Source organism: Mesorhizobium sp. M2D.F.Ca.ET.226.01.1.1 (assembly GCF_004022705.2).
In the GTDB taxonomy this organism is placed as follows: domain Bacteria; phylum Pseudomonadota; class Alphaproteobacteria; order Rhizobiales; family Rhizobiaceae; genus Mesorhizobium.
Window position 1 is genome coordinate 1 of sequence record NZ_RZOY02000012.1, and the last position, 56,548, is coordinate 56,548.

At 56.1% G+C, this 56,548-nt stretch carries 57 protein-coding genes, 1 tRNA gene and 2 pseudogenes; 31 read left to right on the forward strand and 29 right to left on the reverse strand.

Translation table 11 applies throughout. The annotated features are described in order from the left end of the window. Positions 1–228 (reverse strand): 3-hydroxyacyl-CoA dehydrogenase NAD-binding domain-containing protein (locus EN869_RS25225; protein ID WP_245512391.1); only part of this gene is annotated, 228 nt, incomplete at its 3' end. Positions 229–1,244: 1,016 nt separating this feature from the next. Next, positions 1,245–1,832: a hypothetical protein gene (locus EN869_RS25235; RefSeq protein ID WP_348630872.1), complete on the reverse strand. Its 588-nt coding sequence runs from the start codon at positions 1,830–1,832 to the stop codon at positions 1,245–1,247. 881 nt (positions 1,833–2,713) lie between these two features. Between EN869_RS25235 and EN869_RS25240 the strand changes: the two are divergent. Further along, positions 2,714–3,676: pseudogene (locus EN869_RS25240) on the forward strand (integrase core domain-containing protein); the annotation flags it as partial. 240 nt (positions 3,677–3,916) lie between these two features. On the opposite strand, the gene EN869_RS25245 reads toward EN869_RS25240, so the two are convergent. From EN869_RS25245 to EN869_RS25255, 3 genes are all read right to left on the reverse strand, one after another. Continuing rightward, the gene (locus EN869_RS25245; protein ID WP_127229993.1) at positions 3,917–4,849 is read right to left on the reverse strand and encodes a hypothetical protein; all 933 of its coding nucleotides are present in this window, start codon (positions 4,847–4,849) and stop codon (positions 3,917–3,919) included. Between the two features lie 76 nt (positions 4,850–4,925). After that, positions 4,926–6,173: an MBL fold metallo-hydrolase gene (locus EN869_RS25250; protein WP_127229994.1), complete on the reverse strand. Its 1,248-nt coding sequence runs from the start codon at positions 6,171–6,173 to the stop codon at positions 4,926–4,928. After that, the gene (locus EN869_RS25255; protein WP_127229995.1) at positions 6,170–6,889 is read right to left on the reverse strand and encodes a hypothetical protein; all 720 of its coding nucleotides are present in this window, start codon (positions 6,887–6,889) and stop codon (positions 6,170–6,172) included. The genes EN869_RS25250 and EN869_RS25255 overlap by 4 nt, the downstream gene beginning before the upstream one ends. 406 nt (positions 6,890–7,295) lie before the next feature. Here EN869_RS25255 and EN869_RS25260 point away from each other — a divergent pair, with 406 nt between their 5' ends. Together EN869_RS25260 and EN869_RS25265 are read left to right on the forward strand one after the other, a co-directional pair. Next, the gene (locus EN869_RS25260; RefSeq protein WP_127229996.1) at positions 7,296–7,910 is read left to right on the forward strand and encodes a hypothetical protein; all 615 of its coding nucleotides are present in this window, start codon (positions 7,296–7,298) and stop codon (positions 7,908–7,910) included. A 68-nt stretch (positions 7,911–7,978) separates the two neighbouring features. Continuing rightward, complete coding sequence (locus EN869_RS25265) at positions 7,979–8,344, forward strand: DUF3768 domain-containing protein (RefSeq protein ID WP_127229997.1); 366 nt, start codon at positions 7,979–7,981, stop codon at positions 8,342–8,344. A 26-nt stretch (positions 8,345–8,370) separates the two neighbouring features. On the opposite strand, the gene EN869_RS25270 is transcribed toward EN869_RS25265, so the two are convergent. Then, a complete protein-coding gene (locus EN869_RS25270; protein WP_127229998.1) occupies positions 8,371–8,634 on the reverse strand; it encodes a helix-turn-helix transcriptional regulator in 264 nt (87 codons plus the stop codon). Positions 8,635–8,798: 164 nt separating this feature from the next. Between EN869_RS25270 and EN869_RS25275 the strand changes: the two genes are divergently transcribed. Both EN869_RS25275 and EN869_RS25280 read left to right on the forward strand, forming a co-directional pair. Next, positions 8,799–9,155, forward strand: a complete 357-nt coding sequence (locus EN869_RS25275; RefSeq protein ID WP_127229999.1) for a hypothetical protein — start codon at positions 8,799–8,801, stop codon at positions 9,153–9,155. Then, positions 9,152–10,123 carry a hypothetical protein gene (locus EN869_RS25280; RefSeq protein WP_127230000.1) on the forward strand — a complete coding sequence of 324 codons (972 nt, stop codon included), beginning with the start codon at positions 9,152–9,154 and terminating at the stop codon, positions 10,121–10,123. The genes EN869_RS25275 and EN869_RS25280 overlap by 4 nt, the downstream gene beginning before the upstream one ends. A gap of 111 nt (positions 10,124–10,234) precedes the next feature. Here EN869_RS25280 and EN869_RS25285 read toward each other — a convergent pair whose 3' ends face one another. Both EN869_RS25285 and EN869_RS25290 read right to left on the reverse strand, forming a co-directional pair. After that, positions 10,235–11,533, reverse strand: coding sequence for a patatin-like phospholipase family protein (locus EN869_RS25285; RefSeq protein ID WP_127230001.1), 1,299 nt, complete (start codon positions 11,531–11,533; stop codon positions 10,235–10,237). After that, positions 11,534–14,767: a hypothetical protein gene (locus tag EN869_RS25290; protein WP_127230002.1), complete on the reverse strand. Its 3,234-nt coding sequence runs from the start codon at positions 14,765–14,767 to the stop codon at positions 11,534–11,536. It lies immediately after the preceding gene. 232 nt (positions 14,768–14,999) lie between these two features. On the opposite strand from EN869_RS25290, the pseudogene EN869_RS25295 reads away from it, so the two are divergent. Beyond that, positions 15,000–15,122 (forward strand): annotated as a pseudogene (locus EN869_RS25295) (MucR family transcriptional regulator); the annotation flags it as partial. Positions 15,123–15,377: 255 nt separating this feature from the next. On the opposite strand, the gene EN869_RS25300 reads toward EN869_RS25295, so the two are convergent. From EN869_RS25300 to EN869_RS25315, 4 genes are all read right to left on the reverse strand, one after another. Then, on the reverse strand, positions 15,378–16,412 hold the full coding sequence (locus tag EN869_RS25300) for a hypothetical protein (RefSeq protein WP_127230003.1): 1,035 nt from the start codon (positions 16,410–16,412) through the stop codon (positions 15,378–15,380). Beyond that, positions 16,412–16,657 carry a hypothetical protein gene (locus tag EN869_RS25305; protein WP_127230004.1) on the reverse strand — a complete coding sequence of 82 codons (246 nt, stop codon included), beginning with the start codon at positions 16,655–16,657 and terminating at the stop codon, positions 16,412–16,414. The genes EN869_RS25300 and EN869_RS25305 overlap by 1 nt, the downstream gene beginning before the upstream one ends. A 543-nt stretch (positions 16,658–17,200) precedes the next feature. After that, positions 17,201–17,650 carry a MucR family transcriptional regulator gene (locus tag EN869_RS25310; protein ID WP_127230005.1) on the reverse strand — a complete coding sequence of 150 codons (450 nt, stop codon included), beginning with the start codon at positions 17,648–17,650 and terminating at the stop codon, positions 17,201–17,203. Positions 17,651–17,822: 172 nt separating this feature from the next. Next, complete coding sequence (locus EN869_RS25315) at positions 17,823–18,236, reverse strand: hypothetical protein (protein WP_127230006.1); 414 nt, start codon at positions 18,234–18,236, stop codon at positions 17,823–17,825. A 126-nt stretch (positions 18,237–18,362) separates the two neighbouring features. On the opposite strand from EN869_RS25315, the gene EN869_RS35195 reads away from it, so the two are divergent. Together EN869_RS35195 and EN869_RS25325 are read left to right on the forward strand one after the other, a co-directional pair. Next, positions 18,363–18,731 (forward strand): hypothetical protein, encoded by a 369-nt coding sequence (locus EN869_RS35195; RefSeq protein WP_127230007.1) that lies wholly within the window; start codon positions 18,363–18,365, stop codon positions 18,729–18,731. 124 nt (positions 18,732–18,855) lie between these two features. Next, the gene (locus EN869_RS25325) at positions 18,856–20,118 is read left to right on the forward strand and encodes a hypothetical protein (RefSeq protein WP_127230008.1); all 1,263 of its coding nucleotides are present in this window, start codon (positions 18,856–18,858) and stop codon (positions 20,116–20,118) included. A gap of 43 nt (positions 20,119–20,161) precedes the next feature. Here the strand turns inward: EN869_RS25325 and EN869_RS25330 are convergent, their stop codons facing one another. Further along, the gene (locus tag EN869_RS25330) at positions 20,162–21,007 is read right to left on the reverse strand and encodes a hypothetical protein (protein ID WP_127230009.1); all 846 of its coding nucleotides are present in this window, start codon (positions 21,005–21,007) and stop codon (positions 20,162–20,164) included. Next, complete coding sequence (locus EN869_RS25335; protein ID WP_127230010.1) at positions 21,008–21,532, reverse strand: hypothetical protein; 525 nt, start codon at positions 21,530–21,532, stop codon at positions 21,008–21,010. A 936-nt stretch (positions 21,533–22,468) separates the two neighbouring features. On the opposite strand from EN869_RS25335, the gene EN869_RS25340 reads away from it, so the two are divergent. From EN869_RS25340 to EN869_RS25355, 4 genes are read left to right on the forward strand one after another with little or no spacing between them, the layout of a single operon-like run. Beyond that, positions 22,469–23,047, forward strand: coding sequence for a hypothetical protein (locus EN869_RS25340; protein ID WP_127230011.1), 579 nt, complete (start codon positions 22,469–22,471; stop codon positions 23,045–23,047). Between the two features lie 11 nt (positions 23,048–23,058). Beyond that, positions 23,059–24,501 (forward strand): DUF2272 domain-containing protein, encoded by a 1,443-nt coding sequence (locus EN869_RS25345; RefSeq protein WP_127230012.1) that lies wholly within the window; start codon positions 23,059–23,061, stop codon positions 24,499–24,501. 22 nt (positions 24,502–24,523) lie between these two features. Continuing rightward, positions 24,524–25,066, forward strand: coding sequence for a hypothetical protein (locus tag EN869_RS25350; RefSeq protein ID WP_127230013.1), 543 nt, complete (start codon positions 24,524–24,526; stop codon positions 25,064–25,066). Between the two features lie 20 nt (positions 25,067–25,086). Continuing rightward, positions 25,087–26,754 carry a hypothetical protein gene (locus EN869_RS25355; RefSeq protein ID WP_127230014.1) on the forward strand — a complete coding sequence of 556 codons (1,668 nt, stop codon included), beginning with the start codon at positions 25,087–25,089 and terminating at the stop codon, positions 26,752–26,754. Between the two features lie 432 nt (positions 26,755–27,186). Here the strand turns inward: EN869_RS25355 and EN869_RS25360 are convergent, their stop codons facing one another. Then, a complete protein-coding gene (locus EN869_RS25360; protein ID WP_127230015.1) occupies positions 27,187–27,729 on the reverse strand; it encodes a recombinase family protein in 543 nt (180 codons plus the stop codon). A gap of 268 nt (positions 27,730–27,997) precedes the next feature. Here EN869_RS25360 and EN869_RS25365 point away from each other — a divergent pair, with 268 nt between their 5' ends. Continuing rightward, on the forward strand, positions 27,998–28,888 hold the full coding sequence (locus EN869_RS25365; RefSeq protein ID WP_127230016.1) for a CFI-box-CTERM domain-containing protein: 891 nt from the start codon (positions 27,998–28,000) through the stop codon (positions 28,886–28,888). Between the two features lie 112 nt (positions 28,889–29,000). After that, positions 29,001–29,777 carry a hypothetical protein gene (locus tag EN869_RS25370; RefSeq protein ID WP_127230017.1) on the forward strand — a complete coding sequence of 259 codons (777 nt, stop codon included), beginning with the start codon at positions 29,001–29,003 and terminating at the stop codon, positions 29,775–29,777. 11 nt (positions 29,778–29,788) lie between these two features. Here EN869_RS25370 and EN869_RS25375 read toward each other — a convergent pair whose 3' ends face one another. From EN869_RS25375 to EN869_RS25390, 4 genes are all read right to left on the reverse strand, one after another. Next, positions 29,789–30,004 (reverse strand): hypothetical protein, encoded by a 216-nt coding sequence (locus EN869_RS25375; protein WP_127230018.1) that lies wholly within the window; start codon positions 30,002–30,004, stop codon positions 29,789–29,791. Between the two features lie 37 nt (positions 30,005–30,041). Then, positions 30,042–31,202 carry a His-Xaa-Ser system radical SAM maturase HxsC gene (gene hxsC, locus EN869_RS25380; protein ID WP_127230019.1) on the reverse strand — a complete coding sequence of 387 codons (1,161 nt, stop codon included), beginning with the start codon at positions 31,200–31,202 and terminating at the stop codon, positions 30,042–30,044. A gap of 1 nt (position 31,203) precedes the next feature. Beyond that, positions 31,204–32,622: a His-Xaa-Ser system radical SAM maturase HxsB gene (hxsB, locus tag EN869_RS25385; RefSeq protein WP_210213858.1), complete on the reverse strand. Its 1,419-nt coding sequence runs from the start codon at positions 32,620–32,622 to the stop codon at positions 31,204–31,206. 750 nt (positions 32,623–33,372) lie between these two features. Beyond that, complete coding sequence (locus tag EN869_RS25390; RefSeq protein WP_245489616.1) at positions 33,373–35,280, reverse strand: RecQ family ATP-dependent DNA helicase; 1,908 nt, start codon at positions 35,278–35,280, stop codon at positions 33,373–33,375. On the opposite strand from EN869_RS25390, the gene EN869_RS25395 reads away from it, so the two are divergent. Continuing rightward, the gene (locus tag EN869_RS25395) at positions 35,246–35,731 is read left to right on the forward strand and encodes a hypothetical protein (RefSeq protein WP_127230022.1); all 486 of its coding nucleotides are present in this window, start codon (positions 35,246–35,248) and stop codon (positions 35,729–35,731) included. The genes EN869_RS25390 and EN869_RS25395 overlap by 35 nt on opposite strands. A gap of 83 nt (positions 35,732–35,814) precedes the next feature. Here EN869_RS25395 and EN869_RS25400 read toward each other — a convergent pair whose 3' ends face one another. Next, positions 35,815–36,852: an HNH endonuclease gene (locus tag EN869_RS25400; protein ID WP_210213859.1), complete on the reverse strand. Its 1,038-nt coding sequence runs from the start codon at positions 36,850–36,852 to the stop codon at positions 35,815–35,817. A 190-nt stretch (positions 36,853–37,042) separates the two neighbouring features. Between EN869_RS25400 and EN869_RS25405 the strand changes: the two genes are divergently transcribed. Next, positions 37,043–37,822, forward strand: a complete 780-nt coding sequence (locus tag EN869_RS25405; RefSeq protein WP_127230023.1) for a DUF1353 domain-containing protein — start codon at positions 37,043–37,045, stop codon at positions 37,820–37,822. A 347-nt stretch (positions 37,823–38,169) separates the two neighbouring features. On the opposite strand, the gene EN869_RS25415 is transcribed toward EN869_RS25405, so the two are convergent. The 6 genes from EN869_RS25415 to EN869_RS25435 all read right to left on the reverse strand — a co-directional run bounded on the left by EN869_RS25415 (position 38,170) and on the right by EN869_RS25435 (position 44,098). After that, positions 38,170–38,748: a hypothetical protein gene (locus tag EN869_RS25415; protein WP_127230025.1), complete on the reverse strand. Its 579-nt coding sequence runs from the start codon at positions 38,746–38,748 to the stop codon at positions 38,170–38,172. Positions 38,749–38,786: 38 nt separating this feature from the next. After that, complete coding sequence (locus EN869_RS25420; RefSeq protein WP_127230026.1) at positions 38,787–39,665, reverse strand: hypothetical protein; 879 nt, start codon at positions 39,663–39,665, stop codon at positions 38,787–38,789. Positions 39,666–39,757: 92 nt separating this feature from the next. Next, positions 39,758–40,561 (reverse strand): hypothetical protein, encoded by an 804-nt coding sequence (locus EN869_RS25425; RefSeq protein WP_127230027.1) that lies wholly within the window; start codon positions 40,559–40,561, stop codon positions 39,758–39,760. A gap of 407 nt (positions 40,562–40,968) precedes the next feature. Continuing rightward, a complete protein-coding gene (locus EN869_RS25430; protein ID WP_127230028.1) occupies positions 40,969–42,693 on the reverse strand; it encodes a DUF6538 domain-containing protein in 1,725 nt (574 codons plus the stop codon). 86 nt (positions 42,694–42,779) lie between these two features. Then, positions 42,780–42,888: transfer RNA gene (locus tag EN869_RS34225), tRNA-OTHER, on the reverse strand. A gap of 13 nt (positions 42,889–42,901) precedes the next feature. After that, positions 42,902–44,098 (reverse strand): site-specific integrase, encoded by a 1,197-nt coding sequence (locus EN869_RS25435; protein WP_128334412.1) that lies wholly within the window; start codon positions 44,096–44,098, stop codon positions 42,902–42,904. A 349-nt stretch (positions 44,099–44,447) separates the two neighbouring features. On the opposite strand from EN869_RS25435, the gene EN869_RS25440 reads away from it, so the two are divergent. From EN869_RS25440 to EN869_RS25510, 15 genes are all read left to right on the forward strand, one after another. Beyond that, positions 44,448–44,657, forward strand: a complete 210-nt coding sequence (locus tag EN869_RS25440; protein ID WP_245517767.1) for a DNA-binding protein — start codon at positions 44,448–44,450, stop codon at positions 44,655–44,657. Further along, a complete protein-coding gene (locus tag EN869_RS25445; RefSeq protein WP_128334411.1) occupies positions 44,658–44,867 on the forward strand; it encodes a hypothetical protein in 210 nt (69 codons plus the stop codon). Beyond that, positions 44,855–45,061: a hypothetical protein gene (locus EN869_RS25450; RefSeq protein ID WP_128334410.1), complete on the forward strand. Its 207-nt coding sequence runs from the start codon at positions 44,855–44,857 to the stop codon at positions 45,059–45,061. The genes EN869_RS25445 and EN869_RS25450 overlap by 13 nt, the downstream gene beginning before the upstream one ends. After that, on the forward strand, positions 45,058–45,543 hold the full coding sequence (locus EN869_RS25455) for a hypothetical protein (protein ID WP_128334409.1): 486 nt from the start codon (positions 45,058–45,060) through the stop codon (positions 45,541–45,543). The genes EN869_RS25450 and EN869_RS25455 overlap by 4 nt, the downstream gene beginning before the upstream one ends. After that, positions 45,540–45,815, forward strand: a complete 276-nt coding sequence (locus EN869_RS25460) for a hypothetical protein (protein ID WP_128334408.1) — start codon at positions 45,540–45,542, stop codon at positions 45,813–45,815. The genes EN869_RS25455 and EN869_RS25460 overlap by 4 nt, the downstream gene beginning before the upstream one ends. Further along, positions 45,815–46,945, forward strand: coding sequence for an AAA family ATPase (locus tag EN869_RS25465; RefSeq protein ID WP_128334407.1), 1,131 nt, complete (start codon positions 45,815–45,817; stop codon positions 46,943–46,945). Before EN869_RS25460 ends, EN869_RS25465 begins: the two co-directional genes overlap by 1 nt. A 182-nt stretch (positions 46,946–47,127) precedes the next feature. After that, positions 47,128–47,376 (forward strand): transcriptional coactivator p15/PC4 family protein, encoded by a 249-nt coding sequence (locus EN869_RS25470; RefSeq protein ID WP_128334406.1) that lies wholly within the window; start codon positions 47,128–47,130, stop codon positions 47,374–47,376. A gap of 293 nt (positions 47,377–47,669) precedes the next feature. Then, positions 47,670–48,299 (forward strand): hypothetical protein, encoded by a 630-nt coding sequence (locus EN869_RS25475; RefSeq protein ID WP_128334405.1) that lies wholly within the window; start codon positions 47,670–47,672, stop codon positions 48,297–48,299. Beyond that, complete coding sequence (locus EN869_RS25480) at positions 48,283–49,701, forward strand: terminase family protein (RefSeq protein ID WP_128334404.1); 1,419 nt, start codon at positions 48,283–48,285, stop codon at positions 49,699–49,701. The genes EN869_RS25475 and EN869_RS25480 overlap by 17 nt, the downstream gene beginning before the upstream one ends. After that, on the forward strand, positions 49,698–49,994 hold the full coding sequence (locus EN869_RS25485; RefSeq protein WP_128334403.1) for a hypothetical protein: 297 nt from the start codon (positions 49,698–49,700) through the stop codon (positions 49,992–49,994). The genes EN869_RS25480 and EN869_RS25485 overlap by 4 nt, the downstream gene beginning before the upstream one ends. A gap of 2 nt (positions 49,995–49,996) precedes the next feature. After that, positions 49,997–50,353: a hypothetical protein gene (locus tag EN869_RS25490; protein ID WP_128334402.1), complete on the forward strand. Its 357-nt coding sequence runs from the start codon at positions 49,997–49,999 to the stop codon at positions 50,351–50,353. An 11-nt stretch (positions 50,354–50,364) separates the two neighbouring features. Next, positions 50,365–51,165 carry a hypothetical protein gene (locus EN869_RS25495; protein WP_128334401.1) on the forward strand — a complete coding sequence of 267 codons (801 nt, stop codon included), beginning with the start codon at positions 50,365–50,367 and terminating at the stop codon, positions 51,163–51,165. A 14-nt stretch (positions 51,166–51,179) separates the two neighbouring features. After that, positions 51,180–51,479, forward strand: a complete 300-nt coding sequence (locus EN869_RS25500; protein WP_128334400.1) for a hypothetical protein — start codon at positions 51,180–51,182, stop codon at positions 51,477–51,479. 2 nt (positions 51,480–51,481) lie between these two features. After that, a complete protein-coding gene (locus EN869_RS25505) occupies positions 51,482–54,394 on the forward strand; it encodes a hypothetical protein (RefSeq protein WP_128334399.1) in 2,913 nt (970 codons plus the stop codon). Beyond that, on the forward strand, positions 54,391–54,927 hold the full coding sequence (locus tag EN869_RS25510; protein WP_189384644.1) for a DUF2513 domain-containing protein: 537 nt from the start codon (positions 54,391–54,393) through the stop codon (positions 54,925–54,927). Before EN869_RS25505 ends, EN869_RS25510 begins: the two co-directional genes overlap by 4 nt. A gap of 20 nt (positions 54,928–54,947) precedes the next feature. Here EN869_RS25510 and EN869_RS25515 read toward each other — a convergent pair whose 3' ends face one another. Genes EN869_RS25515 through EN869_RS25520 form a run of 3 tightly spaced genes read right to left on the reverse strand, consistent with a single transcriptional unit; the run spans position 54,948 to position 56,253 of the window. Beyond that, positions 54,948–55,775, reverse strand: a complete 828-nt coding sequence (locus EN869_RS25515) for a hypothetical protein (protein ID WP_128334397.1) — start codon at positions 55,773–55,775, stop codon at positions 54,948–54,950. 9 nt (positions 55,776–55,784) lie between these two features. Next, positions 55,785–55,955: a hypothetical protein gene (locus tag EN869_RS34575; protein WP_189384647.1), complete on the reverse strand. Its 171-nt coding sequence runs from the start codon at positions 55,953–55,955 to the stop codon at positions 55,785–55,787. A 16-nt stretch (positions 55,956–55,971) separates the two neighbouring features. After that, positions 55,972–56,253, reverse strand: a complete 282-nt coding sequence (locus EN869_RS25520) for a hypothetical protein (RefSeq protein WP_128334396.1) — start codon at positions 56,251–56,253, stop codon at positions 55,972–55,974. Positions 56,254–56,548: the final 295 nt, after the last annotated feature.

Sequence of the window (56,548 nt, forward strand, 5' to 3'; positions counted from 1 at the left end):
ATGCCTGACCGCCGCGGCCGCATCAGTGGTGAAGCGGATACGTCCGGCCGCGTGGTTTTCCTTGACGAGGCTTTCGAGGCCCGGTTCGAAAATCGGGATCAAACCCTGGTTGAGCCGCTCCACCTTCTTCTCGTCGATATCGACGCACACCACCTCGTGGCCAACCTCGGCAAGCACCGCCGCCTGGACGAGACCGACATAGCCAATCCCAAACACCGTCAAATTCATTCAGTTCTATTCCTGTCGATACACGTACAAGGAGCTGCCGACCAGAGCGGCCCGACAGTCCGCCGTTTTGGGGTGGATTGAAGTGAACCATCGGGCCTGACCGACTCGGGCAGAATCGGCTAACCTCGCAATATCAAGACTTGCTAATGTGATCGCCGTGCAAATGGACGATGGCTACGCCAAAGCGATCTCCAATCCGGCATCGATCCACTGCCCTCCAACGGCGGTACGAAGGGGAGCTTAGTGGTCGGCCGGCCGATCGATCAAATGCTTGTGGCTTTCAAAAATTCGCAGCTTCTCAGGGTATCCTAGACGCAATGCTGCATGGCACGCCGGGCATTCAAATATGGCGATGACCTTGAACCACGAGCCCTTCCGAACGATGGGGTGGTGGCACCTTGGGCATTCAAAGCTGAGATTATGGTCGTTAAGGTATTGAGGGATAGGCACTGCCCTGCCTCTCCGTTCTTGTTCGTCGTGGATGCGCATAGGCTGGCGATGAAGTGATCTGGCCAGCCGTCATTAACGAGGTGGCGAGCGAAATGTTTCACGCCATGGACCAATGCGCTTGGGAATGGGACCTCGGTCGGCAACATAAGTTAAAGTCGAGCCAGGGGCAGGTCAGCGATGCGCTCTGATCGTAAGCCATCGTCGCGGAACATTCTTCTCCGCACTCTTCGGGAGACGTTTCTCGGGATCGCGACACCGAGCTAGCCGGCGCGACCGACGAAATGAACCTCCGACGGATCGCCATCGCCTTGGCGGCGACCGAACCGCAGGGGCAGACCTAATGCCGTTCCTGTCACTTTCCGCCTCGCTGGCCGTCGTCGGCGCCTTGGTGCTGCATTAGATTCCGAGCGGTTCATCTCCCCTCCAGGTCGCTCGCCCTTTGTAATCCTCGATTTACGGCCCCATCGCTTTGGTCATTGGCGACGGGCTTCATGCCTTGCGCTTCGGCGCCACACACGGTGCAGTCTGGCGTGATGTTGGCTGATATCTTGACTGCCGGGGCTTACTTACGCTGCGGGTTTCTGCACTCGGTCGAAAGCTCGATTCAAGATTTCCGCTTCGATGCCATTCAACGTCGGATGAGAAAGCGGACGACTTGTGTCGACCTCTATGGGCGCTAGACCGCGCGCTTCTAGCAAGCCGCATACTTGATTAACGGTCTGCGCAGACCGAAGATTCATCTCTAGCCTGGCCGCGAATAAACGCTCGGCAAAGCTTTGACGCTGCTGTCGGTCCCTGAGGCGCTCTATGCGGAGTTCTTCGCTAGCGCTAATTCGAATTACGATGTCGGACTTGGGGATGATCTCTAACGCTCTGGACAGCGACGTTTCATTTGCAGCTCCATTGAAGAGGGCAAGTGTCGACACGATCTGAATGAACGCTTGGTCGAAAATTACAATTTCCTCGCGGCCGATCGACTGGTGCCAGGCCTGAGCGAGGCGGAGGACGTATTGAGTCAATCTAATTCGCCAGATCACATCCTTGGGAGGCAGTGTGCGCACCAAGCGGGCGCTAATTCTGAAGTCCACAGCATTTGCGATAGGCCGGCTCGCCATGCTGATCGGGCCTGCAATCGCACGGGCGACGCGGCTCATGGCGGGTATGATGCCGCCAGGATCCATCATCGATTGATAACTGCCCGGTCGGTAGCTGAGAACAACACTTGCAGGACAACCGTGGCCACGCAACCGGTCACAGAGTGCGTGTGCAATTGTCGTCTTCCCGGAGCCCGCCGGACCTACGAATTCTACAATCATGCAACAGCGACCTCTCGGATCCTGACTGCATCATGCCGAGATGGATGAGGTGCACTTTATCGGTTATCGCTGATGCAATCTCCGTGCGAACGGAGGACGCTATTCATTCTAATGGGTGAAGCACGCTTCCGGCTCCTTGGGCAATTCCGCGCGTCCCGGTTCGATGCAACCGGCTACGAGCTTGGGTCGCATAAATCCTGCTTCGCATGTGGCGGAAGCAAATCATGGCACTTTCGCGCGAACTTTTCGAAAATCCATTGTACAGGATGACGGTTGGCGGTTCAGAAAAGGATCTTTTGCAAAAAAGCGCCCAGGTCTTCATATGCGACGCCTGCAACGCTGAGACCCGGCTCAACTATGGCTGTAAGCTGTCCATTTTCGATGGGTACGGAGATTCTTCGGGACCCAGGCGCAACCGCGAGGCTTGCCGCCGTCAGGAAGTATTCGCGCTGCCGATAGGACCACACCGGTGCTGGCGGCCATGGCTAGGTCGTCTGCGGCGACGTAGAGCGCGACGCTCAATTCCACTCTGGCCGCTCGGCTAGCTTGGAAGGCTGTTGTTGGTTGACGGATGAACCGTGACTTAATGGTCGTATCCTGCCGACCAGCATGAGGACGACGCGAGCGGCAATCGCCCGTCCACGTACTCGGTGGCGGAAAGCACCTTGTAGTGTCCATAGGCGCTGACTAGCGGACCGACCAGGAGCATCAAGGCTGCGCTTGTGCGCCTGAAGCAGGACAAGCCGACTTGGGGTGCGCCGAAGATACGCGAGCGACTGGCCCGGCTCTACCCAGATGTGCACAGGCCTGCGATCAGCACTGTGCATGCGGTGCTCGACCGGCACGGCATGGTCGAGCACCGCAAGCGAAGGCGCAACAAGGCGACGGGGACACCACTTTCCAACAGCTGTCGACCCAATGATCTGTGGTGTGCCGACTATAAGGGCGAGTTCATGCTCACCGATCGGCGCTATTGCTATCCGCTGACGATCACTGACTTCGCCAGCCGCTATCTGATTGCCTGCGAGGCGCTGTCGACCACCAAGGAAGCCTATGCCTTCACCGTGTTCGAGAGCGTTTTCAAGGAGTTCGGCCTGCCCCGCGCCATCAGGACCGACAATGGCGTTCCCTTCGCCAGCCCCAACGCGCTCTTCAACCTCAGCAAGCTGTCGGTCTGGTGGCTGCGCCTGGGCATCGACATCGAGCGCATCAAGCCGGGCTGTCCGCAGCAGAACGGCCGTCACGAACGCATGCACCTCACTTTGAAGAAGGAAGCCACCAAACCGGCAGGCGCCAATTTCCTTCAGCAACAGGCTAGGTTCGATGACTTCATCGACGAGTTCAACTCAGAGCGCCCGCACCAGGCGCTCGGCATGGACTGCCCAGCCGAGCGTTATAATCCCTCACCGCGCCCCTATACCGGTCTGCCCGATCTCGACTATCCGTTTCACGATAAGGCCGTCACCGTCACCACCTGCGGCCGCATCTGCTACAATCGCAAGAAGATCAACCTCAGCCTCGTCTTCGCCGGTCAGACCGTCGGCATCAAACAGGTCGAAGACAATATCTGGCTGGCCAGCTTCAGGGACTATGATCTGGGCTATTTTGATGACGAGACATGCAGGCTCGGACCACTCCACAACCCCTTCGGGCCAAAAGTGCTACCCATGTCTCCGGTATAAACCGTAACCTATGTGTCCAGAATGAACCCAAGAGGGGATGGTGCCCAGAGGCGGAAAAGGCAGAGCGCCGGAAAAACCGAGCAGAATCAATGGCAGGCCAACCCATTTTGGCTGGCCTGTGTAACACCAATGTGGCGCAAAGTCGAATCGATGTCGGGTCGCTCTCAGGTCGCGGAGAGGCGTAAGGTAGTTGTACAAACTGAAGCGAACAGACTTAAGGGGGGCCTGATCTCTCCACCGTTAGGAAAACCGCGTTTGGCGCTTGGCCCGTCCGACAGCCTGGACTCGACTAGGTCCTAGTCCGTCCGCCGACGTTAGTTTAGCCAGATGGGCCTGCCAACCTCTATCGTCGCGCTGAGCCTTGTCAAATCCGAGGATTAGAAGCCGTGGCTTGCAGTCGATTATTGGGTGCGACGACCCCTCCGCAATGCTCGCAACCAATGGATCGATCTGTCTGGTGGGAGCATCACTGCTCACGCGCTGCCGCATGGCGGACAGCCTTACCAATGTCCTTGCAACGTTGACATATCCGGCGGCCAGCGACGCGGAATAGGTAGCTAATGCCTTTTCGTAAGCCGCTATTTGAGAGAGCACAGCAGGCGGAGCGTCGCCTAGCGCCCGCAAGTCTCCATTCGAGAAATCCTTCGCTTCATAAAATGTTACAACTGGACCGTCCGCCGAATTACGGACTACTGCGGCATCCAGCCTATCTTGTCGCCGCTCGGGCGGCGGGGCGAGGATCTTTTCATCATCCTCTTCGTCTGTCTCGACTTCGGCCGGGCGCACAAGCGCAATTTCGGCATCGATCACCTTGGGATCGTTAACCAGCAAGGGATGCAAGCCAGCCTTCTCTGACACTGATAGCTTTTTCGCAGCTGCAATCATCGAGTCGAGCGTTCTGGGGCCTTCGTACGTTCGCCAGAAAAGCTTGTCAGTAGTAAGCTCGAAGCCCGAGTCAGTGAGCGGGATATAGTTTTGCTCTCGCCTAACTAGGTACTTTGCATGTGTGGATAATGATATTGATCTTCTACTCCAATCGACTTTGAAGATCGAAGCGCCGTGATTATAGACATTAATTGAATTGCGTCGTATCGCTATCACAACATCTGGTCGTAGCAATACGTCACGCCACCAATTCCCCGACGATGAACTCGCCAGCTCGTCAAGCGCCATCAGAAATTCTGGGTCGAGGTATCGAAAGGCTGGTGGAGTATCAGACATCTTTCACCTGTTGTGGGGACGTAATGTTTCAGATTTCAACCCAATTCCCGTCTGGCGAGAGCTCGACATTGGCGAACAGCTCGGAGAACTGGCTCGGGAAGAATGTATGAATCGGGACTAGCCTAACTGGATTCACAGCAGCCGCGTACTGTTGCAAGGCGTGAATATCAGCGTGACCAGAAGTGTGAATCGTCTCCAGTGGAATATCGAGGGCCTTGCATTTCTCGGTGAAGGCTACCCCCGGTTCCGAGGTTAGGTAGCCCTCCCACTGAGACCACACAGCTCGAGCTCCTTCGAGGGCTCCGACCTCTTGCAAATCAGTCAGCATCCAAGGACGGACGATCATTACTGACTTGCTGGCTTGACCGGATAATTTCTCAGGGAAGATTCGCCTCCCCTTATAGCTGTCCACCAAGTGCGCGATGCCGTTCCTCACCAGCAGGCGACGCTGAAATTGTGGAATGTAAACTTTCACGTCATCCCAATCGCCTGACGGCTTTGGTATCGAGGCTGTGTCGGTCGCCTTCAGGATTTCAGCTCCGTAGGCGTCAACAAGCAATTGGCGGCCGGAGCGTTTGGCAGCTCGATAGACGCTAACAACCCGATCAATGTTTTGAACTGAGCAGGCTACAACGAGCATCCCCTCGGTGGCCGACAGCACCTCGACTAGACGCTGCTCGATATCGGTCTCAGTCTCAAAGCGCCGTTCTCGTGGCAATCGGCCCAGACTCGACCCCTCCATCAACAGCACGTCCACGGGGGCAGGCGCGTCCGCTAAGAACTTCTGAAACAGAGCTGCCTTTCTGCCATGCGAACGGATATCGCCAGAATAAAGGATGGTCTTGCCGCCAGCGCGGATGAGGAGGCTGTACGCGTCGAATCCTGAGTGGTCCGCCAGATAAGGCGTCACTTCGAATGGCCCTACGTTAAAGGGCACCCGGTCCTGATATGTGACGGCGCGTTCCGGTACATATCCACCGGGAACGAAGGGCCGTGCCGCTGTCATCATCGAAAGAGCCTTACGGCCGAGATATACGTCGATTGGCAAAGGCAGCTTGGGTAGCAATCCCCAATGATCGCGGTGACTATGGCTTAGCAGCACAGCGAGAATTTTCGAATTGGACCTCTCCGACCCTTCGATGGGTGGTAGATCAGCCGTATCGAATTCTTGATCAAGCGGTAGCCCAAGATCTACCAGGATGCGTTCACCGCCGTGTTCAAGCTCGACGCAGCTTCCACCAATCTGATCGCTACCACGATGTATGCAGAACTTCATGCGTCGTAGCCCGGAATGCCGGTCAACAGCGTGAATTTACCCCATCTGAATGCAGGTTTCGCGTCGGAGCTGGAGAAGCTCAACGCTAAGCTATAGAGCGGGTTGTCTGGGACGGTGAATGAGAACACAGCGCGCTCAGATCTCAGTGAAAAATATTCAGAATATTTCGTGTTGCCCTTGGTTCCCTTCAGTATCTTCATTTCAGACAGGCGGACAGTCGTATTGAGAGCAACTGACATGCACAGTTCCGCAACATAGTGTCCCGCTCGTTCGAACTCGAACTTCAGAACCGATCCATTGTATGTGGGGTTCGCGAAAAGAAGTTGGCCAGAATCGATGCCCCCAAACATTCCCGGCGACAACGAAAAATCGTCGGGATCGTAAATGGACAGTCTCGCATTTCCACTGTCAGGTTTGTTGGCGGAAGCTATAGATGTCCGGCCTCCGTCAAGCGGGAATCGGGAGTCAACGAGCTCTCGTAGTTTGTCCAACTCTGAAAAAAGGGATGCCGACAGTGAAGGTAACTCTGACCTGTCGGGCTCTAGAGCGAGCAAGCGCGTCTTCAGCGGATGAATGTTCGTCCGCAAAGTCGCTAAGTAGGAATCGATCTCGCCTGCTGGATCTGAATACATCGGGTTCGCCGGGTCTTGGTGTCGGTGACCGAACCTAAACGGCTTTGTGGATCGCGCAAGACCGCTGCAACTGGATGCTGCCATTTACGGATTCCGATGGCGATGATGAAGGTGATCTCTAATACATCTTCGGAGGCATGGGCGCGCCTGTGTATATGATGATGGCATTCGGCTCACCAGCCGTGGGGGCGCGCACGACCGGGGCGGTAGTTGATAGCTCAACCGGCATTGTTCCCTTAAAGCCAGACGCTCTCAACGGCGCATACAACTCAGCCACTCTACCCGGCTAGCAACAACCTCCGGTTGACTTAGGTATATATTCCTGCTACAATGGTTGTGGCGAGCCGCGTCGGCTGACGCGGTTAGGCCAGCACTTAACAGGAGCTAAAACCATGCCTTTGACAGACCGACCCGACACCTTGTGTGGGCAGCCAGCACAGCACATCGAAGGGGGCCGCAAGGCCCCTTCTTCATTTATGGAGGCAGGCCGATGAATGTCGCCTCCGAAACCACCCCGTCATTGATCGTCTTTGGAAGGGACGAGACCAGCAAGGCCCACGCGTCGGTCTTCCTACTGCCCGACGTCGAGGCGGCTGAAGGTGCAGCGAAGCTGATGGGGATGCATTCGCATCGCCTTGAGCCCGGCGAGGCCACGGATATTGCCATGCGCCTTCCACGCGGCAAGCTCTTCGACAGCGGCAAGGCTTTCGTGCCCTTTTGCAAGGGCGATCTGTACACCCGCATAGCGGCCCTAGGAGGCGTCGCTGACGAGCCGCGCCGGGCTTCGACCGGCACCGATGACCCCGAAACCGCCGAAAACGCTTCAGCGGGCTCGCCTGAGGCCGGAAAAGGCAATTCCGACGACGGGCAAGGGGCAGGGTCGGGCGACGGCGGCTCACCCGATCCGTGGGCCAAGCTAACGGTCGGCGATTTGGTGCTCGCGTCGGAAGGTCCCGACGAAGGCTACTTCGAGGCCCGCATCACAAAGACCAAGGCCAAAGGGATATTTACCTTGAAGTTCAGGGATTACCCAGATGCCCCTTCCATCGATCGCAGCTACTACCAGCTTGGCCTGATCCACCCCCGGCAGCTCGCCAAAAGATAGGCCTGCCCGAGCGGGCCGGGTTCGTCCTGGCCCGCCACCCCTCAGCCATTCCACCAAGGAACCAAATCATGACCTGCTCAACAGAGCGCGTCGAACAGGCCGGTGCGGCCGATCGGAAGACGCGCATTCGAACCCTCAACGACCAGCTGCGACAGACCGGCGTCGGCGGCCGCATGGTTATGACCGCCGGTGTTGCCGCCCTGCCTGCACACGACATCGCCGCCATTCTCCTTGCCATCGCCAACTTCGACGCCTTTGACCAGGACAACGACCCGTGGGGCGAGCACGACTGTGCCCTTCTTCACGTTGGCGAGCGGCAGCTGTTCTTCAAAATAGACTGCTACGACAAATCACTTCGCTGCTTATCGCCGGACCCAGCCGACCCCGCCGTCACGATCCGCGTCATGACCGTCATGCTGCCGGAGGAATATTGATGCCGGGAAGCGCGCCTTTGCCGACATCATTTGCCTGCCTTCCGACCAGCTCTGAGAGATTTTGGACTCTCACTGCCGTCAGGCGGGACGAGCAAAAGCTCGGCCACGTCAACCGACAACGCGGAAGCCAAGCGATCAAGCAGATCGATGGTTGGATTGAATTTGTGGGTCTCTATTTCGCTAATCGTTCCCCGATCAATTCCGGCGTCGAGAGCGAGGGTCTCCTGACTGACCCGCTTCGCGGTTCGAATGCGTCGAAGGTTCCATGCGATGCGGCTGCGTCCATCCATGCGGAAGACGCGACCAACTTGCAGGCAACTAATCTATCGGATATAGCCGACATATTCGGCAATTCAACTGTTCGTCGCGAGAGCGCGTCAAAAGAAATGTCAGGGGAAGCGGTGCCTCTGCTGGAGGTGACTGTTGGGGCGAATATCGGATCTGGGGGTGTGAAATGAAAATCGCAGTTGGAATAATCGGGATTCTGCTTGGCTTGGTCTCGATGCTGCAATCCTGTGCTGTCGCCACAGGTGGGAGCCTCGCATCAAACCATGACCTCGCTGGCGCTGGCTCGGTTGGCGTTTTGGTCGGGTTGCTGTTTTTCGTTGGCGGTGCCTTTGCGTTCGGATTGCCGCTGGTCTCCGCCATCATTTTCGTGGTCGGCAGCCTGTTCGCCTTCATCGCGGCGAGTGCCTTTATCGACATGAAGATTTGGGCCTTCGCTGACCTCATTTTGGCCGCCATGGCTTACTTCGCATGGCGAAGCGCGCGGGCAGGCAAGGTCAAGACCTCTGGTGAGGCTCCGAAATGACAAAGGTGCTTCGGGTTGCCGTCACCTATATCGGGATTGCTCTAATCTCAACCTCGCCTACTTTTGCCGACGTATGCCAGGATATGATCGATGCAAATCGCACCGACGTGTATCGGCAAACGCCCATTTCCAAGCTGGATCCGAATGGGTTCCAGGTTCTAATCTCACAGGCGGATATGTGTGCCCAATCGGCTGACAAAGCCGATCAGGGAGAAGACGTTCGAGCCCTCACAGGGTTCGAGCAAAAGCTGCGGGACATACTAGAGGCCACGGACTACAGGCCGGAACTGCTCGAGTTGATTAAGCGCACTCGAGCTCTGCCAAACGATCCTTCATCGAGCGCGGCCCTGCAACGGATAAAAGTGCGGCTCATCGAAATCCGCAACAACTCGAGCAAGGCCTTCAACTCGAACGAATGGGCAGAATTGGACACGGCCATCGACGATAAGGCTGACGATATCCAATCGGCACAGGCGCAACCGGCAAACCCATCGCCAAATCCACCGGCGCTCCAGAATTTCGCTAACCAAAGTTCCTCTGACCCTCGGATATCAGAGATGACTTGTTCGGTGAGGGGCACCGCCGTTCTTGGTGTGCCGAACATGGGGTCAGAGGACCCCGAGAACGAGGTGGAAGTTGGGCTTACCTCCGCCGGTGACTTCATTGTCGAAGGGAAACAGATTGCTGCGGTCGATGTCGTTCGGAATGGCGGGGCAATCACCTTATCGATGATCTCGGTGGAAGACTATCTGCTCGCCGGTTCCAAGGATGCGACCGGTGCCTCAATGGGCTTGAGCGACGACGAGAACATGCAATTCCAGGCGATGCAAAAGATGTTCTTAGGGGGAGCGCTGCACGGTCGGAAAAGGTTCGCGATCTATGACGTCGCCAACAGCCGACTGGCCTTCGCAGACGCTGACGGGCAGCGATTCAAGAACATAGCCGAAGCGCGCTGTATGGCTAACTGAACTACAGCTGCTCGGAATACTAGCCTGTCGTTGGGCTGCACAAGCCACGGCGGATCGCAAGGATGACCGTCGCCATTGACAAACGATGGCGTCCATTGGATCAGACTGCCCTCATCGGAAATACTCAATAACAGTGCGCCGAGCCACATCCACAGGACTATTCGATTTATATTGCGATGGAGAGAACTCGAATAACGATAAATCGAATGTGAAAAGATCAATACTTTGCTCACGTTCATCTGCACTTAAGAATTGTCCGTCTCTCCCGGGCTCCATCAAAGTCGAAAAGAGGTCGCGAAACAATCCAACCAACGGCAACGTATCACGAGCTGGGTCATCGTAGGCTTCAAAAGACCTAGGTGCTCCTTCAACCAACCGAAGGGCTAACATACCAGGGTTCAACGCTGAGCCTGTCCTCTTCGCCAACGAATGCACTTCATTGTCGAACGCATGCACTGGTATATTATTCAACAATCCTCCATCGAGCCAAAGGCCGCGTAGGGAGCCGAGGATAGGGTCGCTCCATGGAGCATCGACGTATATGGGCTTGAAGACAACGGGAAAACAGGCAGACATTCCAACTGCCTCCACGACTGGAAAGTGGGGTGTCTGGGATGCCGAAAAGATAACACTCTTCTGCTGCGAAATATTGGTCGCGCATACCGCCAGGTCGGTTCCTGTGACCTCTTTTAACATCGCAAAAGTCATCGTAGCAGCGTCCTTAAGTCTCGGATTGCGCTGCCATACCGGCAGCCGCGCCACAAATTGCCTGAATTGCCGTTGCAAATAGGATCTTACTCCCAGGCCAGCGAAGATTCCCCTATCATAAAGAAGGGAATACATATACTCGGGGAAACGGCTCGCAAATTTTCGCAATGGAGGAACGTCAGAAAGCTCTTTCGCTATATCTAGTTGCCCAATTGTGTTGGCGGCAAGGGCGAGTGTGACGCCAGACACTCTGACATCAAGGGACCGAAGCCACGAATAACTGAGCATTTTATTGAATTCGTCCTCATTCCGACGCTTGCTCTGCTGCATCGAGAGAATCAGCTGCGCGACGTCGCGCAATGTGCCCTTAGTACCGGGCGTATCCACTACAGCCGAAAAATTGCGCGGCTGAAGGCCGCGGCCCTTTCCCGGAACTGGCGGGTCGTAGAATGCATCAAAGTCGCTGTTCTTATCGAAGATAGCTTTCAAGTCTTTAGACGAACAGCCGAGCGCTAGGAACATAGCCGTAATTGCACCAGCAGAGGTTCCACTAACTCCCTTAAGCTGACTATTGGGACGTCCAAAAGGCAATACGGCGAGATCCTCCAGTGCTTGAATGGCCCCAAGATACGTGAACCCAAGGCCTCCGCCGCCCTGGAAGCTCAGGAATTTCACATCTGTGGGTTTCTTCAGCTTGGACACCTAAACGGGACCCGGCCATTGCTTAAGGCGTCGCCACTCAGCAGCTAATGTGAAAGCTCGGCGAGTACATGGCCCGGCAACGCCATCAATCTTGAGCGGAGCGCCGAGAGCGTCGGCGACGCCAAGCTGGTTCATCCGCCGCTGGAACGCCTTTACAACCCGCATGCCTTCGGCGCTATGAAGGTAGGTTTTCGGATCTGCCTTTGCAGGAATTCCATATCCCAGCGCAGTCATTTCCGCCATCAATGACGCATCGTCCGGCCACTGGGCGAAATTGTAGGGGACGCCGTTACAAACTTCTGCCGACGGAATATATGGAGTAGTTGCAGGGATAGTTATTTCCCAACTGGGAAGTTGAACGCTTGGGTCGTCAAGGCAAACCAACGGTGTAGGAAGTGAAAGTTGCCACGGGTCACCATCCGGAATGCCATCTTGCAGGTCTGGGCTGCCCGCAGCTTCAATATCTTTTATCTCGTCCACGATGGCAATGTAATCGGGATCTCCTGGAACGGGACAATCCTCACCTTCCCAAATTTCCCCATGTTCTAAGTAGTATTTAATATTATTCTCGAAATATCTCCGCACTGGAATAACCACCCGCGCGTAGCCAGCAGAAAGAAAACGGGAAAAGACAGGATCGGCATCAGCCACCGACAGCCGATCTTCCCAAGTGTCGTGCCTTCCCCAGAAATATGGGTAGAACGTGTAAACCATATTCTGCCACTCGAACGCTTGTTCGAAGAACTTGACAGTTGGGCCCTCCGCGATAGCTTTCGCCGCGTCCAACGTCGGCTCCCCACTGCCGCTCAAGCTTATCGCGCCCATAGAGCCAAAATGCTGATTAGTCAGCAACTCTAAGGCACCTCTTTTGAGTTCATGCTGCTCCGTGTTGCGGTACTCGACGTCCGAACGCATTACTACCTCGCGAGACTTAGACCGTGCCGCAGCGATCTTTTTGTCATAGTCGTCTTTGGCCAGGTTGTATGCATCGATAATCGCATGGTAGGTGGCGAGCTGCCACTTTCCGTAAGCTTCGGACGTTCTATGCAGTACAAGCGTCAATCCGACGGTCCAATCGTTTGTCAAAAATGGATGAACATGAAAGCCAACGGTGCCACGAAGCGCGTTAACTAAATATGGAGATCCGTGGATGTAGTCGTTTTTTGCCGTTCCGAGGTACCAGTAGTTCCCGCCCAATATCACAGACAATTTAGCTCTAGCATCTGACCAAATAAATGACATAGCTGGCCATATATAGATCGCTTCGTAATCCGTGTCTAAAGCGACTGATGGATCTTGCTTCCCTTCCTTTGCTGAACTATCGATCATAGCAGAACCAATCGCCATCGCCGGGGGAGGAGCAGCTACCTGCGCATTGTATCGAGCCGCAATCGTTTGATATGTATACTCCGTGATCTGCGCGGCCGTAAAATTCGGCTGTTCTGGCGCAATGAGATGCGAGTCATCACTTCTTGGGCTCTTGCTTTGGTAGTAGAGATAACCAACAGCAGGTTCCGGTATAAGAAACTCGATCATAAGCCTGGCACCATAGTTGAAAACCTGGTTCCAGTATCGCTTCTCCACATATCTATAAACGCCCACTGTTGATTGGGTGGTTGCGATAAATTTATGTACGTTGTCCTCAGTAACTTCAGTTGTGACGGTTATAGTCTGCTGCCGTCTAGTGCTTCTCTGTACCTTCTCGACTGCCCTAGATATATTCTCTTTCACGGAAGATCGCGCAACCTTCTCCGCGTTTTCAGCCGAGCTATTACTTGTGGCGTTAGCATGCGCGGCGACGGTTATAGCCCCATAGGAAGCGGTAACGTTGACGCCCATGTCAGAGGTGCGGTTTTCCTTTTGAACGTTATCCAGCTCCTGATTCAGCTCGAACCGGTCTGTCGTTTGGAGATCGCGCTCTGTTGACGAGGATTCGTCGACCTCTATCAAAAGTTGTTGTTCTGTTCTGTCGAGGGTATGATGGGTGCGCGACCGCTCTTCACCCTTTAAAACGTTCTCAATATATGCGACTTCACCCAAAACATATTTCTGAAGTTGCTGTCGAACGACCTTCAGGTCGCAGAGGCCTGCCACGCTAACTTGGTTGGGGTTCTTGAAGTCTGGTAGCGTATAGGTTTTATTTATGCCGATAGTAGCAATTATCTTCTCTATGACGCTAATAATATCGGCCAAACTAAAGGCCAAATCGACGGCAGCGGCGCTAATAATCTCCGAAGTGCGCCACACGATGGAGGGGCTCAGGCCGTGAAGGAGATCAGCTTCCAATCTAGATCGGTGTGAGGTCAACAAATTCAACAAATAGATTGGGTCGACATCAGCGATATTTGCGAGGCCGAGTTCAGCGTTGGCAAAATCAGTCAACGCTGGTGGGATGCGCTTTAGTCTGTCGGCGGATAGCTTCAGGACTTGGCGATTGGTGGTGCCAGCGAGCTCTTCGTCGCCAGCAGCCATGACCTCCATTTCACTCTGCTGCACTGAGAGCGGAGTATATTCAAAATCAAAAGAATCGAATGCGTCCCTGATATAGGCACCAAGAGCCGCCGTGTTAAGTACCTTGGCGGTTTTTGACCTAGCGGCCGACGCTGCTAAATCTGCTTCCTTCTTGGCATCCGCCTTTTGCTTTTGCCGGAGATCATTTCTTGCGGCTCGTATGAATTCCGTGAGTTCCCGCGGCATGACAACCTCGGGCCTAATAGCGAGTGACGAAGCTGCGTCGTCTTTGGTTACTGAGGCGGCGTACGTCTTGGCGTGAAGATAGGCGATCGCGCGGACGATCTCCGGTGCCAATTCATCTCCAGAGTTCGATAGAATAATCCTTGCGGAGAGCTGGTCCCAAAGCCAAAGAATAAACTCCTTTGATTTGGCTTCATCATCAAATGGGTTGGGGTCAGCCTGAAGTCTCGAGATGCAATTTGACACGTTGTCGGACGCGGGCAACCCGATGGAGGCCGAGCGGACGTTGCTGAACGCGCTCGGAAATTCGCCTTCCGCCGAAACAATAGGGTTCGCCTTAAGGTAGTTCGTACATTCGGCCTCGAAACTGCTCGAAGGTGCGTTCTTTGACGCCAACGAAGAGAGTTCGGACCAAAGAGCCGTCGCTTCGTTCGGCCTAGTCACCAAGTTCCATTGCCTGGCTTGTGGAGACATCGTCTTTGGCGCGCGAACGACGGCATATTTTGTAAGGATATTTTGCGGAACGGTGGTGGTCGCCATGTCTATCCCCGCGTAGTAAATTAGCGACAAGGTGTATTGTAGCGCAAGTCGGCGAGCGGACGGAAGATAGCTTCCGCTAGCTTGGGAAAGTGCTACTGGCAAACGCTGGTGAAATGTGGATTGGAAATAGTGTATCAGGGTCAGCTAACATTCGCAAGTAGCCGTCGTTGAAATGTGAATTGAGAGACGGATGGGGCAGTTACCTCATATAGGTCGTCTTCACAGCGAGCGGAATGAATACCGTCTCGCGCGGGATTACCCGATGGTGGCTGCGAACTATGCGGCTCAAAGGTCTGCTCTCGCCAAATCGAGTGGGCTGAGCCGGAAAACCGCTGCCAGGGGAACCAGAAAGTGACTCGCAAGCAAGATACCACTCGGCGAAAGGAGGTCTAATCCTGCGCTCCGGATTCGAAAGCTGGAGGACCAGACAAGTATGTGCCTTCTGCCGCTTGTTCCGCATTTGAGACGCACGACGGGTGATGGATCATGTGCACCCATCGATCGCTGACGCCCCCCAAGCTTCAGGCGGCTTGCTGAACGGCAGGCCTCTCGCTCAAGCAAAGCGCTTCCGTTCCACGCGGACAGCGACTAAAAAAGCGCTGTTGGGATCCTACTGGTCCGGGGTCTGCCTAAGGTAGATAAAGTCCTTGCTGCTCAACGACCAATCCGGCACCGACGAGCTAGCAGATGCGGCGGAAGCCAATAGTCTCAGCATATCATCAATAGCGCCTACTACTGGGAACAATACGTTATTTGTGTCCATTGTCAGCTCAACGATATCTCTCTCCATCTCCGCGATCTGAAGCTTTCTAGCGTATCCTTGAAATATTTGATACCTCGGATTTGACCGAGATTTTCTCCCAGATTTCGCCGTAGACGACAATGCCTTTATATCAAAAAAAACAATTATAAGACATAGCAGTATGACGGTCGGACGTATTTTTCGTCCTAGACACTTTTGCGCGATGATAGAGTGAAATATACCTACCGCGTCACAGAACAATTCGGGATCGTCCTCTGTCTCGCAGCCGGACATCGCCATAATGTCTTGCTCTATCCTCTCTTTTATCTTCGGATAGCTTCTCCTAACGTAATGACCGACTTCATGCCCCAATAAAAATCGGGTAACAGCCTCCTTGGCAAATTGATGCACATGAAGCACATCATGATCGCTAAACACGTTGTAGAACTTGCGCCGAATTGACGTGGCGGATTCCGCGAAGCTTCCGAAGACGTGCGACAAGTCCACTATTCTGTTAAAGCTGTCCGGACTCTCCCGCTGAAGGACATTGAACATATCAATAAACCTAACGCCGCGCCTAGGTGAGATGCTAAAATATGTCGTGCTAAAAGCGCTGTCCGCGTAAATTTCCGGGTTTCGATGATCGCCGAGCAATACTGAGGCCAAATTAGCAATTAGTAGGATCCCCGGGACGTTTAGGTGTATCTCATACCTTGTGGTTTCTTGGTCGGTGGCCTTGACTGGATGTTTTACGATCAAGCTTGAAAAGCAATCCGGCGAGATGACAATTCGCACAAATAATTCATCAACCACCGGGTTGATGAAGTCACTAACGCTCATCTCTTGCATCAATGGCGCAAGTTGGTGAATAGTCAGGCCATCACTTACGAGACCAGCGCCCATCAGCGCTTTTTGTTCTTAAACGTTATATTGTAGGCGCTCCGAGCCTTGATACATTCTTCGACGAGAACCACTAGCGATGTCAGAACCTTAAGGATATCAGGTCCATACTGCAGAGTAATCCGGATTATCTCCGCACCGTCAACGCCATCCTTTTCAATAATCTCTTCAGCCAGCCCGGACTCTTGTGCAATTGTACGCACCCGCGCCCGCTGTTCCTCGCTTCCTTCAAAAACAATCTCAATCATGCTTTGCCTCCCTGCCGCGACGAACTATCGATAAAATGGAGTCTATCTAGGGGTAAGTTATCGACTACAGCACCGGAACTTCGATTTGCGGCATCGGGCAAACCGAATGTCGAACATCAGGGCAGCCATCGTGCTTCGCCGCTGACGAGGTGGTTATGAACGACCGCGTCCGACCTCGACACTTATCATAATGAGACGGCCGGTCCAATCACGAAGCGGAGTTGCCATCGACTACAGGTGCCAAAGGTAGCCTCAGGGACTAACCATTGAGGATGCAGCACATGGGTCGAATAGGCGGAGCTTTGCAAAAGGTTCTTAGCTCATGCATGGCCTCCCACGGTTCAGAGAACCCCTCCGGACAACCGTCACTATCGGCCCCTCGAACGCCATGGTGCATGTACGACTGCCCGCGCGGCGGCGACAACGTCGGCTTTAGCTTTCATTGCGTCCTTCGATGCCTTGTTTGCGGTGGGTAGTAGGGATTGAAGGAAGGCAACGACTATGAAAGCGCCGCCGACCACCTGAAGCGCCGCAAGGTATCCTTCATTTCCCGCCGCGCTTGGCCGGAGCTTTTCTCGTCAGCCTCGATCCCTTTCGGCCGAGCCCGCTCGACTTTGCGAGAGCGGATCGCTGTGCCGCATAATTCGGCGCTACCATAGGATAGTCCGATTTCAATCCCCACTTGGCCCGGTACTCGTCAGGCGTCAGGCCGTAGTGCACATCAAGATGGCGCTTCAGAGATTTGAACTTCTTCCCATCCTCAAGGCAGATGATGTAGTCGGGGAACACTGACCTCCTCGGATTGACCGCAGGCGTAAGGATTGGGCTCGCTTGTTCAGTCGGACTGCCGATCTTCGACAGCGACGCATTCACACTGTGAATCAACTCGGGCAGTGACGCGACGGGCACAGCATTCTTGCTGACATAGGCAGAAACAATGTCTGCCGTCAGCTCGATCAAGTGGGTTTGTGCATTCAAAACGGCGTCTGTCACAGATGACTCCTAAAGTGCGTGCTATCGAAGATCCTTTACCCGCTTTGCCAAGAATTACCACCCCGGCAGTAGCCTCGCGTCGGGGCTGCGCGGACCCCTCGTTTCGTCCTATTCTCAATAGGCTGGTTTCACCCAGAGCCAGACTAGTTGGCCAGATCTCTGCAGCAGCCGCCTATTCGGTTCGGGGACGGTTCTCGGTAAATGTCACCGTTCCCTCGTCCCTTACCTGAAATACTGAAATGCCGAGGTATTCCAGCGCTGGCGACATCCGGCGAAGGTGTATGTCGAACCATCGAGAAGACGGGATACCAATGGCAAACCGCTCACCCGGAATATCGTTCTGAAACCGCCAGCCTGCCGTCATCAAGAAGGCCGCACCCGTTCTCGACCAAGCATCGTTTGAGGTGTCGGCTCCCGAGTACGCGCCGCCCTTTGCCTCGATCAACCAACGTTCGCCCGTGTCGCCCCGGGTAGCGGCGATATCATAACCCCGAGCTCCGGCCTTGATGGCTTTCACCGCCGAGAATCCGTTTGCTTGCAACCATGCCTCAATCGCGTCAACGACGCCCTGTTCCCTAAGCGGCATGTTCCCCGTTCCTCTCCGAGTAAGCGGAAATTACTAGAGCGGCGGCGCACGTTCGTCTAGCTCACCGTCAAGCTGCCGATTCTAGACTTTTCGCTCAACTCGACGCATTCTTCTCCTCGGGAGAAGATGGGGATGGGGAAGCCTATTCAGCTATGGGCTCACCGGCGGCGAAGGTCATGGTGGCGTCCGCTTCTTCGCGCTCGCCTTCCAATCTCGATCGCGTTGCTTGGCTTAGCCTCCGTCGGTTACGTCGCGACAGACACCCAGCATCCGCTCCCAACAGTTCATTATTCCGGTACGGCATCGTCCCCCAGCGCGGTGCGCAAGATCGGCTGTGACATCAAGGGAAACATCAATGATCGCGGCGAGCGCATCTATCATGTGCCCGGTCAAGAATATTACTCGGCGACACGCATCAACCCGGCCCGGGGCGAGAGATGGTTCTGCTCCGAATGGGAAGCGTGGTGGGCTGGATGGCGAAAGGCCAAGGTGTGAAGACAATGGGTATGCTGCGGCGCACTGAAATGGGGACGATCACCCCTACGGGCATTACGCCTAACCTTTGGTTCTATCTTTTCGATCATCGGGGGCGGTGTCGTCCTGCAGCTAGGCAAATCTAATGTCCCGGTACTTCGCGAACGAGGCCGATTTCCACCAGCGGCTTATCAATAATCCGGATGCTTTCCCTGCTCTGTTTCGGGGCGCACCGGCGGCTCACACATTGTTTTGGGCCCATGAGCTTACACTGCATGATGCTGGTCGCGGCGGGGGAAACGGAAGCGCAGACTTGTTGACCGTCGATGAGACCGGGATGGTCTGGCTTATCGAGGTAAAGTTCAATTTCTCGCTCGAATCTGGAACGCAAGTTTGGCACAGCCAGCTCGCGCGGTATCGCAAAGCGTTGATGACAATGGGCTGGCAGGAGATCGTGCGCTATACGCATCGGTTCCTTACAGGCTTCGAACAAACCAAACCTCAGATCTCGCTTCGCACGGATGCAGGCAGTCTTGACGAATGTATCGCCGAGTGGCTGGTCGCGGTTCAAGCTGACGCGGTCGCGGGGGGCACGATTGTGTCGCACATGGCAGAGAGACTGCGTTCCGGGAAATTTGGAATTATGCTGGTATCGGATTACTTCAACGCGTCCGACCTTGCTGAGGCCCAATCCTTTGCAGACAAGGTGCATAGTGGGCCAGTGGCCTATGCAGTCGTCGATCCGGATCCGACCGGTTTCAATTGGCGCGTAAAATACTTCCGGCCGGACCTCGATCAGAGTTTGGTAAAGGGTGCATTTGTCACGAGCGATTTCCTGCCGGAGAAAATGCCGCTAGTTACACCAACGCGGCTTCGCTCGCTTGTATCTCCGGCCTGTCGCAATCTGCTCGACACCCTCGTTTATCCTCGGCTTCACGAGCTTGGCTGGAACGAGCGGCACGTCGCCAAGCGTAGCGCTTTCGACGCTATCATTCCGGTTTGTGGAAGTTCGCTTCCTCTCTTAGTTGTGGGCACATCTGAACTGGATGCCAAGGCTCTGGAACGTCACGCTAAGATAGACGGTGGTCAGACGCTCAAGATTAATCCGCGTTTCAAGGCGGTTTTGAATCATACCGGCAATCTGGCGTTCGTAAACGCATACATGAAGCGCTTCTACGAACTGGGATGGCGCGGCCGTAGGCGAGAGAACAAGCATTTGCGCTGGGGCGTGACTGATATCTCCGCTGCCGAGATCAGAGCATCAGAAGCTGCGATGATCTATTATCCTTTTGAGAGTCAACGGGACCATAGCGGCAGGGAAGGCGACGCCGAAAACCTGTCAAATTTCTTCGCTGTTTTCGAGGAAATGATTTCGCTCATGCCGGGAGCCACAGGGGATGGCTGTTAGCCGGAGCCCGGCGCTACCGCCCACGGCCACAAAGCGAGGCAGTTTAACGAAGATAAGCTGCGTACGGTCCGGCCAACCGGCCTATCGCCACGACGCGACGATATCGGGATTTCATTCCCGCAACCGTGCCCGTTGCAGGGATCACGCAGGCCGTCGAAGCACCCTGCATGAACCTTAGTGGATCGTTGCGAGGATGCTCGACAAATTGCCATAGGTCGATAATGGTCCCGTCGCATGGTGCAAGCCGGTCGAGCACAAGGGCCGTCGCTCCGGCGAGCTTACCCGTCACCTTTCCGATACCCTTCGGCAGCGGTCCCCAAATCTGCCTGTCTTCAGACATTTGCACCGCGACCTGAGAAAACCCAGCCGGGATCGCGCCGCCTTCGATGAAATAGACTAAGGCTCCAGGATATGCTCTGCCAAATGCCTGCACTGCGTCAGTCTTCGCCTTCCACGACTGGATAACCCAAAGTGTCCGCCCGGTTTTGGCAATGTCCCCAGCCTTCCGCGCGACGATATCCTCCGGCGATTCCTTGCCGTGCCATCTGATAACACTCAGGATGGCGGGGACAGCTGCAACCGGCGCGCCTTCGACCCTCAGCCTTTTCTGGTTTACAACGGGCCGTGGGCTGGTGGCCTGCTTCTTCAGCGGGAGGGCAGCGCCGATCTTGCCGGAGCCTTTTGCGGCTACATTATCCTCGACCGCGACAAGCCAATATCGATCGCCCTTGACGAGAACCCGATGCCCGCGCCGCTCGGCATCTTTCAGCATGTTGTATTGCGTCGTTCCAGTCGCTGCGACTAAGTCGGCCTGTGTTGCACCGCGCTCGTACAGACTTGCCGCCATCGAGCGTTTGGAGCCGATTCGGAAGCCAAACTTGTCGTACATTCACGTCGAGCCTAGGGCGTGTCGCAGGTTTCCCAATTCCGAAACGAGCCGTCGCCCAGTGGTTTGGTGCGACTTGACTATTTCTTCAGCCTCGCTCTGTTCAATGACAAGGACTGAGCGTTGCGGCTGCTTTGATCGGAAAGCAAGCGTCCGCAGCACTACCAACCAGTTCCCTTGTTGGTCGAGCACAACTTTACCGACGCCGTGGGCCAGCGAAGCGCGCAAGCTCTCATGCGGACGGAAGGCCAACAGTGCTGCTGCGGATGCCTTACCTTCCGAAGCAAAAGCCCCAGTCGGCCCAATCAAAGTCGCCAATTCCTCGAAACGATGTCCGACTAGATGAGGTAGCTTCGCTACAGCGCCCCCCCTCGACGTGTTCGCCATCACGAGAAGTGTCTCGCTCACGGCCGCCTCGCTGCGCGCAAATAAATCGAGGCAACGTCCACGCCATGCGTTTACAGCGGTCACGGCATGAAGCCACTGATCGTTGCTGAAAGCAGAAATGGCGGCCGTTTCGGTATCCATTCGGAAACACTATTATTAGAGGTCTCGTACCAATACGTTGGCCGCTAAGCGCCAGCAAGAGCTTGGCCGCCTCTGAGAATCCGAGAAATTTGCATCTTGAGCAACCTAGGCCCTCGCGACTTCCGCAGGTTCCTTTCCGTCTGCGTTCAACTGAAGAATCTGGTCCCGATTAAGCCGCTGCTTACCAACTTTGTCGACGCCATCACGACGGCCTGCTCCCGCTTCCGTTCCTTGACGCACCGGCGCTCCATTTTTTGCGCGCATTCCCCGCACGGTCGGCACGATTTGATCCATCTCGCGAACGGGGTGGAAACGCCAGGATCACAGGGTTACGCGGGACAAGCATCAATTTTGCTGCACCCGCGAGGGGCAATACGAGCCCTGTCAAGCAGAGGTCGGAGAGGCAACTACGGCTCCGAGTCTGTAACGTATTTGTGAAGTGAACGAGCAAAAGGCGAAAAAATACAGCAATAATTTATACTTCCAGCGGCTTTCTCGTCGACATTGGCAACGACCCTTCGCAATTTCCATTATTCCTGGCACGGGCGCCGAGGAGCAACGGAAGTTACGGCTATTGACAAAACGCAATTTGTGGATCGAATCAGATGGTCGAGGGGTCGATCAAGCATGTTGGTGTCGTGGCGTCTACTTTGGCGAGCCTGCATACGCACTCTGTGGCTAGCACCTCTTGTGTACAGCCAATCGTCCTGCACGCCGTCACTTCAGCAAGGCCCGGATAGGCTCTTCACCTCAGCGGAAGAGGACGCCAATCTAAGACATCAAGTAGGACTCCCCGATTTCAATAGGTATTACAGGCTAGCTCCCGAGGAAAGAATATCATATCGTAACAACTATATCACTGCTAGGAAGTATGCCATCGACATAGCATATTCTAATTACGAAGCCTCTCTTACTAGAGAGCAGCAATCCGTCGGAGTGTTATCTGCAGATGCAAATATTGCCCTGAACTCGGCCGCGTCGCTAGTAGCGCCAGTTGGTACAAAGAACATCTTGTCCGCTGCGGCGGCCGGTCTCACGGGCGCGAAGTCCGCATACAGTGATGAAGTTCTTCAGAAGAGTACGATACAGCTCCTTCAAACCCAAATGAGGGCGAATCGCGCAATCGCTTGGTCAAACATCATTCGTCGCTTAGGCGACAGTGACGCCTCATATCCGATGGCCTTGGCGCTTTCAGATCTAGAGGAATATTACAGGGCGGGAACTATTCCCGGTGCATTGCTGAAGGCTCAGGCGACGATCAGTGCAGCGGAGCAGAGTGCGCAGGATGATAAGCAAGAAGCCATTGTCTATCAGATCTCGAAAGCGCCAGCGCAGGTACTGCTTCGAAACGCATTGGCGCCGGGAGGAAAATACAACACGGAATTAGAGAAAAAGCTGCTAATCGCTCTGAAGTCGCACCCGGATGTCAAGGTAAAACTGGCAGTGATCGTCAGCGATCCGCGGTATAGCGAGTTAGCTGCCGAACTTGCCCGTGACATAGGCTTGATTCCTTGAGGAGTTTCGACATGGCGCCCCCAGTAGTTGTAACAAACTTGAGTGATGCCGACGCTCAGCAGATGAAAATCATTTTCGAGGGCGGGGGCGCTAGTGTCTCGATTATTCCCGGCGCGTCCGGAAAATTCACGCTCGTTGCGACTTACCCGGAACAACAGGCCTCAGCGGCCACCAATTCGCAACCAGCGGCCGACACCGCACCTGCTCAACCTTCTGCATCTGGGCCACCGCCTGCGGCCACCGCTGATTTCGCTAGCGGAGTAGTGCAAGTTTGCACCGGAGAATGGGAATTTTTTGGTCGCCAGGAATATGATTTGGCGGGAAACGCCGTCGTTGTAGGGCACAAGGAGCTGGAGCCCGGCTTTGCCGAACGGATCGGGAAGTATTTTCTCGAAGGGACCGGCACGACTGGTGTCGATGGAACAAACACCGATATGGCTTGGTCCGCAGCTTTCATCTCTTGGGTGATGAGGAAGTCCGGAGCGGCGAGCCGGTTCAGGTACTCCACCCTACACTCAGTTTATATCTATCAGGCTATACGGGACAGGTTGAGCGGCTCCGACGCTGGGTTTTGGGCGTATAGGCTGAATGAATACAAGCCAGTAGTAGGAGATCTTATTTGCTGGGCACGTCAATCGGATATCGATTATGACAGCCAAGCATCGGGGAACTATCGCGGTCATTGCGACATCGTGGTGGCGGTTGAAGCTGACAAGGTTTGGGTGATCGGCGGAAACGTTGGCAACTCGGTAACGAAGAGGCCGGTGGCACGTGCAGCAAGCGGCTTCATGCCTCCGACCTCTTTTAGCGGTGAAACTCTCTTCGCCATTATGCAATGCAGGATTGGATTGTCAGTGTCCAAGCCAGCGTCCGATGGATCCGGAGTAGCAAGCAATCAAATGCCTTCCGTTGGCCCCTCCGGGACTATAAATGGCTCGCCAACCTTGCTTGATCAGATCGCTTGGGGCCGTGTCGTGACTCCCGAGTTCAAGCAGGCAGTGATTGCTCTGTCAAAGCGCGTCTTGTGCGATCCCAGCCATCTGATGGCTGCGATGGCCTTTGAAACGGGTGAAACTTTCGCGCCAGATAAGAGAAACCCGTCAAGCGGTGCTACAGGACTGATTCAGTTTATGAGGCTAACTGCGGAGGGATTGGGGACATCGTTGGAAGCTCTGGCACAGATGTCTCAGGTGCAACAACTGGGTTATGTCGAAAAATACCTTGCCCCTTACGCAGGGCGCTTCAACAGTCTGTCGGATATGTACATGTCTATTCTATATCCAGCCGCGATTGGAAAGCCGGAAGCCAATGTCCTGTTTTCCGCTGGCACGAAGGCTTATTCGCAGAACTCGGGACTAGATGTGAATAGCGATGGCGTTGTGACAAAGGGGGAGGCAGCATCGAAGGTCCAAGCCAAGCTCGACAAAGGTTTGACGGCCGGGCTCCTCGGCTAAATAGTGATAGGGAGATAGAGAGGTGCCAACGTTTGAGCCCGATAATAATGATCCGCCCGCGACCTCATCTCCGAAGATCTTAATACCAGACCAGTTACAACAGCAGATGGTATTATTGATCGTGCTACTTGCTTTTTACTGTTTTCCAATATTGTGGATAACTTTCAGGGGTGTAGCAGACATATATTGGTACAAAGCTGACGGAAAGCTGAGCTCAGATCTAGTAAAGATGATGCAAACAGTTGCGGCGGATCCAGCTCGCTACACTGGATCAATTAAGAACTTGATACTCCCAGTAGCAACTGCAATTACAGCTGTGAACTACCGTTCCCTGAATATCTCGCGGTGGGGAGCGGCCTTGTTCATAATACCGCTTGCAGGAGTGCTTGCTTGTGTGTCCAACGCTTTGATGTTCGATTTGAAGGTCGACCAAATCGGTTCTGCGGCCAATGCGACGGGAACCCCATCCATCTCAAGCTTTTTTGTGGAAACCGCGACAAGCCTCTCCTCTTATGTAATGATGCTAGTGGGGTTAAAGTCTGTCGCCAATGATAGCGGCCATTGATCCCTGCTAGAGAGAGCACAATGAAAAAGATCGCTGCCTACGCCGCTTTTTGTTTCCTACTCTGCAGCGACCCTTCGCGGGCTGCTGACACAGATGCCGGTGCACCAGACACACATATAATTGTGAATTTTTCGGCCTCTCCTGCATCGGATGCAACCGAAGTTGGAGTTTCCCGCGGCTTCACGAGCATTGTGCTTTCTAAGCAGGTTGCAGCTGACTTGAAGCCAGCGAGTGTCGAACCCGGCGAACTGAATGGTCAGCCCTATGCCGTCTACGTTCGCTGGAACGATAGCACTGAGAGTTCTTTCCCAATCTTTTTGATTTCAGCGTTTGCTAAGCAGGAAGTAGAAGTCGACTTCGTTCGCGCTCAGGTGACTAAAGACAGCGTATCAAGTGTAATCCAGGCGAATTGCAATGCGCTTAATCCCTCAACGCAGCAGCAAGCCTTCAAGACTATGGCGCTTTGTGGCGCTGCTTCGCGATGGCTTCGAGCAAACGGCGAGAGCTTATCGGATGCCGATCTGCAAGCGTTAAACAGCTGGTTTGTAGCCAATCGATGGCTCTATTATCGTAAGGATGGTGAAATCCAGCTCAGCCCGTATGGTCTCGAGCCAGACTTGGTTGCTGCGCTGGCTGACATACTGGATAGAGTTCAGAATGGTGCTCGACCGAACAGCTTCAAACCGCTGGATATTCGAACGGTTTCGCAGACCCTCACAGATCACGACGAAGAGCCAGTTAGAATGGCATCGTTCGTTCCGAAGCTGGTGAAAGAAAAGCGCTTCGAGGAAGCGCTCAGTATCAATCAGTATGCGCTAGATGCATATGACAACTTATCGGGAGGGGACGACACCAAAGTCATTGTCCATGTGACCAAAGCGGTGCTCAACAACAACGCCAAATACATAAACTCGCTCTTGCAGAGCACGGGAGTTTCCATAGACGAGGTCAATAAGCAGAGGCTTGTTCTGGACGCAAAGGCGGGTATCGAGCAAGAGAACCCCGATATCATTAGTAAAAGCGCGGAGACGTTGATCGCGAGCTACCCAGATGATTATACCGGCTACAGTTACATGGGCATCGCAAGTTTTTACCGCAATGACTTTCCCAGTGCCGTCTCGAATTTTAGGGAGGCGAGTAATCGCTTGCTTGTAGATGCGGAAAACTGTTCGCCCCCAAAAAGAGGGGTACTGGGTAACTTGGGGGCCGCGCTGGGCAGCACCAACGATTACAAAGGAGCTGTTGATACATTAAAAAATGTCGTAGACTGCGCTCCTCCTGACAAAATGGACTTATTTAACTTCGCCAAAAATGCGCTGGCGATGGGTGACTTCAAACTTGCCAAAGATCGTATTTTCGGGGATAGTGTTCTGTTGAAAGCAACTAGGCCCGATTTGCGCTCCCGAACGGCACTTATGCGCGGACTCTATTTCGTAGAAAGCAAAGAGGACGGCTGGATTGACCAAGCTGTCGACGAATTCAGATCGTCGATTTGCCTTGACCCACACTTGAGGCAAGTCATTCTCGGTGACGAAACGCTTGACGATCCGGGATCAAATAAGGTCGAAGAATATGGTTGGGAAAAGCACATCCTCAAACTGCCTGAAAATAAGGAGTTAAGCGATAGGCTACAAGAGAGTCTGTCTAAAGAATCAACTGGATGCAACAAGAAAGAGACGAAGTCATGAGATTGCTACGAATCATCCTGACTACCATCGGAATTCTAGGTACCATATCCTCCACAACGGTGAATGCGGAACCTGCCGATAATGTCTGCTGCCATATACCTAGTTGAAGGAACGATTTTTCGGCTTTTATCTCACTGACGAGCCCGATTCTACCGGCAGATACCATACAGGTCAGCGAGCTTGGAATTCGGAGGGGCGTCACCTTTGTTTATGAAAGACTGGGAGGTCTAACAGCCACCAGCGCAGTCTGCGAACACATTGCTTACTGGTCGAGCGACGAAGAATCCCCCGTTAGCCAAAAGGCGGTTGCGCTGACACTCGCGGCGAGCGCTTTCAGCGGCGGCGCCATGCTTGTCAGGACAGGTCGCGAGACGTACTAGCCAGACCTTTCAGTTTCGGCCGAGGCCGATCCTCCGAAGACTCATCGGCCGACTATTCATTTAGAATACGATAGACCTGCATTCTCGAGCAGCCGATCAGTTTTGCGATGCCAGCGGGGCCATGACCTTCACCCCACAAGGCCCTAATTCGGTTCCGATCAAACCGCTGTTTACCGCCCTTGTAGGCACCGTCGCGTTTGGCCCGCTGGATGCCCTCGCGCTGTCGCTCTTTGATGAACCGTCGCTCCATTTGAGCGACCATGCCGAGCACAGTCAACACGATGTGACTCATCTCGCCCCGCGTTGAAACGTGCGGGTCGAGCACTGTGACGAATGCGCCCTTCCGCTCGCATTCGTAGATCAGGTTGAGAACGTCACGCGTGTCGCGGCCGAGCCGGTCAAGGCGGGTTACCACTAGCTCGTCGCCCGAACGGAGGAAGTCCAATACGGTCGCCAGCTCGGCCCGGCCATTGCGGCTGCCGCCCGAGATCTTTTCTGAGCGAATAACCTCGCACCCCTCGGCTTTCAGCTTCGCCAGTTGTGTGTCTAGGTCTTGATCAATTGTGCTGACGCGAGCGTATCCGATGCGAGCCATAGCCTGTCACCTCAAGGTTTAGGCCTGACGCTACCCTGTCACAAATAGTCGATGTCAACCCAGATGTTACGCCCACTGGCTTCGACTGCGTTACGTCACGCCGGGGTATACCCTGAAGTGCTGTGAGGGACTTCGTAGCTGAGTTCGTTCTTGGGCGGAAATCGGTCTTCTATCGAACGCGACTGGCTTGTAGCAAGCGTTCTGTTTGTTCAATGTAGCGGCTAGCTTGGGCGGGCTGGTAGCGGCAAGCCAAATGGGGGGTGGCTCGATGAGTCATGAAGACAACGGTGTCGCCAACTTGCTAGGTATGGCGCGGACTGCCACTGCGGGTGGCAATCAGCAAGAAGCTCTCACATACTATAACAGGGTTTTAGAGATCGATCCCACGATATCCGAGGCGTGGCTCGGCAAGGGAAAGGCTGCCGGGTGGCAATCGTCGCTTGCAAATCTGCGCCTGCCCGAGGCGCTGATCGCCTTCAATCACGCGATAGCGACGGCCACTGAGGGCGCACGACCTTCGATCACAAATGAGGTCGTTGGAGAAGTCAACAGAATGGTGGTGGCTTTGTACCGCGTGGCCCGGGAACACATGATGGAATACGCTTCGTTGGACAATACGTGGGAGAGCTATCTCGTCCAAGTCTCGCAGATGATTGACGCCCTGGACAATGTAAGGGCATGGTCTCCTAGCGATCGGACCACGCTCGAAAACATCGTCCATCTCTGCAAAGATAATATCGAGGGCTACAGCTTTCGTAATAAATTCAACAACAATATGCCCATGGCACTAGGTATCTCGGAAACCTATGAGCGATTGCTAAGGGAAAGGATGAATCAGGCGGCGGCGGCGATCCGCTCCATGGATGGTTCATATTCACCCCCGTCGATAGAAAAAAAGCAGGCTGAAGCTTGCTTCGTGGTCACAGCCACCATGGGTGATCCCCAGCACCCACAGGTTCTGTTGCTTCGGCGATTTCGGGACGAATGGATACTAAAAAGGAGATGGGGAAAGGCCTTCGTCGATTTCTACTCCAAGGTCGGACCGCCGCTAGCTGCGGTCATAGAAGGAAGCAAGCTACTTCGGAGGCTCTCATTTATACTTATAGTAAAACCAGCGGCCCGGTTCGCGCATTCTCGACTGCGCCGACTTAAGCTGTGAACTCTATCCGAACCCTCGTCGATGCTGAGTGCGTGTGCTGGATTGAACTCGGCAGATGAGCGGAGAGCCTGTCGCTGCTTGAGGCCCTTGTTTGCAAGCATTTGGATATCGAATGGTCATTAACCTGCACGAGCGCCTTTCGGAATTCTCATATGGATATGGAGTCACGCGTGAGATTGAAGCGCTTCTTCAGTCGTTTGGTTGCGTCGCAACTCCTTTCCTTCCAAGTCTAATTCACGAAGAGGAACTCGGTTTTGATGTGGCGTTCGGCTCGCCCGGTGGAATCTTATTGGCGCAATTTAAACTTGGTCAGGAACTGAAGCGCTTCCGCCGCACCGCCAACGAGGCAACCGTTCCAAGCCTCGACCATCCATTCTGGCAGTTCCGCATTGATATCGGAGGACATCAATTCCAAAGACTGATCGAGTTTGAAAACAGTGGAGCGCAGGTCTTCTATTCGGCTCCGCGGTTTGCGACGTGGCAGGCCTATGAGGCCGCATTTCAATCTGGAAACGTCCTTGGTCGATCGCTGCTGGTGAAGCCCTCCGAGATACTCGTTGAGCTCGCCGGTGCCACCGGCTTACACCGGATCGCCTATGACATGACTCGGCGCTACGTATGCTCTGATCCACGCAATGTCCGAGAGTATGCCCCCGAGCAAATGGCGACGTCGGTTCGAGAGAACCTTCAAAAGGAAAATCGCACCATGGGAGAACAGATCGAAAGGCTTTACAGCCGGAAGAGACCAAGGCGCGGTCCCGGAGCTCTACAGGTTGGGCGGATAGAGTCTCTCATGGAGCGCGCGAGCAGCGAACTTGACGGGATGGCAGCGGTTGTCGCTCTCGAGGCATGGACCCAAGGAGCTCAGCTCATCTTTGTCAATGTGTGATGCTGTTTGTGTCAAAAAGGGTTTGTCCCAAGAGCTAGCTTGAGAATTATGTCATCTATGTCGCCACTGAGCTTTTCTGCTTCGCGAACCTGATCCTCAAACAATTTCTTGCTAGCTGGGTCGTCATCGTCTTGTACATAATGATCAAGGCTGCTTGCGAGCTGGGCTATAGACATACTCGCTGTTTTAAGAAGGTTCTTAACGTTTTCCATTTCTTTGCGGTTCATCTGAAATCCTATTATATTCTGGATGGTTTACCGGCGTCTATGAGAATGCGCGAATGTGATTGCTTCGCGCAAGATTGCTGGATGAGAAGAAGCCGCCGCATCCGTCGCGCTTCGCACACCCATTGCACTCATCTACGTATTCATTTTTCCAGTCGCTGATCGACCGTTTTGCGAACCGATGGATTGAATCATCGAGAAGACAAAGCTGGTGATTGTACACTGAAACGTTGATCCTAGCGGCAGCCAGATATTGCACAGCCGCCCGGAGTTCGTTCCTATAGTCATACGGGTCCATCCAGAGCTTATCCATATTTGCCCTTGTAAATCCGGTAATCTCAAGGCCCATAAACGTCACATGATCGACGAAGGTCAGGTTCCTGAAAATGAAATCAGATAGGTCGGCGAGACCGTCGTAGGTCTGCTTGTGGACGACGACTCGTATCTCGACCTCAGCCCCCACAGCCTTCAAGTTCATGATCCCGCGGATAGTCTCATCGAACGCGCCTTTGGATTGCACCACATAGTCGTGGACCTCGGGGTCCGCGGAATAGATCGGAATGCCCACCGATAGACGTCGATGGCCTATCGCTTGATATCTCTGCGCGAAGGCCCTGTCCTTGAATGTCCGGCCGTTTGAAAGAATGTGGATTGGCGTGGAAGGCAGATGGTCGCGAGCACAGGACAGAATCTCGAAGAAATCCTCGCCGACCAGCGTTGGCTCTCCGCCGGTGATTCCGAGAAACGGTGTCGTTGCAGGCAGCAACGGCAGTACCTCTAAGATTTCCTTTGCCAGCCAGCGATCGTCAATGTCCTTCGGGGGCTGGGAGCACATCAAACAAAGGTGGTTGCACCGCTCTGTCAGAAGGAAATAGTTGGCGTTTGCCTCTTTTCGGAACAGGACGCGCACTGCCTTTCGATCCGGGGCAAAGCGGACGACGTCCCCTTCGCCGAGGTAAGAAAAGTAGTCAGGCAGAACGACAAGCCGTCGGTCTGAAAACAGTTTCTCAGCCACGGCCTGATGCTCTTCAAACGTCACGACCCATCGGCAACCGGGGTCTGACGTGTTGCCCCGGAAGAGATAAGCGTCGTGGTCTGGATTGGGGGTTGGACAGGTTGGTGAAGTCATCAGACGAAGGGCCGATCGAGGGGCAGACTCTTCGATATTGGCTGACGCGGCGAACCCGCTCAAACGCAGCATCTTAGTTCGCCCAGCTCAAAAATAGTTCTCGCGTGGCAACATCGCTTTCCATGAGCGCGATCAGCCTCTTGAAGATCGACATGTTGCGATTGCAGAAGCCCGAACGAGTCTTGAGTCCAACGAAGTCGCCATGCGTTGCGGTGTGGAACACCGGATCGGAACCACAAAAGGGTTCATAGGCGCATTCCGAGCACATTGGGACTGAGCCTGCGAAGGATTGCTCAATCGGATCCAACAGAGCGTCGGCTCCAAAGATTTCCGCATAGGTGTTTTCATGGACATTTCCGAGCAGGAACGTCTTGTCGCCCATTTCGGCTAACATCCGCGCCTCGTCGGACGCGTACACGCTAGCGTCATAGTTATAAACAACGGCCGAGATGCCGATGCCCGCTGGGCTCATAAGATCGACGTATCCCGGCTCAAACGGCGTCAGCATCTTCGTGAGGATGGTAGCCGCGTAAAACTCTTTGAACGGAACGCCATTCCGATTCAGGTCAAGGATATAGTTGAGCCCTTCGAAATAGAAATCGAGCCAGCGGTCCACGTCATAGGCTGCATAAAACTTGGTCTTGACCGCAAAACCGTAGGGAGAAAGCGGTCGAAGGAATATCCCGGGGAAGTCCAAGCTGACGTATTCGTCGATTATCGTGCGGACTTGCGAGAGGCTGGCCTTGGTGGTGGTCATCAAGGCACTAACGCGCTCATGGCCAAGGGCATTTCTCGCCTTGTGAATGCCTGCGACAGCCAACTCATAACTGTTTTTCCCGGGGCGCGGTCGATTGGCGTTGTGAAGCGCAGCCGGGCCATCAAGCGATGTCGAAATCAGGATGCGATGCTGGCGGCAAAACTCTAGGATTTCATCCGTGACGACGGCGAGGTTTGTCGTGATGACGAACTGCAAGGATCGCCCGGCAACCTGATTTATCTGCTCAGCCCGGCGCACGACATGCTGGATCAGCGGAAAATTCAGCAGCGGTTCGCCGCCTTGGAATTCGATTTTGATCGCCGGGCTGGGGGATTGAAAAATCAGGGCCAACGCCTTCTCGGCAGTCTCCTCCGACATGTCGAAGGCCGAGCGATCTTCGCTTTGACGGGACACCTGACAGTACGGGCACGAGTGCTCGCACCGCAGCGATACGACCATAATGTGAAGCGAGGTAAAGTTCTCGAGCCTCTTGGCCTTGGTGCGAACCTTCAGCGACAGCAGGTCTCGCCCCAAATTTGATGAGGCATCGAACAGAAACTGTCGGCTGCGAAGACGAGAGTAAGCTGGGTGAGTGCTTGGGAGTTCGTGCTTGACAAAGGAAGCCAGCACCGCGCGCGGCAGTACCAGATATTCACCTGCTTGGTTCGTCAGGACATACCGCTCGTCGTCTAGTGGCGAAAAACGGAAGTAGGCCAGCTGGTATCTGTCATCCACTGGTCGGCGAAAGTCGCTCGCCGGAGCAAACCTAGTCATCCGACTGCAGGCCCGATCTGGAGAAGGCCAACGCCAATATCGCGTTCCTAACTGAAGCTGTTTCGGCGGCGATCGTGCCTCGCAGGTCTTGATCCAAGACCTCGAGCCGCAGCCTCTCTATCGCTGCGTCGGCCGAAGCTCGCCCGAGCGCCTTGCTGAAGTTGATCATGCAGACTGCGAAGCCGTCTTCGATAGTGATCTCAACCGCAGCGTTCCCGGTTACCCGGTACGCTGCGCGCTTAACACAGTCGAGGCCGAAGACAGACAGATCAAACTTGGCTTGGGCAGTCCGGACGAGCTCGCTATCGCGAGGAGCGTCGGCCATCAGCAATAGCTATAGCTAGAGCAGTGAGACCCGTGGCTAGCGTGGCTCGCATGGCTGCTGTGATAGGCCAAAATGACGTCCGTACCACTGGAGCGATCGAGCACCTCACCATAGCCGAGGTCCGCCGGAACAGTGCCAGCTTCAGCCAGCTTGGTCTGTGGCTGATTTGCCGATTCGACAAGCACTGTAGCTTGCGCATGGCCGCCGAGAATCATCGTGGCCGACAAAGCCACCGGTGACAGAAAACTACGCTTTGACATTATCCAAACCCCCGTTTGCACGGACTCATTAGCAAAGCGCACCAATCTGGGCAAGTACCGATTGTAGAGAAGTCCTTAAGCTATCACTAATATAATTGTTCAATACTGTATTGTGTGCGTGAACGGTTACGCCCCTGCCACCCCGCTCACCTTTCGGCTTCGTCGCGGAAGTTCGCCTCCCACGACCCATGCAAGATAGGCAGTCGCGCCGTATTTCTTGATCAATTCAGCGTCGCAGCTATCGCAGCAGGCTGTACGGCGCATCTTTGGTGCTCTTGTTCCAAAAACCCAATCAAGGATACGTTCCGAAAGGCTCGGTCTTCGCCGGATTACCCCGTCACCGAAGTAGCCACTGACCGATTTTCGAAAACAGGAGGTCGAGCGAAGCATCCCCGCCACTTGATCGATATTTCGGTTCCGCTGATCCAGCATGACCGCTCTTTGCTGGTCGTCGCCCGGTGCGTTCGAGACAGTCAGCTCGGCCATGTATCTGAGCCGTCCCGTGTCACCCCGGCCCGGGCCATCGTGGAAGATGACCGACGCCGACGGCTTGCGATCTCTTCCAGCGCGACCGAACTCTTGCAACAAATCCTCAACAGAGGCTGATTGCTGCCAATGTATCACAAGCCGCACATTCGGCACGTCGAGGCCCATGCCGAAGGCGTTAGTGCAAATGATTTGATCGACTACTGGACGACTCTGCCCCAAAAACCGCTTGACGAGTTCCTGCCGCTCCCAAGCGTTGCCGAGCTTGGAATGATAAAATGGGATGTTCAGCCCTAAGCCCGAGAGGGCAGCCTTGAGTTCGTCTCCCACTTTGACCGTAGGGACAAAAACCATCGCCTTCTGCCCCTTCAACTGAGGCAGTGAGAGCATGGAAGCTATTTCCTGCGCTCGCTGATCAGCCCGGCACTGCCGTCGCAACATCGCAATGTTTGGCCTGTCCACGTCGCGGACGAATACCTTTGCGTCAGGGATGCCAAGCGATGCTAGAATTCGGCCCTGCATCTCCTTTCCGGCAGTGGCTGTGAAAGCCAGGACAGGTGGAGCACCGAGCTTTTCCCTGACCTCGCGCAACCGTCCGTATTCTGGACGGAAGTCTTCGCCCCAGCGGTCAACACAATGGGCTTCGTCAATGACCAGAAAGGACGGCTCGCTCCGCTTGATTTGGTTGCGCTCGGCGTCGCTACGAACGAAAAAGCGCTCCGGCGCGACGTAGAGCAGCTTTATGGCCCTCTGGCTAAGCAGCGAAAATCGGGTGGCCTTCTCCTCGCGGCTGAGATCGCTGTTGATGAACGTAGCCGGGATCTTCTTCGCCAGAAGGTCCGAGACCTGCTCTGCCATCAGTGCCTTCAACGGAGATACAACAAGGGCCACCCCACGCCTGAGCAGCGCAGGAAGTTGAAAGCACAACGTCTTGCCGGAGCCTGTAGGGCTGACGACCAATATGGATTTCCCCGAGAGAGCTGTCAAAACGATTGGCAACTGACCGTAGCGAAATCGCTCCAACCCAAACAGCCGCAACGCGGGCCCGAAGTTGCCCGCCGTTTCGGTCACCACTCCTTCACGGTCCAGCCATTTGGCAAGGCGGACCGCCCATCTTTCAATCGCTCGTCTTGCGAGGCCACCGGCCAAGTTGGGGTGGTGGCGCGCGTGGCAGCCGTCGCAGAGGGTGATTAAGTTCGATAATTCGTCGGTTCCACCCATCGAGCGGGGGAGTAGGTGGTGAATATCGGCGCTGGCCGATTTGAGCTCAATGCCACACGAGACGCATCGATAGCCGTCGCGTTTAAGGACCTGCTGCCGGATGGTTGACCAGCTACTGGACGGCACGTTCAGATCAAACTTTCCTTTTTGTAGGCAGCAGCTGGCGACTGTGCTTCGAAAGCATTCGAAGTGTAGGAGATAATGAAAGGTCTCAGTTAAAACCGAGTGTAAGAAACTGTTGACAGGCTTGGCTGGCGAAGGCATTGCCGGGTCAATTGGGGATTTGGGCAGCATGATGAGACTGATTTTCGCGCTTTTGGCCGCCATTCTACTCGCCATCTCACCGGCGTCGGCAGAGCCTAAATTCGGCGACTATCCAACGAAAATGTATCTCAAGGGCAGGCCAATCCTGCCAAAATTCGCAGGCCCTGCTGCCCAATTCAAGACCAGGATTCGGAACGGCATGAAGTCCGGTCCGAATTACGGCGGCCATTTCTCCGTGATCGAAATCGGCTGTGGCACGTCTTGCATCTTCGCGTTTCTCATCGATGGCCGCGATGGCAGGCTGGTCGATTTCCCCCTCGGCGGCGAGGACAACTACCAGCTTCAACTTCACTATGGCATCGACAGCACTCTCCTGCAGGCTGACTGGATGGACACGAGCAACGGCAAATATGACACGTGCGTCCGGCGCTTCTACGATGTGGGGTCAGGGAATCTGACGAAGATCTCAGAGGCCACATATACGATCGAACCATCCTCGTTTTGCAGCCAGTGAGCGCGGCGGGCGGGTGGTGGTCAAATGGTCTGCTGCATTGCGCGATAGAACCCAGACATGCGCTTCGCCAATCTTTCTCGGGTTCAACAGGTCTCAGCGCGGCTTGCCGTGGATCGCTCGTTTAACAGCGTCCTGAGTTGCGTAAGCGACAGCCAAGGTTTGCGACGGTGGATCATCCGATGGCAGTTTGCGCAGACTAATGCTAGGTCGCTCAAAGCCGTCTTGTCGCCCTCACGCAGCGTGTGGAGAGGTCGAAGATGATGCACCTCAATGAAGCCGTCGCCATGCGGGCCATACCGGTCCCCGAAGGACAGGTCGCAAGCTTCGCAACGAAGGTCGTGCGTCTCTTCCAGAGCCTTTTGCTTGCGAGCTTCCACCAGCTTTCTGTTACGTTCTCTTCGTTGGTGCAGGATCGTCAGCAGGCGGCCTTCTTCCGCTTCCTCTATATAGTCGAGGTTAGGCTGCGCCGTGTGCAGCGTTTCCCCGACGATGGCGGCTCGGATAGCGGTCGCGACGGCCCGCAATAGCCCGGGAGCTTGGGCGAATTCCAGCCAAACGAGCTCTTCCTCTCGTCCACCATGGCTCAGGCCAGATTTGCCTGCGGCCGCGAACGCAGGATCAAAACGCCGAAAGTTCATCACCTTCATGTAGACGCCGTTTGGGTTGCGGAATTGCCCATCACCCGAAACACCCAGGATCGTTGCCAACTTGTTCAGGTCTTCCGAGAGCTTGGCGATCTTGCTGCTGGTCTTGCCCGGTGGAGAGGCTGGGTTCTCCATATAGAAATCGAGTGCAAGGATCAGCTCATCACGGGTCCAAGTCGGATTGCGTGGCTTCGGTTCTGTTGAGCGCACGACGAAGCCGAGATTGCCCAGCACATGCGCAACGGTGTTCTCTCCGCCTGAGAAATCGATCGAGCGCAGCGGCAAATGCCGCCCGGGAAGATAACCATGGGCTGCCCCTGCGATGGCCTTAGAGTGATATTCGCGATTTCCAATGACCAGAAAGTACTTTCGGGCCTTGGCGAAGCCATACTTTTCCAAAAAGCGCTCGGGACCGATCTCGTCATACTCGGCTATAGCGAGTTCGACGGCTGACCGTGTCAGATCAGATAGGCTCATTTGCTCCCCCTAAGATTGCCGAGCAAGTCCGTAGGACAGCATAATAGCCCGGCTCGGCAGGGTGACTGGGTTTCCTATCAGTTGCAAGATATAGCGGCTGGACAGGCAGATTTGACGAGCAACTCCTTGTTCATCCAGACTTGCCTAGGTTAGTTTGTTGTCCTCAACCGCTATCATTCTGGAGCGCCAAATGGTCAAAAGAGTCGTGCTGGCGACTTGTCTTGCAACGCTGTTTTCGACGATTCAAGCGCTGCCTCAATCGTTCCAAGGGTCCTTCGACTTTCATTGGACGACAGATCCTCAGAACCGACATCGCATCATGGTATTGCTCTCAGACGTGTCCTTCACCGACAAAGCCGGGAAGGTCTGGAGCGTCCCCAAAGGCACGAAAATTGATGGAGCGTCGATACCTCCAGCGCTTTGGTCATTTGCTGGGTCACCGTTCGTAGGGAACTACCGCCGAGCATCCGTGATCCACGACCGTTATTGCGACATCAAAACGGAATCCGCCAGCGACGTTAACAAGATGTTTCGAGATGCCATGGAGGCTGATGGGGTTGAATATATTGAGCGCCAGAGCAAATACCTCGCGGTCAGCGCCTACGCCTTAGCCACCGGGGCCTATGGCAAGCAAGATGACTGGCTAAATCAATTGTCGTCGCATGAAAATTTGGTAGGAATGGTTAAAAGTCAGGAGCTCATCAAGCAGTTGAGCGAATATAAGACTCAGACAGATAAGGTTGGCACGATTAATTCTCGCACCGACACCATAACTGCTATCGGCAGAGTTCAATATCCCTTGACGTTCGCTGCGTTGGCCACGTTTCGCCGCATCCCATCGGAGCAGAACTACACGGCACTCGAAACGGCCGTCCGAGCCGAGCGGCCTACGGACGCCGCGGCGGAGCAAATCGCGTTGCTTGCTAACGCTACCGTGCCTGAAGGTAGCATATCGCTGCCTGCCAAATGAGACCCCTGATAGGCGGGAAAGTCACCGGGCGTCACGGCAAAGCGCCGAGCTCTTGCATGGCCGCTGTCAACGCCTCCCGTTTCGCCGCAGGGCACGGATGCATCCGCGAATCCGGATTGGTCCGGTTTGCTGCTACGCGTTTTGTGAGTCCATGTTCAGCTAAGATGTTCGCAATCCAGCAAGTCTTTGGCACAAATGACCGCGTTACGCGCACGTAGTCCTGTATCTCCTTGTATGTGGGCAATCACACCTCCTGCATCATCAATCGCGTTTGGCCGCAAAGGCGGAGAGAGCTCAACGCTACCGCGTACTTGCCACGGTTCCAGCGTCTCCGCCACCAAGTGCCCTCAATCCGCGTCGTCGTGATCGATCCCCCAAGAACCTTTGACGTCGTAGAGTTTGAAGTCTGCATACTGCAAGTTCTTGGGGTTCAGAACAATCTCGCACTCTTTACGGCCGATGGCGGTGAAGATTTTGCTCTTCGCAATCAGCCCCTCGGCAACTACCGCCAGCGGAACCGAGATCCCTCGATGACCTCTAGCGAACCCTTCAGCAATATTCTTGTCAGTCGTCCACGAAAGCCCGTTCTTCTTGAGAAAGCATGAGCCGCGATAAACTGGAATGGGATCTGGAAGCTCATCGAACCACGCTCGCACCGACGTGGATAAGTAATCATATGGGCGAGCTTTCCATCTTTTCGCATAGTTCAGAATTTGCGTGTACCCCTTGGTATGAGGCCAAAGATCGTCACATGTGTGCCAATTGCTCTGAAAAACGAGCCAAAACAAATTTATGGGCATTCCGTTCAGACGTTCGAGGAGTGGACCTGCGCGTTCATGCGAGCCGTAAATTGCAAGTTCGCGCCAGAATGACGCGGCAATCTGCTGCGCGTCTGTGTCATTCATTGGAGGCAGAAGCTTCAACATGAAAAGTATCCCTTGGACGGCAGCTCGGTCTAGTCGGGTTAGATAGGGTCTCGGGCAACGGCCCGGATCAGGGCGTGAAGCCGGTCAACATCTTGCTGACCGATGGTCAAAGTGGTTCTAGCCGTAGTGCGCTCCCAAACTTCCCAACCGCCTAGTCCGGCGACGCACAGCTTGTCGATCTCCGCCCCGTGCATGAACCGGCAGACAGCGGCGGCTTCGCCCGGCCGATGCCAATCTTTCTTCTGTCTGTAGTCCCCGGTTGGCCGCCGGTTGGAGTCTTTTATGGCATAAACCCGATACGTCTTCAGGGGAGCCTTCAACATGTATGTGAGGCTCTGACGGAGGCCCTTCCAGCTGATGCGAACTCGGAAATGTGCGGCGTCGCGGTTTGGCAAGAACGCTTGGTGGGACCTGTTGATCGAGGCCTTCAACGCCTGCATCTCATCTCGGGTCGCGCCCCATACGATGGCGTGGACATGCCACGACACGACCTTCTCTCGCCCCCTGTGAGTGTTGGCGTAGGGGGCTGCATCGACGATGCCGAAGTAGCAAAATCCCTTGAGCTGCTTCTCTGCCCATTTTTGGAGGCGCGACCAATCGTACATCTCGGCCTCCGCCGCGGGCATTACGAAGTCGGTGGGCGATAGCGTGAGGAAGTAAGCAGGCCTTTCGGCCGTCGGCCTCACGATCCTCTTCACGATCCTTCGTGCAGCACGGCAAAACTCGATTCTTGCCCTCGCATTTGTCGCTTTAAGCGACAGCGACGAGCGATCCTGAAAGTCCTGCCTGACGGCTTCGCTTAAAGCGAACGGCCCCTCACGTCCTCGCTTTCCTTGGGCATATTTGTGTGCTGTTTCATTGAACTGTTGGTGGGCCGATACGAACGTCTTCCACTTCGTGATTGGTTTCGAAGCCATGGTCGCTCTCAATGTGCGGTGCCGTCGAATGCACAGGTGCGTCATAAGACGGGCTTCGTGCATTCGACGGGTTGGTATGGTGATGTGTGGTGTCAGTGCCGAGCGCGTGTCGGCACGTTGGTGAGGGTTTGCACTTTTTTTCGTGCTACAACGGGTTGGTCAGGCTCGACCCAGCGAAGATGGTGGCCGCCCCTTTTTAGGAGGGCAACCTCAAATTTGGATGGATCGTCGTCCGAACGCCAGATCGCGAGCGTAGCGAAAGACCAAAGCCCGAGCTTGTTGATCTTTGCGACATGCTCCTTTTTGGCCAAAATCTGGAGCGTTGATATTGCACCGCCTCCTTCGTCAGGAGGTATTGCGTCACCCGTATGCTCTTTTGGGGTGGCTGGCTGAGAGCCAATACCGGCTAACCGTGCTCGCCTAGCATTGGAAGCCTTCTCTACGCCGCCCTGTTGTTTCAGCCACTCCGGTATTTCGGCGGGTGAGACGTCAGCCTCCCATGCGTCAAGCAGCGCAAGCTTCAGTTTTGAGGCCTTCTGTCGGCCGCTTCGGCTCCCAAGGCCACAGACTATGCGAAGCACGTGCTCCAGAGCTCGCTCAGGCTCATCGATTTTGGGTCGATCGGCCACATTGTTCCAGTCAAGCCTGCGACAGAAATCGCTCAATGTGTCTGGATTCTTGCGCATCACGGACGCCAAGAAATAGGCGTCGGCGATGTATGCGCGATAGTGCTGGCGGTACTGCGTCGCCAAAGTCGCGATATTGTTGCTCAGAGCGTCCACCGCGCCATTGATGGCACCTTGGTTGTTCACGAGGTCTTCAACTGGTGGACACCTGTCTTTTGGCTCGAGTTCAACGAGCGGCTTCCGTTCTGGTGAATTTTCTTCGGCACTCACTGCGCACCTCCGGCATTCACCACGGCAAATTGCTTGGACAGCGCAACCGCGTCCAAGATTGCACCAGCTAAGTCGCTAGGCATTCTTCTACTCCGCAAGAAAGCGGGATCGATGGAGATGGAAAGCGAATCCAGCAACAGCGACCCCAGATTGATCTGTGGGTGATTTGGCCAGCTGAACCGCACAATGTGCGGCGAAGTCCGTTAACTTCTTGGACACCCTGTGGGGCGCTCGGTGCTGGCCGATGGCTGCTGCCATTCGTCTAAACCGGCAAATAGGCAGTAACTTCGCCGTTCGCAAGGGGCGACTGCAAAGTAAATAGCGAATTGGCTAATTCCGGCGCTGCGCCATCGGGTGAGTTGGCGCGTTATGGAAGGAGCTTCGGCGTCGCGGAAGGCGGCTTATTTCTAAAGCTGGGACGCCGAATTTTGGCTTGGAATCTCAATTGAATAGGGGGGTAGCTTCCCAATCGCGCTCGCCATGGTCTTGAGAGTTACCTCGCCGTACGTCTCGGCCACCGTCCGAGGTGCCTGCCCTTCAATTGCGTCAAGGACGCGTGGGGGCACACCAGCTTCCATTCCGATTGTTTTAAAGCGATGTCTCCAGCCGTGGTTGGGAGCCACCCTCGGGTCGGGCACGAAGCTTCGAGCGAACTCGGCGAGGCGATTCTTTAGCCCTCGCCGCGCGCCTCGACTGTCTTCGGCCGGATCGACATTTAGGAACAAGTGGCCACTGCCAGATTCCTGTACAAAGGCAGGAAACCCGAGGTCGATGATTTGTTGATGCAGAGGCACATTCCGGGCTTCATTCGTCTTGACCGTTCCAGCCTCGGGAGTGATGTGGATTATCCAAATGCCGTCACGCTGGAACACGTCCTGCTTTCGCAGTTGGGCCAGTTCGCCCACTCGTGCTCCTGTAAACGCACACAGCCATGGAATCCACCGTTTGGCCTGGAAGGTCTTCCAATTCTCACGGCCCTGTTTATGAGCTAATGCACCAGAAAGTATGGCCTTGGCTTCTTCGTCTGAAAGGTCCTTCGACCTAAGCCGCGCCGTCTTGCCTACCTTCAGGGTCACGCCTGCCGCCGGATTGTGCGTGACCAGTCCGTTTGCGACCCCCCAATCAAAAACAACTTTTAGGGCCGACAGATTGCTGTCCTTGACGGTCTTGGCCGAAACCATTTTGCCGGTCTTGGGAGACGGGGTGCTCAGCCGATGATTTTTGAATGCGATCACGTCCTTCGCTGTCACTTTGGCCGCATCGTTGTGGCCGAGGAAATCGACAAAATAGGCGAATGCATTCCGATAGCTCTCATAGGTGCTCGGCTTTCGGCCAGCGGCCTTGTTCTCTTTCCACCACCCTTCAACCAACTCCATTAGCGTGGCTGAATCAGATTTCGTCGTTGCATTGGTCGCTTTAATTAATCGACGGTCCGCTGGTCGAGATTCTGCAGAACGCTGAGTTAGACCGGCTGGCCGCGGTTCTGCCTCATATTCCCCGCGTTCAAGCTTTTGCAGCGTCAAGCTGGCTCTTTGGAAAGCAGCGCCGACAGCCCGCGCGGTTCTCGTGATGCTCCATGGATCGGTCGGAAAATCATTCTCGAGAAGGATGTCTTTGGCCCTGCTGATGCATCCGGCCCTCATCGACTTCCAAAAGATGTTCTCGATCGGCATCGTTCCTGGGATAGGGTCAGAGATCCCTTCTACTCCCGGAACTGGATCGGTCGAAGGCAAAGGATAATCCGTCCACATGCCATCGTAGTAGTCAGGAAGCCAGTGCAACTGTTCGCTGGGGTTGTCATAGAATTTTGCAAGCCATTCATCGTGTACCTTCTGGGCAAGGGAGTGCGCCTCGCGGTCGGTGATGGGACGTGCGGCCGACTCAATTTGGTCGATGGGTTGCTCGCTCAACCCGCTTTGAGCGGCACCAAGCCGAATGCGGGAGCAGTCAGCTTCGAATTCCGCGAGCACCTCTGCATATTTGCGCTTTGCCTCTTCCGGGTCTTTCGTGCCAAGGGTTTTGTTGACTTCCTTGCGGCCTGTCAGCGCGACTATGTCCGCCGGTAGGCGCTTCCGAAACCAGTAAACGCCAGTTTTACGATGTTTGACAGGACGGCTCATAGCAAGGACCATGTGTAACACCCGTGTGTAGCACCCGGGTAGGCCTAAGCATATAATTTTGCTAGTTTTTCAGCTGCGTCAACACCTTAGGAAGGTGATGGTGCCCAGAGGCGGATTCGAACCACCGACACGCGGATTTTCAGTCCGCATAGAGCGCCAGAAAACGCAATGAAAACAGGGGCCATGTTGCAATTGACCCCTGTTCATGTCGCACGGAGCGTTATCCAAGCAGCCCGGCAAGCCTCTCGCTGCGCTCCTGTCGGCGCCGGCCCGCATGCTCGTCCTCGAAAAGATGGCCGTACAGGTCGTAGGTTATCTGGATGCTGCTGTGGCCAAGCTCGACTTGAATTTCTTTCGGGTTGGCGTTGTCGGCAATCAGCATCGACGCATGGAAGTGCCGCAGGGCATGGAAGTTGTAGCGCGGCTCCATGATCGGCTTGTCGTCCTCGTCCTTCTCCCCGGTCGGATCGCAAACCCCGGCCTCGATCTGGATAGGCTTCCATGCCCTATTAAAGATGTTGGGGAGCGATTCCGGGGTGCCCTCGGTGGTTGCGAACACCAGATCATGACCGCCGGCCCGCAGCTTCCATGCCCGCAGGATGGCCACCAGCGAGGCGGGAATATTGATCGTGCGCCTGCCTGCCTTCGACTTCGGCGCCCCTATGTCGCCGCTCTCGTCGGCGCGCTGGCGGACCTCGATCGTCCCGGCCTTGAGATCCACCGCAGCCCACGGCAAACCGCGAAGCTCTGACGCCCTCATGCCGGTATGAATGGCGGTGGCGAGGAAGGCCCGGCGCTTGTGCCACGCCTCTGCCCAACGCTTGTTCGGCTGCAATGCCAACTCGTCCAGTTTGGCGAGAATTGCCTTGATGTCCGCAATGGACGGAACAGTCACGTCTTCCTTGTGGCGGCCGGTGCCTATCTGAACGGTCGCGGCAACATTGACCATGACCTGATCCTGATGCTGCATTTCTGAGAGGATGCCCTTTAGGCTCTGCAAGACCTTCTTTGCCATAGCGCGCGACAGCTTCGCCAGCAGATCGGTGCGGAACCTGGTGATATCGGGCTTGGCCAAGTCCGACAGCTTCACGGTGCCCAGCATGGGCTTGATGTAGTCCTTGAGGTGTTGCTTGTACTGACGAAGTGTGGAGGCTTCCGCCGGCCCACGGTCGCCGCGCCCCTGGGTGACAGCCTTAATCCATTCGTCGCCAGCCTCGGCAACCGTGAGGGACTTGCTGCGGACGACATGCTTCTTGTCGCGGACCTCCCCGCGCATGGTCGTCTCGAAGGCTTTGGCCTCGCCCTGCTTGTCGAAGGTGCGGAGTGCACGAACGCCATTCTGATCTTTGTAATCCACTACCCAGGCTGTCTTGGCCTCGCCCTTGGCTGTGGTCCATTTGCGCTTGCGAACCGACATCGTTCTCTCCGTAGCAGCCGGTACTGGCTGAAATCATGTTGCATTATGTCGCAAATTGTCCGCGTGTCAATGTGTCGTAATCCCCAGGTGAGTTTAGAAGCCGCTTGCAATGAGAACAAAACGAGATTACATAGTCCGCAGCCGACAGTTGGATGACTCGTCGGCGGCAAGGCCCGGATAGGTCAAGCCGTTTGGAGCGGCGCGCGGCATGGATGTGCCACCGATCTTCCGGCAACCGATTTTTCCAGATCGACAAACACGAGCCGGAAGCAAGCGTTAACCCGCGCTGCGCCGGCTATTCGTGCATTCGACAGCCTGACGCAAGCGCCCGCTCAAACGGAGCTTGCTGGTGAACCCGAGCAATATCAATGTCGGCCTCGACCTCGTATGGGGCGCCGCCGCAATCGCACGCGAACTTGGCCTCAAGAACGAACGCCAGGCCTTCTACATCCTCGAAAAAGGACTCTTGCCCGCCAAGAAGGTCGGCGTGCAGTGGGTCACATCTCGACATGCCATCAGGACGTACTTCGCCGATCTCGTTCCGGTGGAGGCGGCTTAGATGAAGCACCTTTTCCACACCGACGACCATCAACATTGCGAAGCCGTCGCCTTCGCATATGACTGGCTGAGGGGCGAGGCCAAGAACCCCAAATCTAAGTTTCCGCTGATTGCCGAGATGCGGAGCCGGTTCGGCTTGACGCTGGACGAGGCCTGTTCCGTCGCCAGCGAAGTCTATGACAGCCGCAGGGGGCGCCAATGGACCTCCTGAATGAAGCGAGGCCGGCAGCGTATCGAGCGCTAACCGGCCTCTCAAAATCGTCAGGCTTCCCGACAACTGACACTTTTGAAATTAACCTGTTCCCGGTTGATTTCCAAGCGAAAGTTTTGGTCGACCGCTATGGCCTGAAGCCGCCAACTGCCCGCGCATTTGCTGAACTGATGTTCGGGAGGGCAGCGGTATGAGCCATACTCTCTGCATCCTGGGTGTCGATCCCGGCTTGTCCGGTGCAATTGCGTTTTACTTCCCTGCGGCGCCCGATCGTGTCGCCGCCTACGATATGCCGGTGGCCGCCAAGACCATCGACGCAGCGGCCCTTGCTCGCCGCATCGAACAAATGCGGCCCGATCTCGCGATCGTGGAGAACGTCGGCGCTCGCCCTGGCCAGGGTGTGTCGTCAATGTTCCGGTTCGGCGTGGCTCACGGCGCCGTGCTTGGCGCGCTGGCGGCCTTGAACGTCTCGACGCATCTGGTTTCGCCGGTATCGTGGAAGAGGCACTTCAAGCTCGATAGTGACAAGGAAGCGGCAAGGGCATTGGCAATCCGCCTTTGGCCGAGCTGTGACCACTTCGGCCGCAAGAAAGACCACGGTCGTGCCGAGGCCGCGCTTATCGCACGCTGGGCGGCTGAAACTCTCCCGGCGGCACGGCAGGGAGGTGCGGCATGACGATCCGGCCGACGATCCCCAACATCGATGATGTGTTTGTCGGTGCAGCTGTGAGGCATCTAACCCAGGCCCGCAACAGTCTTCAGCGGGCGGTGCTTTGCTTCGATGACGCGGGCTACGAACACGAGCCGACGACGAGGCTGTATAGCTTCGCTGCGGGCGTTGTGTCCGAGTTCGCCGGTAGGCAGTGGCGACCAGTGCCGCCGGCAGTGCCGTCTTACTTCGGCGAAGCTGCGGCAGAATGGCGTCGCCAGGCGCGGAGGAGCTATTGATGGATAGCCGCTCCGAAAACGATCCCTACCGCAATGTCGACTATGACAAGCCGACCGCCTTGGCGGCCTTTGCTGCCGACAGCCTCGCCGACCGGCCTATTCCTCCGCGTGAATGGCACGTTGAGGAATTGATCCCGGCCAAGACGGTAACACTGCTGAATGGTGATGGCGGGACCGGCAAGAGCCTCTTGGCTCTCCAGCTTGCCGTTGCCACCATACAGGAGAAAGGCGAAGGCTATTGGGCTGGCCGTGCTGTCAGGCCCGGCAAGGTGGTGTATTTCAGCGCCGAAGACGACGTTGACGAGTTGCACCGCCGCCTGGCCGACATCGCCGCATCGTGTGACCTTGGAATGGCCGATCTCGCCGGGCTCACTATCGCACCGATGGCAGGCAAAGACGCGATCTTGGCCGCGCCGCAGGGCAAGAGCAATATCCTCAAGCCGACACAGGTCTTTGTGGGCTTACACCAGCTCCTGAGAACCGTGCGGCCTGATCTCTACATCATCGATACCCTCGCCGATGCATATGGCGGCGAGGAGAACCAACGCGCCCAAGCTCGCCAGTTCATCGGCATGCTTCGCGGCTTGTGCATCTCCTACGACACTACTGGCTTGGTCCTGGCGCATCCATCGCTTTCGGGCATGGCCAGCGGCAGCGGCTCGTCGGGTTCCACCGCCTGGAACAACAGCGTTCGCAGCCGTCTCTACTTCGAGCGCGCGAAGGATGGTGACGGGAAAGAGTCGGACCCTGATGTCCGCATCCTTCGCACCGTAAAGGCCAACTACGGGCCGATCGGGCAGGAGATCCGGTTCAGGTGGGAGGCTGGCGTGTTCAAGCCTGCCACGGGTGGCGGCATGGCTGGTGCCGCTACCGAGTCCAAGGCGGAACGTGTCTTTCTCGACTTGCTGCGCATCCGCAAGGACGAGGGCCGCCACGTCAGCCCGCATGAGAATGCGCCTACCTACGCACCTGCTGCCTTCAGCCGCGATCCTCGAAACGAGGGCGTCAACAAGCGTGGGCTGGAAGCTGCGATGAACCGTCTCTTCGCGAGCGGGAAAATCAAAGCGGTGCAGTCGGAAGGGCCGCCATCGAAGCGCAAGACCGTTATTGCAGCTACGGAGGGCAGGTGAATGAGCCTGCCTTACTCCCTGCCTACTCCCTGCCGAGGTGGGTGCAATACTCTCTGCCGTACCCCCTGCCGACTGGTGCTAACTCCCTGCCTACTCCCTGCACTGTCTCACCCCCATACCCCCTATACGCTCCGCGCCCTCTTCGAGGCCGGGCGCGAGCGTTCAACGTTGGAGGTAAGGCGATGAACGAGGAGACGATCGCCAAGATTCCCCACGGTCGCAATGAGGAGATCCGCGTCAGCGTCATTGAGAAGAACGGTAAGCGCTCGCTCAAGCTGAGGGTGTGGTTCATGAAGGATGGAGAGCTAAGGCCAGGCTCAAACGGGATGCAAATCCGCTTCGAGGCAATGAGGGAAATAATGGGTGCTATTGCGGCCCTTCCGTCTTCCGCGTGCGATGCTCGCTCTGGCGATATCGCGGCCAGCGGCTGAAGCAATCGGCACCGATCTTTCACAGGAAATTTTAGGCCCGGAAAATTTCTGGGCCTTTTTCCTGGGCCATCTTTCTTTCGCATGGCGACCGACGCGACACGGTTGCGACATGCAAAAATTAGTCACGCAAAATCCGTGGCTTAGGATATGAACAGCGGATAAATAGTCCGCTTGTCGAATTTGCTTGAAGCGCGACGGTTTTTCGCTTAGATTCTTTGTGTTCGCTTCGTGCTGAACACTCGCCACTCGGCCTTTGCGCCACTCGGCACCATCCCTAACCAGGAAGCCGAGATTTGCGTAAGGCAAGCACCATCCTCAAGACTTCACGCTGCGCCGTCTGCCGTCATCCCGATCGGCTGCGGATCGAAATGCTGCGCCTTGCCGGCATGAGCCTCGAATCCGTCGCCGAGAAGTTCGAGCTTGGCAGTGGTGGCCGTGACAGCCTGTGGCGGCACATGAAGAACCACGTCACCGAGGACGAGAAGGCGGTGATGCTGGCCGATGTGCCCATTGCCGAGGCCGCAGCAAGGGCAGCAGAGGAAGGCATTGCGTTAATCGACTACTTGGCCCTGATCCGCTCCAGCCTACTCCAACAGGTCCGCCTAGCCGCCACCGTCAACGATCGCCACGGCCTCGCCGCTGTGTCGGGCAAGGCCCTCGATTGCCTTCGAGAGATAGGCAAGCTGACAGGTGAGTTGAAGGACATCGGCAGCAGAAGCGTCACCGTCAATCAACAGTTCAATTTCCTGGCGTCCCCAGCCTTCGCCGAGCTGCAACAGACCCTCATCCGGGCATTGCAGCCCTATCCCCAGGCATTGGCCGCCGTCGTCGGGGCCTTGCAGGAGATCGAAGCTACGCCCGATCCAGAGGCCTACAAGGCCATAGCGCTGCCAAAGGGTGAGTATCATGCCCAAGCAGTCTAACGGCCTCGCAGCAGCCCTTGCCGAGTCGCTGGCCACAAGCTGGCGCATGAAGGCTCGTCCCGAGCAGATTGCGCCGGAGGGCGATTGGGCTGTGTGGCTTGTCCTGGCCGGCCGTGGCTTCGGCAAGACGCGTACGGGCGCCGAATGGGTTCATGAGCAAATCGCGGCGGGCAAGAGCCGTATCGCCTTGGTCGGACCGACTGCCGGCGATGCGCGCGACATCATGGTCGAAGGCGAAAGTGGAATCCTGGCAAGCGCTCCGAAGTGGAATCGCCCCGATTACCAGCCGGCATTGCGCAAGCTCACCTGGCCGAACGGCGCCATTGCCATGACGTTCTCTGCCGACGAGCCGGAACGCCTTCGTGGCCCTCAGCATGAAGCGGCATGGTGCGATGAGTTGGGCGCATGGCGCTACTCGGAAGCGTGGGATCAACTGCAATTCGGTCTTCGCATCGGTACGCGACCGCAAGCGGTTGTGACGACCACGCCAAAGCCGACCAAGATCCTCCGCGACCTGATCGCCAGGGCGGGGCAGGATGTCGTCATTACCCGAGGCAAGACCAAGGATAATGCCAGCAACCTTGCGCCGTCCTTTATCAAGGCGATCGAGGACCGTTACGGCGGCACCAGGCTTGGCCGGCAGGAGTTGGACGGTGAACTGCTCGAAGATATTGCCGGCGCCCTCTGGCAGCGCTCCTGGTTCGACAGGGACCGGGTAGAGAAGGCACCCGAGCTAAAGCGCATTGTGGTGGCGATCGATCCCGCCATTTCGAACAAAGAAGGCTCGGACGAAACTGGCATTGTCGTTGCCGGATTGGGATTCGATGGTCGCGGATATGTGCTGGATGACGATTCCGGCCGATACGCTCCGAATGAGTGGGCCGACAGGGCGGTCCAGGCCTTTCGGGCATTCAAGGCCGACCGAATCGTCGCGGAGAAAAATCAAGGCGGTGATTTGGTCGAGGCAACCATTCGCATGGTTGATCCGCACGTGCCTTATCGGGCCGTGCATGCCTCTCGCGGCAAGGCTGTTCGTGCCGAGCCTGTTTCTGCTCTCTATGAGCAGGGCAAGATTTCCCATGTCGGCGCCTTTCCGACCCTTGAGGACCAGCTTGCGAGCTTTGCCAGCGACTTCGACCGCGCCCGCGCGGGGTTCTCACCTGATCGCCTCGATGCGCTCGTCTGGGCCTTCTCCGAGTTGATGGTGAAGGAGGAACGGAAAATCCCGGTCGGATACTCCGTTGGCACTTACACGATGGTCGGAGGCGATACGACCTTTTCCCGCTCCGGCAGCGGGGGCAACCCCTACGACCAAGTTGACGCCATGCTCGCTGCCGAGCGCGTCCAAAAGGCGGAGCGCGAGCGAAATTACCAAGCCTACCTCGACAGGAGACGCAAGTGAAAGCCTCAGACCTTCTCACCTCCCACGGCATGGCCGGCGCCCGCTACGTCAAGGCGCTCGCCGAACTCCAGGCCGCATTCATCGACCTCGCCGCCCATGATCGCGCACTCGAAAACGGCCATGTGCGATCGCTGACAGGCGTTCAGCCGCCCAAATCGTTCTATGCCTTCCCGGATTCGGTTCCGTGGCCTCTCCGCCATGGCGAGTTCAGCCCTGACAATGGCTCGAACTGGCAAGACTTGGTTCGGGATCGCGGCAATGAACTGATCGCCGCCGTCACGTCAGGGGATTAATCATGAAGACGCTTCCGATTGGCGGCTCCGAAGTCGTCAGCTTGCCAGAATACACCGTCCTGACGATCACCATGTCGGCAGGCGCGACGGGAACGCATGAGCGGATGGGGAATAACCCCGGTGACGCCTCAATTAGCACCACGGCAATTAGCACCGGAACGACGGCAGTCGGCCCCTTCGCATTTCCAACTCGCCACCATTTGCGATGCAGCCCGGCCAGTCTCATGAGCTTCGACCTCTCGGCCGCTGATTTCCCGGCCGTGAATTCGGACTTCGAGCGCATCGCGAAACTCACGCAGGCTGAATACGACGCGCTGTCGCCGCCCGACCCCGCAACGCTTTACCTGATTGTCGGCTAAAGGACCGCCACATGAACAAAGTTCGCACTTCGCAGATTACTTCCCGCGTCAAGAACGACGCGCTTCGGCAAGCCGCCGCCGCCTGTCTCGATGTCGCCGACCGCTTCAACGCTCGGGCCACCGCGATCAAGACCGACCCGAGCTTCACCGAAATCGGCAGGCAGAAGACGCTTAAGGATGATGCCGCCAAAAATTATCTCCCCGGCCTCAAGGCGGCCTATGCGCCGATCGCCAGGGCTCTCGCCGACGCCAAGTCGCGTCGGGCAGCCCTGGCGATTCCGGCGCCGGACCCTACCAATATCGCCGCTGCTCTTGAGCGGCAGGAAATTCGCGCGATGGTCAGGGGTATGTCCCCTAATGAGCGCTTCGCCTTTGTGACAGGGACGGCCGACGAGCGGATCGCGGATGCGATCCTCTCTGCGCCAGGGTGTCTGTCCGGACTCATGGATGTGCAGTTCGGACAGCTTCGCGATCTGGTGGTTGACCGCCGTTTCGGCGGGCAGATCGCAGAGATTCGGGAGGCGGAGGAAACCGCCGAAGCCGCACAGGCGGCAATGCTCGTTGCTCGGAACGACATCAAGGCCGCCATTGGCCTTGATGGCAAGGCCTTTGACGACTTCGAGAAGAAGGCCGTCCCGACGCCGTGGCTGCTCAATGAAGGCCAGAAGATCGTCAAGGTCATCCCAGGCCAGGGCGCTTACCCTGCGGCAACGGCCGATGAAATCGCCCTTGGTAAGTTCTACGCGAACACTGCCGAATATCTCGCCGACAATCCCGGCATCCAAATCACCCAGCCGGCAGCAGCGGCTTAAGGAAGCAACCAATCATGGCTGAAGCAATCGAAATCGAACTGGACGGCAAGACCTTAACCTTGACCCACTCGGGTCAGGCAGCGCTCACCATTTCCGACGCATCGGACGGGCTTGCCCCAGCAATGGCTGCAATTTCCCGCCTGAACGTCGGCGTTATGGCCGTGGTTATCAATGCTGGCGCCGGCCTGAAAGGCGAGGAAGCCAGAGGCACCGCCAAGGCTGTTGCCGCTTCGAACCTTGTCGAGCTTTCCGGCAAACTGACCGAATATGTCGCCGCTCTGTGCAATGGCGGCCGGCCCTTCAAGGGAGCATAATCATGGAAACCGCCGGCAACGTCGTAATTCAAATCAGCGCTAACGCTGCGGCTTTCGAGGCTGCGCTTGCCAAGGCGCAGCAGCAGGCTGGCGCGTTTGACGCGGCGGTATCGGCGAAGCTGAGCGGTGCCGGGATTTCGGCGGGCCTCACGAAAATTGCGGGCCTAATCGAGACCAACAATAGCTTGCTCGCAAAGATGGTCGGGGCAGCTTCGCCGGCCGCCGCCAGCCTGGAGAAAGTAGCAGCGGCAACCAAGAGCGCCACCGCGACGCTTGAGAGCTTCAATCTCGCCCAGCTCGAAACCAAGGCGAATTTCAGCGTCATGGGCGCGTCTATGCAGCAGTACGAGGCTGCACTGGTCGAGATAAACGGCGCCAACAAGATCGGCGTCGAATTAGAGAAGCAAAAGGCGACTCTGACCGGCGGCGCTATCGGTGCTCTCAACAGCCAGGCAGGCGCAGCGCGGGTTGTTGCATCCGAAACCGAGCATGTAGCCAGTGCGTCCCGGCTCGGCTCGGCCCAAATGCTGTCGTTGGCGCATGCCGGCCGTTCGGCGGCTGAGGGTCTCATGCTCGGCGTGCCGGCATCGCAGGCCTTGCTGCAACAAGTCAATCATTTGAGTTTCGCCTTGTCGGGCGAACAGGGCTTGATCGCGGCAACGTCGGGCGCCCGCGCGGCCTTTGCTGGGTGGCTGACATCAATCCCCGGAATTCTTACCACGGCCGGCGTGGCAGCAGTCGGAGGATTGACCGCCTACGTCCTGACAACTCGCAATTCGATTCAGAGCGTCGATCAGGTGCTTTCCGAGCATAAGGCACTGATCGATGAAATCGCGGCGGCTTATCCTGAAGCGGCGAAGGCAGCAAAGCAGTACGAGGAAGCCGCCAAGAAGATTCCGCAGTCGGTGGCGAGCGCCGACATCCAGGACAAGGTGAAGGAAAATCAGAAGACCCTCAACGATACGCTCGGTTTCCTCACCAGGCAGTTGCAGGGCGTCAGCCAGGAATTCGGTCTGGTCGGCGAAAAGGGCGCGGAAGCCTTCGGCGAGCTTGCCACCATCGGCAAATCAGGAGCGGCGGATTCGGCTGACAGGATTGCGGCGGCCCTTGGCCGGATGCGCGTCGACCCAGCCCTTTCGGAGAATGCGCGCCAGTTCGCAAAGGACTTCCAGGACGCGGCGAACAAGGCGGCTGAGCTTCAGGACAAGCTGAACGAAAAGAGCGCCATCAAGGATATCGTCGACAACAATTCTCGCGCGAAACAGACGCTTTTCGATCTTGCTGGCGGCTTCGACAAGGTGAAGGCATCGGCAGGTGGCGCCGAAGATGTCGTGAGCAAGATCTTCGGTTCGCTGGGCGGTGGAGGTTCGGGCCAGTTCGGTGTTGAGCGCTCGCTGCAAACCACCTTGGCCAGTTTCCAATTGGTGGGCCAGGCCGTTCAGGAAGCTCGCCGCAATCAACTCTCTACCTTCACCGAACTTGATAGCCAGCTTCGAGCCACAACGCAGGAAGCCGAGCAGCTCAAGCAGGCAATTGCCTCGGCCGCCGGTCCGGATAACGTTAAGTTGTTCTTCAACGATGTCAGCGGCATCGCCAACGCCAATTCCGAGCTGCAGCGATCGGTCGATACGGTCAATCGGCTTTTCGACGCCATGAATACCGGCAACGCGACGACGCGTTCGGTTTTCGAAGGCATCGATATGATCCGGCAGACGCTGATCCGTGATGGATTCGGCGTCGATGCCGTCAACAAGTTCCTCGATACGCTTGTGCAGACGCGCATGCAGCTCGACACTGACACGGCCCAGGCGAGGCAGTTCAGAGCCGCTATCGAGGCCATTAAGGACAAGACCGTCACCATAACACTTGTCACTCGCCAGATCGGCACAGGCACGCAAACGCAGTATTCGGTCCCGTCGTCCTACACCGGCGGCGAAGCGGCCGGCACAGGCTCATCCTATGGCATCAGTGGATCGAGCACGGTCAACGTCAATCGGTATGGCGGTGATAATACTGCCGGTTTCACTCAGCAGCTCTACACGGTGCCCAGCGAGAGCGGCAGCGGCACCGGTGGTGTGACCGTCACCCGCTTTGGCGGCGCGCGCGCCGCTGGTGGGCCGATGACAGCCAACATGCCCTATTGGGTCGGCGAGCACGGCCCGGAACTTGTTGTGCCTTCGGCCGCCGGCAGCGTCGTTCCGAACGCGCAATCGGTCATGTTCGCCCAAGCACTCGCCAGCGCTCAATCGGGCTTTACCGGAATGCAGCCCACGCAAGATGCGGACCGCATGTGGACGGTCCAGATGAACATCGAGGCCAACACGCGAAAAACCACGCAGTTGCTCGACGACATCAAGACGGCAACGGCAGCAAGCTCATCGGTCTTCTCCGGTTCCTCGTCCTCTGGCAGCTCATCTTCAGGTGTACCCTCTGACCAGGCGGCGTGGGATGCCGCATACAGTAAGGCATTCGCGTCCGCACAGTCGAACTATCAGGCCGCACGTATGGCTGGTGGTGGCGATGGCATCGTGCCATTCGCGCAAGGACTCGTGGCGACGCCGGCCCAGATCGCACGCAATGCTGCTAATCTCGCGACCGGCCGGGGCGGGACGACGCCTGTCTTGGGCTTCGACAGCGGCGGCATGATCCCGCCCGGCGATACTCAGCATGTCGAGTTCTTCAAGAACCCGAACGAACGCGTCATCATCGCTCGGCCTGATCAGTATGAAGATCGTCGCGCTTCCGGCTCGTCATCCAACGATCGGCCGGTCAAAATCAATCTCACCGTCAACAACGTCCACAACTGGAAAACGACGGAGCCGCCGCAGCGGCAGTCCATGGCAGAAATCGAGAGGGCTACGTCACTGGCTGTCCAGCAAGCCATTCGCGGCATCAATGGCCGATGGGGGGGATGACCGATGCCGACCCTGGCCCTCATTGCCGCGCTGGCCGTCATACTGGCCCTAGCCTGGTGGCCACTATGATTCCGCGCAATCGTCAGGTTATTGTCGCGCTCGACCCGAAGGGGAGGGCTGTCGTGAAGCGCGATATGGAATTGATCCGGGAAATCCTACTTGCGGTGCAAAATCGAACCGATTTGACGCCAAGGCCATTGACGCTGGAGGGCCACGATGAGGTGGTGGTCGGCCGTCACATTGAAATGCTTTCCGAAGCTGGCTTGATCGACGGGCCATTGTCGACACGCGTCTCTCAGCCCTATGACGTTGTTCTCATCAAAGATCTATCTTGGGAAGGGCACGACTTTATCGCTGCCTTGGTAAACAAAGGCGTCTGGAGCAAAATCAAGCAGTCGTACTCTGCCGCTGAATTGGCCGGATTGCCTCTCAGCGTGCTGAAGGAAGTCGGGATTGGTCTGCTGAAAGAGTGGGCAAAATCCAAGGTCGGCTTGGGCGCGGGCACAATCGGATCGATCACCAGCACACCATAAAACGGCCCTTTGCTGATCGATCAGCCGCGACTCATAGCGGCCTTTTCCTGAAAATGGGGAAGCAAAAGGCGATCAATGTCAGCTAGGCTGTGCGCGTGAAGCACTCTGTTTCCATTCGCGTCCTGGTCTGACTCGAAGAACAGAACGCCGATGAAAAATCGTTGCGCCCTCTTAGCATCACCATCTGGCGCCAAGAAAAGCCACAAGCCCCCGCCGCTCACGCCACCGTAGGTTTCGGGAGGATCATTTGTATCGACCATGACGCTCAGAACCTTGCAGTCTCCGACCATCAACTTGTCGACGGCAGGGCAATATCCTGCCATAGCCGTGTAGCCGGTGATCTTTGGTGTTCCGGCAGTCTCCAGGATCTCGACCCGTGTGGCGTTCACAACGCCCGTTGCGTAATACGCGACCCCAACTTTGTCGCTTTCCACTTGCCTGTCCCGCCCGAAATCGAAGAACGAACAGCCCCGCGCTCGTATCGTCTCGATCACAGCTTTATCTTTGATCTCAAGAAATCCGATATCGGGGACCGGGATGCCAGGTTGCCATCCGGGTGCATAAGTCTTGTCCGTAAGCTGCACATCTATCTTGGTTTGCTGCCGACTGTCTTGTCGCGTGAAAGTCAGGTAGCCAATCATGCCTTCGTCCGGCAGTTCGTCTAGAACATGTGCGGCTGTGAGAATGCCGTATACATCGCCCGGCATCCTCATAAGAGTGCCAGAGCCTATGCTTTCTGGATCGATCGGATCGCCCCTCGAATCCCGAATGCGAAAGAGGCCGATCAATGAAGACACGGCCATGACAGCCATTGGGTCTTCGACAATATCCACCGCACGAAAAGGCATAGCCCATCCTCATCCGAAAGAGACAAGTAGGGCTATCAACACCCCACCGCCGATGATGAAGAGCCACATCCAGCCCATGGCCGTGAAAATGTCTCTAACGCCTCGCTTGCCGTCCGCCAGAGATGCCATCCCCGCAACCAGGGCGGCCAGCATAACAAGTGCAAGGATCAATGCGGCCATTGGGGTCATTAAAGCCTCACTGTTCCTTGTGGAATTTGCAGAGCACAACGAAATTCTTATCGGAGCCGATCTGCGCGCTCACCGTATCCGGCATGGTCATGACTTGAACCGTTGTGTCGCAAAATCTTAGAATCGTATCGGGCAAGTCACTTTGTCTGATCGCGAACATCTTCACGTTGTCGCCAGCATGACATTCCCCTGCCATCAGGCCAGCGGCAACTGTGCAAACCTTATCGGCTAATGCCGGCGAAGAGGCCGTGACCATCATCGCGGCGTAAAACAACAGACGTAATGACATTGCTAAGCCCTCCCACTTGAGGAAAGCATCGCGCAACTGGCATGCACAAGCAAGGCCGGCCTCGGCCTGTCGCGTAAAGCAGTGATCTCCCCAGAAAAGGGGAATTGAATTTTTCGGCAAATCAGCGCAGCGTGTCCGTGGGTGTGAGAACCCGGACCGTGATATCTCCGAATGGACCCTTGGCGGGGTCTTGCTCCCTTTGGCGGGGGGCTCGGATGAACGAGGTTTCGCGAATTTGCGAGCCTCAATGGACGCGCTTGGCGGCGCGGCTCCAACCGGCTGAATATGGCCGGGG

Coding starts and splice junctions, on each gene's coding strand:
- EN869_RS25275 (WP_127229999.1), top strand. CDS start 8,799: ATGAAAATCGCAGTTGGAATAATCGGGATTCTGCTTGGCTTGGTCTCG.
- EN869_RS25280 (WP_127230000.1), top strand. CDS start 9,152: ATGACAAAGGTGCTTCGGGTTGCCGTCACCTATATCGGGATTGCTCTA.
- EN869_RS25270 (WP_127229998.1), bottom strand. CDS start 8,634: ATGGATGGACGCAGCCGCATCGCATGGAACCTTCGACGCATTCGAACC.
- EN869_RS25245 (WP_127229993.1), bottom strand. CDS start 4,849: ATGGCGCTTGACGAGCTGGCGAGTTCATCGTCGGGGAATTGGTGGCGT.
- hxsC (WP_127230019.1), bottom strand. CDS start 31,202: ATGCTGCGTTTGAGCGGGTTCGCCGCGTCAGCCAATATCGAAGAGTCT.
- EN869_RS25405 (WP_127230023.1), top strand. CDS start 37,043: ATGGTCAAAAGAGTCGTGCTGGCGACTTGTCTTGCAACGCTGTTTTCG.
- EN869_RS25390 (WP_245489616.1), bottom strand. CDS start 35,280: ATGGCGGCCAAAAGCGCGAAAATCAGTCTCATCATGCTGCCCAAATCC.
- EN869_RS25355 (WP_127230014.1), top strand. CDS start 25,087: ATGAAAAAGATCGCTGCCTACGCCGCTTTTTGTTTCCTACTCTGCAGC.
- EN869_RS25450 (WP_128334410.1), top strand. CDS start 44,855: ATGGACCTCCTGAATGAAGCGAGGCCGGCAGCGTATCGAGCGCTAACC.
- EN869_RS25345 (WP_127230012.1), top strand. CDS start 23,059: ATGGCGCCCCCAGTAGTTGTAACAAACTTGAGTGATGCCGACGCTCAG.
- EN869_RS25515 (WP_128334397.1), bottom strand. CDS start 55,775: ATGCCTTTTCGTGCGGTGGATATTGTCGAAGACCCAATGGCTGTCATG.
- EN869_RS25510 (WP_189384644.1), top strand. CDS start 54,391: ATGACCGATGCCGACCCTGGCCCTCATTGCCGCGCTGGCCGTCATACT.
- EN869_RS25365 (WP_127230016.1), top strand. CDS start 27,998: ATGAGTCATGAAGACAACGGTGTCGCCAACTTGCTAGGTATGGCGCGG.
- EN869_RS25435 (WP_128334412.1), bottom strand. CDS start 44,098: ATGTCGGTTCGCAAGCGCAAATGGACCACAGCCAAGGGCGAGGCCAAG.
- EN869_RS25490 (WP_128334402.1), top strand. CDS start 49,997: ATGAAGACGCTTCCGATTGGCGGCTCCGAAGTCGTCAGCTTGCCAGAA.
- EN869_RS25430 (WP_127230028.1), bottom strand. CDS start 42,693: ATGGTCCTTGCTATGAGCCGTCCTGTCAAACATCGTAAAACTGGCGTT.
- EN869_RS25375 (WP_127230018.1), bottom strand. CDS start 30,004: ATGAACCGCAAAGAAATGGAAAACGTTAAGAACCTTCTTAAAACAGCG.
- EN869_RS25370 (WP_127230017.1), top strand. CDS start 29,001: ATGGTCATTAACCTGCACGAGCGCCTTTCGGAATTCTCATATGGATAT.
- EN869_RS25505 (WP_128334399.1), top strand. CDS start 51,482: ATGGAAACCGCCGGCAACGTCGTAATTCAAATCAGCGCTAACGCTGCG.
- EN869_RS25460 (WP_128334408.1), top strand. CDS start 45,540: ATGACGATCCGGCCGACGATCCCCAACATCGATGATGTGTTTGTCGGT.
- EN869_RS25420 (WP_127230026.1), bottom strand. CDS start 39,665: ATGGCTTCGAAACCAATCACGAAGTGGAAGACGTTCGTATCGGCCCAC.
- EN869_RS25415 (WP_127230025.1), bottom strand. CDS start 38,748: ATGTTGAAGCTTCTGCCTCCAATGAATGACACAGACGCGCAGCAGATT.
- EN869_RS25235 (WP_348630872.1), bottom strand. CDS start 1,832: ATGAGCCGCGTCGCCCGTGCGATTGCAGGCCCGATCAGCATGGCGAGC.
- EN869_RS25465 (WP_128334407.1), top strand. CDS start 45,815: ATGGATAGCCGCTCCGAAAACGATCCCTACCGCAATGTCGACTATGAC.
- EN869_RS25480 (WP_128334404.1), top strand. CDS start 48,283: ATGCCCAAGCAGTCTAACGGCCTCGCAGCAGCCCTTGCCGAGTCGCTG.
- EN869_RS25330 (WP_127230009.1), bottom strand. CDS start 21,007: ATGTACGACAAGTTTGGCTTCCGAATCGGCTCCAAACGCTCGATGGCG.
- EN869_RS25445 (WP_128334411.1), top strand. CDS start 44,658: ATGAAGCACCTTTTCCACACCGACGACCATCAACATTGCGAAGCCGTC.
- EN869_RS25250 (WP_127229994.1), bottom strand. CDS start 6,173: ATGAAGTTCTGCATACATCGTGGTAGCGATCAGATTGGTGGAAGCTGC.
- EN869_RS25325 (WP_127230008.1), top strand. CDS start 18,856: ATGTCCCGGTACTTCGCGAACGAGGCCGATTTCCACCAGCGGCTTATC.
- EN869_RS35195 (WP_127230007.1), top strand. CDS start 18,363: ATGGGGATGGGGAAGCCTATTCAGCTATGGGCTCACCGGCGGCGAAGG.
- EN869_RS25315 (WP_127230006.1), bottom strand. CDS start 18,236: ATGCCGCTTAGGGAACAGGGCGTCGTTGACGCGATTGAGGCATGGTTG.
- EN869_RS25455 (WP_128334409.1), top strand. CDS start 45,058: ATGAGCCATACTCTCTGCATCCTGGGTGTCGATCCCGGCTTGTCCGGT.
- EN869_RS25500 (WP_128334400.1), top strand. CDS start 51,180: ATGGCTGAAGCAATCGAAATCGAACTGGACGGCAAGACCTTAACCTTG.
- EN869_RS25495 (WP_128334401.1), top strand. CDS start 50,365: ATGAACAAAGTTCGCACTTCGCAGATTACTTCCCGCGTCAAGAACGAC.
- EN869_RS25395 (WP_127230022.1), top strand. CDS start 35,246: ATGATGAGACTGATTTTCGCGCTTTTGGCCGCCATTCTACTCGCCATC.
- EN869_RS25400 (WP_210213859.1), bottom strand. CDS start 36,852: ATGAGCCTATCTGATCTGACACGGTCAGCCGTCGAACTCGCTATAGCC.
- EN869_RS25520 (WP_128334396.1), bottom strand. CDS start 56,253: ATGTCATTACGTCTGTTGTTTTACGCCGCGATGATGGTCACGGCCTCT.
- EN869_RS25300 (WP_127230003.1), bottom strand. CDS start 16,412: ATGGGCGCTGGTCTCGTAAGTGATGGCCTGACTATTCACCAACTTGCG.
- EN869_RS25360 (WP_127230015.1), bottom strand. CDS start 27,729: ATGGCTCGCATCGGATACGCTCGCGTCAGCACAATTGATCAAGACCTA.
- EN869_RS25260 (WP_127229996.1), top strand. CDS start 7,296: ATGAATGTCGCCTCCGAAACCACCCCGTCATTGATCGTCTTTGGAAGG.
- EN869_RS25265 (WP_127229997.1), top strand. CDS start 7,979: ATGACCTGCTCAACAGAGCGCGTCGAACAGGCCGGTGCGGCCGATCGG.
- EN869_RS34575 (WP_189384647.1), bottom strand. CDS start 55,955: ATGGCCGCATTGATCCTTGCACTTGTTATGCTGGCCGCCCTGGTTGCG.
- EN869_RS25255 (WP_127229995.1), bottom strand. CDS start 6,889: ATGGCAGCATCCAGTTGCAGCGGTCTTGCGCGATCCACAAAGCCGTTT.
- EN869_RS25470 (WP_128334406.1), top strand. CDS start 47,128: ATGAACGAGGAGACGATCGCCAAGATTCCCCACGGTCGCAATGAGGAG.
- EN869_RS25290 (WP_127230002.1), bottom strand. CDS start 14,767: ATGGCGACCACCACCGTTCCGCAAAATATCCTTACAAAATATGCCGTC.
- EN869_RS25305 (WP_127230004.1), bottom strand. CDS start 16,657: ATGATTGAGATTGTTTTTGAAGGAAGCGAGGAACAGCGGGCGCGGGTG.
- EN869_RS25335 (WP_127230010.1), bottom strand. CDS start 21,532: ATGGATACCGAAACGGCCGCCATTTCTGCTTTCAGCAACGATCAGTGG.